At 45.9% G+C, this 57,671-nt stretch carries 36 protein-coding genes and 1 pseudogene (1 of these 37 running past the window's edge); 17 read left to right on the top strand and 20 right to left on the bottom strand.

Going from position 1 to position 57,671, the window contains the following annotated elements; genetic code table 11:
• Both ACTQ53_RS09295 and ACTQ53_RS09290 read right to left on the bottom strand, forming a co-directional pair.
• Window positions 1–663, bottom strand: the beginning of a protein-coding gene (locus ACTQ53_RS09295) for a sensor histidine kinase (protein WP_441932799.1). It extends 801 nt beyond the left edge of the window; 663 of the gene's 1,464 nt are visible here — the first part of the coding sequence; it begins with the start codon at window positions 661–663; its stop codon lies beyond the left edge, outside the window.
• A 12-nt stretch (window positions 664–675) separates the two neighbouring features.
• A complete protein-coding gene (locus ACTQ53_RS09290; protein ID WP_294968566.1) occupies window positions 676–1,371 on the bottom strand; it encodes a response regulator transcription factor in 696 nt (231 codons plus the stop codon).
• A gap of 260 nt (window positions 1,372–1,631) precedes the next feature.
• Between ACTQ53_RS09290 and ACTQ53_RS09285 the strand changes: the two genes are divergently transcribed.
• Window positions 1,632–1,868 (top strand): XRE family transcriptional regulator, encoded by a 237-nt coding sequence (locus ACTQ53_RS09285; RefSeq protein ID WP_217761325.1) that lies wholly within the window; start codon window positions 1,632–1,634, stop codon window positions 1,866–1,868.
• Window positions 1,869–1,957: 89 nt separating this feature from the next.
• Here ACTQ53_RS09285 and ACTQ53_RS09280 read toward each other — a convergent pair whose 3' ends face one another.
• Window positions 1,958–3,169 carry an NADP-dependent isocitrate dehydrogenase gene (locus ACTQ53_RS09280; RefSeq protein ID WP_217761323.1) on the bottom strand — a complete coding sequence of 404 codons (1,212 nt, stop codon included), beginning with the start codon at window positions 3,167–3,169 and terminating at the stop codon, window positions 1,958–1,960.
• Window positions 3,170–3,442: 273 nt separating this feature from the next.
• Window positions 3,443–4,297: an OmpA family protein gene (locus ACTQ53_RS09275; RefSeq protein ID WP_294700561.1), complete on the bottom strand. Its 855-nt coding sequence runs from the start codon at window positions 4,295–4,297 to the stop codon at window positions 3,443–3,445.
• A gap of 275 nt (window positions 4,298–4,572) precedes the next feature.
• Here ACTQ53_RS09275 and purL point away from each other — a divergent pair, with 275 nt between their 5' ends.
• The 5 genes from purL to ACTQ53_RS09250 all read left to right on the top strand — a co-directional run bounded on the left by purL (window position 4,573) and on the right by ACTQ53_RS09250 (window position 13,618).
• On the top strand, window positions 4,573–8,304 hold the full coding sequence (gene purL, locus ACTQ53_RS09270) for a phosphoribosylformylglycinamidine synthase (RefSeq protein WP_441932798.1): 3,732 nt from the start codon (window positions 4,573–4,575) through the stop codon (window positions 8,302–8,304).
• A 27-nt stretch (window positions 8,305–8,331) separates the two neighbouring features.
• Window positions 8,332–8,883 carry a chromate transporter gene (locus ACTQ53_RS09265; protein ID WP_441932797.1) on the top strand — a complete coding sequence of 184 codons (552 nt, stop codon included), beginning with the start codon at window positions 8,332–8,334 and terminating at the stop codon, window positions 8,881–8,883.
• Window positions 8,884–8,980: 97 nt separating this feature from the next.
• Window positions 8,981–9,553, top strand: coding sequence for a chromate transporter (locus ACTQ53_RS09260; protein WP_295347051.1), 573 nt, complete (start codon window positions 8,981–8,983; stop codon window positions 9,551–9,553).
• Between the two features lie 213 nt (window positions 9,554–9,766).
• Complete coding sequence (locus ACTQ53_RS09255; protein WP_441932796.1) at window positions 9,767–12,208, top strand: alpha-L-arabinofuranosidase C-terminal domain-containing protein; 2,442 nt, start codon at window positions 9,767–9,769, stop codon at window positions 12,206–12,208.
• Window positions 12,209–12,709: 501 nt separating this feature from the next.
• Window positions 12,710–13,618, top strand: coding sequence for an IS4 family transposase (locus ACTQ53_RS09250; protein ID WP_441932795.1), 909 nt, complete (start codon window positions 12,710–12,712; stop codon window positions 13,616–13,618).
• 373 nt (window positions 13,619–13,991) lie between these two features.
• On the opposite strand, the gene ACTQ53_RS09245 is transcribed toward ACTQ53_RS09250, so the two are convergent.
• The 14 genes and pseudogenes from ACTQ53_RS09245 to ACTQ53_RS09180 form a co-directional block, all read right to left on the bottom strand.
• Window positions 13,992–15,431: an AAA family ATPase gene (locus ACTQ53_RS09245; protein WP_441932794.1), complete on the bottom strand. Its 1,440-nt coding sequence runs from the start codon at window positions 15,429–15,431 to the stop codon at window positions 13,992–13,994.
• Window positions 15,432–15,581: 150 nt separating this feature from the next.
• The gene (locus ACTQ53_RS09240) at window positions 15,582–16,562 is read right to left on the bottom strand and encodes a family 43 glycosylhydrolase (RefSeq protein ID WP_294968572.1); all 981 of its coding nucleotides are present in this window, start codon (window positions 16,560–16,562) and stop codon (window positions 15,582–15,584) included.
• A 110-nt stretch (window positions 16,563–16,672) separates the two neighbouring features.
• Window positions 16,673–19,324, bottom strand: a complete 2,652-nt coding sequence (locus ACTQ53_RS09235) for a lipocalin-like domain-containing protein (protein ID WP_441932793.1) — start codon at window positions 19,322–19,324, stop codon at window positions 16,673–16,675.
• Between the two features lie 667 nt (window positions 19,325–19,991).
• A pseudogene (locus ACTQ53_RS09230) lies at window positions 19,992–21,434 on the bottom strand (hypothetical protein); the annotation flags it as partial.
• An 85-nt stretch (window positions 21,435–21,519) separates the two neighbouring features.
• Window positions 21,520–23,277 (bottom strand): RagB/SusD family nutrient uptake outer membrane protein, encoded by a 1,758-nt coding sequence (locus ACTQ53_RS09225; protein ID WP_235304503.1) that lies wholly within the window; start codon window positions 23,275–23,277, stop codon window positions 21,520–21,522.
• Between the two features lie 49 nt (window positions 23,278–23,326).
• A complete protein-coding gene (locus tag ACTQ53_RS09220) occupies window positions 23,327–26,533 on the bottom strand; it encodes a SusC/RagA family TonB-linked outer membrane protein (RefSeq protein WP_441932792.1) in 3,207 nt (1,068 codons plus the stop codon).
• A gap of 332 nt (window positions 26,534–26,865) precedes the next feature.
• Entirely contained in the window at window positions 26,866–29,793 is a 2,928-nt protein-coding gene (locus ACTQ53_RS09215) for a ligand-binding sensor domain-containing protein (protein WP_441932791.1), read from the bottom strand.
• 315 nt (window positions 29,794–30,108) lie between these two features.
• Complete coding sequence (locus tag ACTQ53_RS09210; protein WP_118066256.1) at window positions 30,109–30,306, bottom strand: DUF6722 family protein; 198 nt, start codon at window positions 30,304–30,306, stop codon at window positions 30,109–30,111.
• Window positions 30,307–30,430: 124 nt separating this feature from the next.
• Complete coding sequence (locus tag ACTQ53_RS09205) at window positions 30,431–32,356, bottom strand: glycoside hydrolase family 13 protein (protein WP_294968529.1); 1,926 nt, start codon at window positions 32,354–32,356, stop codon at window positions 30,431–30,433.
• Between the two features lie 26 nt (window positions 32,357–32,382).
• Window positions 32,383–34,353 carry a type I pullulanase gene (pulA, locus tag ACTQ53_RS09200; protein ID WP_441932790.1) on the bottom strand — a complete coding sequence of 657 codons (1,971 nt, stop codon included), beginning with the start codon at window positions 34,351–34,353 and terminating at the stop codon, window positions 32,383–32,385.
• 132 nt (window positions 34,354–34,485) lie between these two features.
• On the bottom strand, window positions 34,486–36,621 hold the full coding sequence (locus tag ACTQ53_RS09195) for a glycoside hydrolase family 97 protein (protein WP_217761968.1): 2,136 nt from the start codon (window positions 36,619–36,621) through the stop codon (window positions 34,486–34,488).
• Window positions 36,622–36,837: 216 nt separating this feature from the next.
• Window positions 36,838–39,513 (bottom strand): 4-alpha-glucanotransferase, encoded by a 2,676-nt coding sequence (locus tag ACTQ53_RS09190; RefSeq protein ID WP_441932789.1) that lies wholly within the window; start codon window positions 39,511–39,513, stop codon window positions 36,838–36,840.
• A 131-nt stretch (window positions 39,514–39,644) separates the two neighbouring features.
• Window positions 39,645–40,985 (bottom strand): MFS transporter, encoded by a 1,341-nt coding sequence (locus tag ACTQ53_RS09185; protein ID WP_294968517.1) that lies wholly within the window; start codon window positions 40,983–40,985, stop codon window positions 39,645–39,647.
• 135 nt (window positions 40,986–41,120) lie between these two features.
• Window positions 41,121–42,146 (bottom strand): LacI family DNA-binding transcriptional regulator, encoded by a 1,026-nt coding sequence (locus ACTQ53_RS09180; protein WP_264951261.1) that lies wholly within the window; start codon window positions 42,144–42,146, stop codon window positions 41,121–41,123.
• A gap of 311 nt (window positions 42,147–42,457) precedes the next feature.
• On the opposite strand from ACTQ53_RS09180, the gene ACTQ53_RS09175 reads away from it, so the two are divergent.
• The 8 genes from ACTQ53_RS09175 to ACTQ53_RS09140 all read left to right on the top strand — a co-directional run bounded on the left by ACTQ53_RS09175 (window position 42,458) and on the right by ACTQ53_RS09140 (window position 51,036).
• A complete protein-coding gene (locus tag ACTQ53_RS09175) occupies window positions 42,458–45,502 on the top strand; it encodes a SusC/RagA family TonB-linked outer membrane protein (protein ID WP_441932813.1) in 3,045 nt (1,014 codons plus the stop codon).
• Window positions 45,503–45,521: 19 nt separating this feature from the next.
• Window positions 45,522–47,189, top strand: a complete 1,668-nt coding sequence (gene susD / locus ACTQ53_RS09170) for a starch-binding outer membrane lipoprotein SusD (RefSeq protein ID WP_441218587.1) — start codon at window positions 45,522–45,524, stop codon at window positions 47,187–47,189.
• A 59-nt stretch (window positions 47,190–47,248) separates the two neighbouring features.
• The gene (locus ACTQ53_RS09165; RefSeq protein ID WP_441932788.1) at window positions 47,249–48,439 is read left to right on the top strand and encodes a SusF/SusE family outer membrane protein; all 1,191 of its coding nucleotides are present in this window, start codon (window positions 47,249–47,251) and stop codon (window positions 48,437–48,439) included.
• Between the two features lie 8 nt (window positions 48,440–48,447).
• Complete coding sequence (locus tag ACTQ53_RS09160; protein ID WP_441932787.1) at window positions 48,448–49,848, top strand: Outer membrane protein SusF domain-containing protein; 1,401 nt, start codon at window positions 48,448–48,450, stop codon at window positions 49,846–49,848.
• A gap of 176 nt (window positions 49,849–50,024) precedes the next feature.
• Window positions 50,025–50,219 carry a transcriptional regulator gene (locus ACTQ53_RS09155; protein WP_117662311.1) on the top strand — a complete coding sequence of 65 codons (195 nt, stop codon included), beginning with the start codon at window positions 50,025–50,027 and terminating at the stop codon, window positions 50,217–50,219.
• Entirely contained in the window at window positions 50,207–50,488 is a 282-nt protein-coding gene (locus tag ACTQ53_RS09150) for a virulence associated protein D (protein WP_022120086.1), read from the top strand. The genes ACTQ53_RS09155 and ACTQ53_RS09150 overlap by 13 nt, the downstream gene beginning before the upstream one ends.
• 144 nt (window positions 50,489–50,632) lie before the next feature.
• Window positions 50,633–50,839 (top strand): hypothetical protein, encoded by a 207-nt coding sequence (locus ACTQ53_RS09145; protein ID WP_153123669.1) that lies wholly within the window; start codon window positions 50,633–50,635, stop codon window positions 50,837–50,839.
• The gene (locus ACTQ53_RS09140) at window positions 50,836–51,036 is read left to right on the top strand and encodes a type II toxin-antitoxin system RelE/ParE family toxin (RefSeq protein ID WP_441932786.1); all 201 of its coding nucleotides are present in this window, start codon (window positions 50,836–50,838) and stop codon (window positions 51,034–51,036) included. The genes ACTQ53_RS09145 and ACTQ53_RS09140 overlap by 4 nt, the downstream gene beginning before the upstream one ends.
• 274 nt (window positions 51,037–51,310) lie before the next feature.
• On the opposite strand, the gene ACTQ53_RS09135 is transcribed toward ACTQ53_RS09140, so the two are convergent.
• Complete coding sequence (locus ACTQ53_RS09135; RefSeq protein ID WP_294968498.1) at window positions 51,311–51,568, bottom strand: hypothetical protein; 258 nt, start codon at window positions 51,566–51,568, stop codon at window positions 51,311–51,313.
• A 994-nt stretch (window positions 51,569–52,562) separates the two neighbouring features.
• On the opposite strand from ACTQ53_RS09135, the gene ACTQ53_RS09130 reads away from it, so the two are divergent.
• Window positions 52,563–54,590, top strand: coding sequence for an alpha-amylase family glycosyl hydrolase (locus ACTQ53_RS09130; RefSeq protein ID WP_441932785.1), 2,028 nt, complete (start codon window positions 52,563–52,565; stop codon window positions 54,588–54,590).
• Between the two features lie 77 nt (window positions 54,591–54,667).
• Here the strand turns inward: ACTQ53_RS09130 and ACTQ53_RS09125 are convergent, their stop codons facing one another.
• Entirely contained in the window at window positions 54,668–55,558 is an 891-nt protein-coding gene (locus ACTQ53_RS09125; RefSeq protein WP_294972474.1) for an NAD kinase, read from the bottom strand.
• An 83-nt stretch (window positions 55,559–55,641) separates the two neighbouring features.
• Here ACTQ53_RS09125 and ACTQ53_RS09120 point away from each other — a divergent pair, with 83 nt between their 5' ends.
• Window positions 55,642–56,214: a DJ-1 family glyoxalase III gene (locus tag ACTQ53_RS09120; RefSeq protein WP_441932784.1), complete on the top strand. Its 573-nt coding sequence runs from the start codon at window positions 55,642–55,644 to the stop codon at window positions 56,212–56,214.
• A 31-nt stretch (window positions 56,215–56,245) separates the two neighbouring features.
• Complete coding sequence (locus ACTQ53_RS09115; RefSeq protein WP_294972468.1) at window positions 56,246–56,914, top strand: 2-C-methyl-D-erythritol 4-phosphate cytidylyltransferase; 669 nt, start codon at window positions 56,246–56,248, stop codon at window positions 56,912–56,914.
• The last annotated feature ends 757 nt before the right edge of the window (window positions 56,915–57,671 follow it).

Genomic DNA, 57,671 nt, shown 5'->3' with positions numbered 1-57,671 from the left:
CGCCTTATAAGCAAAGATACGGAGTTTGGATACATTCTTCGCCAATCTGTTTGTAAAACGGTATAGCACCAGGGTAAGTAGGATGATGGCTGCCAAGGCAAACCAGATATAATGCAGATCAGCCTGAAGCGACTTGGTCAAATCATCATTATATGGCAATGCTGTACGAACGATAAGATGACTCTTCGGGAAATAGGACGCTACATAGAAATAATCCTGCTTCAGCGTTTTCGACTGTCGCTCTACGCTCGTACCCATTCCCTCTTTCAATGCCTGTACTATCTCCGCACGCTGGGCATGATTGGCAAAGTGGCGATAATCCTTACTCATATTGTCAAAGATTACGGTTCCATCCTTCTTGACCAAAGTTACACGAAGGTCCTTACTCTCATGCGTCTGCACAAAATCTTCCAACTTTGCCTCTGCCACACGCACGCTATCCACCACTTCCACACTGTCAGAAAGGAGAATGCCACAAGTCTTGGACAATTCCAAATCCTCTGCCAGCAGTTCATTATAGTTGGCAAGTTTCAGAGTCAACGTACTAATCTTATACTGTTTCTCGCGTGTTTGCTGAAATACAATAAAACTGACAGCGAACACAAGGAACACCGCCAGTACGCTAAAATACAACTTCTTACCTACATTATTCAGTTTAAACATGATGATATCTGTTTATGCATCAAAATAATAACCAAATCCCAAACGGGTAACAATACACTTGGAAAATTTACCAATTTTCTTTCGCATACGGGTAATATTCACATCCACAGTACGGTCGAGCACCATCACATCCTTTGGCCATACACGGTCGATGAGTTCCTGACGAGAGAACACCTTACCACGCTCTTCCAGCAGAAGGCGCAAGAGTTCAAACTCTGTCTTGGTAAATGGCACACACTCTCCATCCACAGTCACCGACTTCTTGTCCAGATTGAGCTGCAAACCCTGATAGTTAATCAGAGAAGGCTCGCTGCTGTTACCTCTCTGCTCCATTGTACGGCGCAGCACAGCACGCACTCGCACCATCACCTCCCGGATAGAGAAAGGCTTGGAGATATAATCATCTGCACCCAGATTGAATCCGGTCACAGTATCATTCTCCGTATCACGGGCTGTCAGGAAGATGATAGGCACATGAGCTGTCATCGGATTCTCCTTCAACTGTCTTGCCAGCTGAAATCCGCTCATTCCTCCCATCATCACATCAAGCAATAAAAGATCATAAGAGGCAATATCCTTCGATATAGCTTCCTCACCCGAATTGGCAGTATCTGCCTGATACCCCTCTGTCTCTAAATTGAACTTCAAGATTTCACACAAGTCCTGCTCATCATCAACAACCAGGATTTTCTTCTTATTTGCTTCCATATTCCTATCATTTAAATTCTGCCTGCAAAATTACACTTTTTCTTTTGTAATACGCATTACATTCGATTACAATTCAATTACATTCACCAAATCAGCTTAAAAAAGACTAGTTTTATTACAATTTTAAAGAATTTTATGACACACTTTAACGCAATGTAACCAAATCCGCTACAAGTTTGTTCGCTATTTTAATACTATATTGGTAATTTTGCAACCGGATTTAGACAAGAAAATATAAAATCTTTAATAAGCAAAGAATTATGAACGATAAAGTTAATACTGTGGTCATAGGCAAACTCATCAAGGAAGAACTTCAACGGCAGGGTAAAACATCTGTATGGTTGGCAAACGAGCTTGGTTGCCATCGCACCAATATATATAAGGTATACGATCGCACTACCATCGATACGGGCATGCTGTTCCACATCAGTAAAATCTTGAAAGTTGACTTTTTCAAGTACTACTCAGATGCTCTTTCTTCCAAGCGTAAGAAGTAAAAGTTTCCGATCTTTATATCAAAAAAGCCTTACCCAGTGTCATCTATTGACTCCGGTAAGGCTTTTCCTTTGTTTATCTGATTTTTGGCTTATCCCAATCTCTTCTCCAAACGCTCACGAATAGCAGCGATGAAACCTGCAGAGTTCACGGCCTTAGCCTCAACTCCCTCCATCAGGTTGACGAGGTCTTTGGTAGCGATACCGTCATTCAAGGTATCGAAGCAAGCAGCCTCCAACTGGTCGCCAAAGTCCTGCAACTCCTTGATGCCATCCAGCTCACCACGCTTTCTCAATGCACCGCTCCATGCAAAGATGGTTGCCATTGGGTTGGTAGATGTATCCTCACCTTTCAAGTAGCGATAGTAGTGACGTGTTACTGTACCATGTGCTGCCTCATATTCATATTTTCCATCAGGAGAAACCAAGACAGAAGTCATCATTGCCAGAGAACCGAATGCGGTACTGAGCATATCGCTCATCACATCACCATCATAGTTCTTGCAAGCCCAGATGAAACCACCCTTACTACGAATCACACGAGCCACGGCATCATCAATCAATGTATAGAAGTACTCGATGCCAAGCTCTGCAAACTTCTCCTTGTAGTCGCTCTCGTATACTTCCTCAAAAATCTTACGGAACTGAGCATCGTAAGTCTTGGAGATGGTATCCTTGGTAGCGAACCAGAGGTCCTGCTTGGTATCGATGGCAAACTTGAAGCAGCTGTGAGCAAAGCTGCGGATGCTCTTGTCGGTATTGTGCATACCCTGAATAACGCCAGCGCCATCGAAGTTATGGATTTCAACCTCCTGCTTCTTGCCACTCTTACCCTCGAACACGAGTTTAGCTACTCCCGGTTCATCGGCACGAATCTCCACGCTCTTGTATACATCTCCATAAGCATGACGGGCGATAGTGATAGGCTTCTCCCAGTTCTTCACACATGGGTGAATGCTAGGAATGGTAATAGGAGCACGGAACACGGTACCGTCCATGATGCTACGGATTGTTCCGTTAGGACTTTTCCACATTTTATGGAGCTTATACTCGTCCATACGCTGGGCATTAGGGGTAATGGTAGCACACTTCACGGCTACACCATATTTCTTGGCAGCCTCAGCAGAGTCAATGGTTACCTGGTCATTGGTCTGATCGCGATAAGGCAAACCCAAGTCATAATACTCAGACTTCAAGTCAACGAAAGGAAGAATCAGTTCGTCCTTGATCATCTTCCAAAGGATTCTTGTCATCTCATCACCGTCCATCTCTACCAATGGAGTCGTCATCTTAATCTTTTCCATAACACAATATAATGTATAATTAATAATTTACAATGTACAATGATCAGGGCAGCCAAGTGGCCCCTTGATATTTTGCCTGCAAAATTAATAAAAATAATTAAGAAAAGAAAGGATATTAAGAATATTTCTAGCAAAATGACAACAAAAAGCACTTTTTCACGGCTTTAAAACATAAAACCTGTATATTTATACCGAAAAAGGCATCAACAAGTCTTTAACAACTCATTGATGCCTCTATCTATTTACTTTTTTACCTTTTTACCCTTTTACCTTTTACTTCTCCTCTGGAGCCTTGTCGATCAAGTCCATGAACTGGTCGAGCTTAGGAGTGATGATAATCTGGGTACGACGGTTACGCTGCTTGCCAACCTCTGTATTGTTGGTTGTAACAGGGTTGTACTCACCACGACCACCAGCAGTCATACGCTTAGGATTAACACCGAAGTTGTCCTGGAGATATTGAACAACAGAAGCTGCACGGAGAGCAGAGAGGTCCCAGTTGTTACGGATGTTCTTCATCTTGGCACTTGTTGTGCTTACAGGCACGTTATCAGTGTTACCCTCAATGAGTACATCATAATCCTTGTAGTCCTGGATAATCTTGGCAATCTTGCTCAAAGTCTCCTTAGCACGGCTGTTCACCTCATAGCTACCGCTCTGATAGAGCATGTTGTCAGCCAAAGAGATGTAAACCACACCCTTCAATACCTGAACGTCAACTTCCTTCATCTCCTCACGGCTGAGTGAGCGGGTCAGGTTGTTGGTCAATACCATGTTCAGAGAATCGCTCTTGCTCTTCACCTCAACCAAATGACGGATGTACTGGTTGCTCTCATTGATCTGGTCAACGAGCTTCTCGATGCTAATGTTGTTCTGATTAGCATTTGTCAAACTCTTGTCAAGAGCACTCTGCAACTTAGCGTAGTCGCTCTTTGCAGTAGCAAGCTGCTGCTGAGCTGCAGCGAGACTAGCCTCTGTAGCAGCCAACTTCTCCTTTGTATCTTGGTAATTGGCAGTCAACTCTCTGTTTTCTGTCTGGCAATTCTGAAGATCCTTCTTACTAGCGCAACTTGTTGTCAACAAAGCTGCTGCCATCAAAACCATTGCAAAAATCTTAGTCTGTTTCATATTCCTTTATTTTTATTTTCAGTTATTAAAAACACATTTAAATGTTACACACGCTTTCACGGTGCAAAGTTACTTATTAGACCCGAATAACCATCATTTGTCAAAGCGTTTTAGACATTTTTAACCACAAAATCAATATTTTGTAGTTTTTTACAAGGGGAAAGCATTAACTAACTATAAAAATACGAGCAAAGGCTTTGTATTTCCAAAATTTAGCGCTATCTTTGCAACCGAAAGAAAAATAAATACATTAACATAATAAAAAGAGAAATAGTATGATTCTTTTTTTCAGAACTCCATCTAAGAGTGTGATTGCGACCGAGATTGATCACAAACCATCTCAGGACGAAATCAATGAACTTTGTTGGCTTTATGGTGACGCGACTTTAGAGGACGCCCAGCAGTTGCAGGGCTTCTATGTCGGTCCACGCCGTGAAATGATTACTCCTTGGAGTACGAATGCCGTTGAGATTACTCAGAACATGAGTCTTAACGGCATTTCGCGTATCGAGGAGTACTTCCCTGTGGATAGCGAAGACGCTGAGCACGACCCTATGCTCCAGCGTATGTACAACGGTATCGGTCAGGATGTGTTCACCGTGAACCACCAGCCAGAACCTATCAAGTACGTCGATGACCTCGAGAAGTATAACGAGGAAGAGGGTCTTGCCCTCAGCGAGGACGAAATGGCTTATCTCCACAAGCTGGAGAAAGAGAACGGACGCCCTCTCACCGACAGCGAAATCTTCGGTTTCGCACAGATCAACTCAGAGCACTGCCGCCACAAGATCTTCGGCGGCCAGTTTATCATCGACGGTAAGGAGATGGAGTCTTCTCTCTTCAGCATGATCAAGAAGACCACTCAGGAGAACCCTAACAAGATTCTCTCTGCCTATAAGGATAATGTGGCTTTCTCACAGGGGCCTGTCATCGAGCAGTTTGCGCCAGCCGATCAGACTACCAGCGATTTCTTCCAGGTGAAGGATATCGAGAGTGTTATCTCTCTGAAGGCTGAGACTCACAACTTCCCTACTACCGTAGAGCCTTTCAACGGTGCTGCTACCGGTACGGGTGGTGAAATCCGCGACCGTATGGGTGGTGGTGTAGGTTCATGGCCTATCGCAGGTACTGCCTGCTACATGACTGCTTATCCTCGCCTGAAGGATGACAACGGAAAGAGCGATGTTGAGCGCGACTGGGAAGACATCATGCCTGTTCGTAAGTGGCTCTATCAGACTCCTGAACAGATTCTGATCAAGGCCTCCAACGGTGCATCAGACTTCGGTAACAAGTTCGGTCAGCCTCTCATCACCGGTTCTGTGCTTACATTCGAGCACGAGGAGAATGGTGAGAAGTATGCATACGATAAGGTAATCATGCTTGCTGGTGGTGTAGGCTACGGCAAGAAGCGTGACTACAAGAAGGGTGAGCCACAGAAGGGCAACAAGGTTGTCGTAGTAGGTGGTGACAACTATCGCATCGGTCTTGGTGGTGGTTCTGTTTCTTCTGTAGATACAGGCCGTTACAGCAACGGTATCGAGTTGAACGCTGTTCAGCGTGCCAACCCTGAGATGCAGAAACGTGCCTACAACCTGGTTCGTGCACTCGTTGAGAACGATGAGAACCCAGTAGTCAGCATCCACGACCACGGTTCAGCCGGTCACTTGAACTGTCTCTCTGAGTTGGTAGAAGAGTGCGGTGGCGAAATCGATATGTCTAAGTTGCCTATCGGCGACAAGACTTTGAGCGCCAAGGAAATCATCGCCAACGAGAGCCAGGAGCGCATGGGCTTGCTCATCGACGAGAAATATATCAGCGAGGTTCAGAAGATTGCCGACCGTGAGCGTGCTCCAATGTACGTGGTTGGTGAGACTACAGGCGATGCTCACTTCAGCTTCAAGCAGGCTGACGGCGTGAAGCCATTCGACCTCGATGTAGCTCAGATGTTCGGTCATACTCCTAAGACTGTGATGGTGGATGAGACCGTAGAGCGTAAATATGAAGATGTAACTTATTCTGCAGATAACCTCGACGAGTACTTGAAGCGTGTTCTCCAGATGGAGGCTGTGGCTTGTAAGGACTGGTTGACCAACAAGGTTGACCGTTCTGTAACAGGTAAGATTGCCCGTCAGCAGGGTCAGGGTCAGATTCAGTTGCCACTCTCAGACTGTGGTGTCGTAGCACTCGACTACCGTGGCGAGAAGGGTATCGTAACTGCAATGGGTCATGCTCCTCAGGCTGGTCTTGCCGATCCTAAGGCAGGTTCAGTACTCTCTGTAGCAGAGTCTTTGACTAATATCGTATGGGCTCCATTGGCAGATGGCATGGACAGCATCAGCCTCTCTGCTAACTGGATGTGGCCTTGCCGTAGCCAGAAGGGTGAGGATGCCCGTCTGTACGAGGGTGTGAAGGCATTGTCAGACTTCTGCTGCGCCATCCACGTGAACGTACCAACAGGTAAGGACTCTCTCTCATTGACCCAGCAGTATCCTAACGGCGAGAAGATCATCGCTCCAGGTACCGTTATCGTAAGTGCTGGTGGTGAGGTTTCAGATGTCAAGAAGGTGGTTAGCCCAGTTCTCGTTAACGACAAGAACTCTAGCCTCTATCATATCGACTTCAGCTTCGACGAGCAGCGCCTCGGTGGTTCAGCCTTCGCACAGAGCCTGGGCAAGGTGGGCAGCGATGTTCCTACCGTCAAGAACCCAGACTACTTCGTTGACTGTTTCAATGCCGTACAGGAACTCATCAACCGTGGTTGGGTAATGGCTGGTCACGATATCAGTGCCGGTGGTTTGATTACAACTCTCCTCGAGATGACATTCGCCAACGTAGAGGGCGGTATGAAGATCAACCTCCACGACATCGCAGATGCCGACATCATCAAGACTCTCTTCGCAGAGAACCCAGGTGTTGTCATCCAGGTAAGCGATGCTCACAAGGACGAGTTGAAGGCATTCTTCGATGAGAACGGTATCGGTTATGCCAAGATTGGTTATCCTGCTCCTGAGCTCCGCAAGATCATCATCAAGAAGGAAGGCTTCGAGCACGAGTTCGATATCGATGCATTGCGTGATGACTGGTATAAGACATCTTACCTCCTCGACCGCAAGCAGAGCATGAACGGTATGGCTAAGAAGCGTTACACCAATTATAAGAAGCAGCCTATCGAGATGAACTTCGGTTATGGCTTCAAGGGAACTCTCGCTAGCTACAGCCTCGACGCTAACCGTCGCAAGCCATCAGGCATCAAGGCAGCTATCATCCGTGAGAAGGGTACCAATGGTGAGCGTGAGATGGCATACTCTATGTATCTCGCCGGCTTCGATGTAAAGGATGTGATGATGACCGACTTGATTTCTGGTCGTGAGACCTTGGAGGATGTAAACTTCATCGTATTCTGCGGTGGTTTCTCTAACTCCGACGTTCTCGGTTCTGCCAAGGGTTGGGCTGGTGCATTCCTCTACAATCCTAAGGCTAAGGAGGCACTTGATAAGTTCTATGCCCGCGAGGACACCCTTTCACTCGGTATCTGTAACGGTTGTCAGCTGATGGTTGAGTTGAACCTCATCAATCCTGAGCACAAGCATCGTTCACACCTCTGCCACAACACATCCAAGAAGTTCGAGAGTACATTCCTCGGTTTGACTATTCCTCAGAACGACAGTGTGATGTTCGGTAGCTTGAGCGGTGATAAGCTCGGTATCTGGGTAGCTCACGGCGAGGGCCGTTTCTACTTGCCTGAGCCAGAGGATCACTACAACATCATTGCGAAGTACAACTACGCTGAGTATCCAGGTAATCCTAACGGCAGTGACTACAATGTAGCTGGTATCTGCTCTGCAGATGGTCGCCACTTGGCAATGATGCCACACTTGGAGCGTGCCATCTTCCCATGGCAGAACGCCTGGTATCCAGCTGGTCGCCGCAACGACGAGGTAACTCCTTGGATTGAGGCATTTGTCAATGCACGTCAGTGGATTGAAGAAAGAGCTTTGAAAAAGTAAAAAGGTAAAAAAGTAAAAAGGTAAAAAATGAATAATAGCGTAAGTTATCTTACATTATTCAAAACATTTATGAAGATTGGCATAGTCACCTTTGGGGGTGGCTATGCCATGATTCCTATTATAGAATCCGAAGTCGTCGACAAGCATCATTGGATGACGAAGGAGGAATTTCTGGATGCCATCGCTACTACCCAGGTTTGTCCGGGGGCCTTGGCCATCAACATGAGTTCCCTGCTCGGATATAAGTTGGCAAAGACACCGGGAGCCATCGTCTGCACCCTCGGCGCTTCGTTGCCATCCTTCCTTATTATCCTGGCGATAGCCATGTTTTTCCATCAGTTTGAAGACAACAAGGTGATTGCTGCCATGTTTGCAGGCATCCGTCCTGCCGTCGTAGCATTGATAGCCGTACCTACATTCTCGCTTGCCAAGAGTGCCGGAATTTCGCTTGTCAACTGCTGGATTCCTATCCTGTCAGCCCTCCTGATATGGCTTCTGGGCGTCAACCCAATCTGGATTATTATCGCTGCTGCCGTAGGTGGATACATCTATGGACAGTTTATCCAGCCAACGGAGTAAAGTTTAATGTACAATGTATAATTAATAATGTATAGAAGCCTCCGAGGCAAAGGCGTAAGCCTCATTGTTAATTATCAATTATTAATTATTAATTGAAATGATATTTCTTCAGCTTTTCATCGTATTCCTTCAGATAGGCATCTTCGGATTCGGAGGTGGCTATTCCATGATTTCCCTAATCCAGGGACAGGTAGTTACGCAGTATCATTGGATGACGATGCAAGAGTTTACCGATGTGGTTGCCATCTCTCAGATGACACCGGGTCCTATCGGTATCAACGCCGCCACCTATTGTGGCTATACAGCAGTCCATAATGCCGGCATGAGTGGCATGATGGCTATACTCGGAAGTGCCATGGCAACCTTTGCGTTGGTTCTCCCATCCTTGGTTTTGATGATTCTTATCAGCAAGATGCTGTATAAGTATATGAACACCTCAGCCGTCCAGAGCATCTTCATCGGTCTTCGCCCAGCCATCGTCGGTCTGGTAGGAGCCGCAGCCCTGCTTCTGATGAATGGCGAGAACTTCTCTACACCAGCCAATCCCTGGCATTTCTACATCTCCATCGCCCTCTTCTTTGCCACCTTTATCGGCGTAAAAGTGATGAAGATCAATCCTATCCGCATGATACTCTACTCGGCTTTTGCCGGACTGGTATTACTATATTAAAACCGATTTTATTGACCAACAATAAACAAAAGGTGGATTTTCATCAGAAAATCCACCTTTTACACTATATTTCGCATTTTGTCCACCTGTTTCTTGTGCATTTTGTGTACTTTTGCAACTGTGTATTAATAGCGGCATGGATTCAGTCTAAGCTTGATTTCATGCCATCAACAAGAAATAAAATAAACAAACCTAAGAATAAAGAATAAACAAATGAATAAGAAAAGACAGATTTTGCTTTCGGCTGTGCTCGCCTCTGCTTTGGCAGCCAACGCACAGGTTACCATCAATGTAGATGCCTCAAACCCAGGCATCAAGGTTTCTCCTAACCTCTATGGTATCTTCTTCGAGGATATCAACCATGCTGCCGACGGCGGTCTCTATGCCGAACTCATCAGCAATCGCTCCTTCGAAGATGATGAAAAGAACATCCCTACCTGGAAAACTTCCGCACAGGAAGGTGCAAAAATCCAGACACAACTCATCAACAAGGGTCTGCTCAACAAGGCACAGGGCAAGGCTCTCCAGCTTACCATTGCTGCCAAACCTGCTGCCACAGCCTCTCTCATCAACGAAGGCTTCTGGGGCATCAATGCCGTACAGGGCAGAACCTACAAGCTCTCTTTCTGGGCAAAGGGTAGCTACAAGGGCGGATTGAAGGCTCGACTCACCAACGCAAAGGGCGACAAGGTGTATGCTGAAACATCCCTCAATGCCAAGGTAGGCAAGAAGTGGACCAAATATACAGCTGAACTTACAGCCAATGCCAACGATGCGAAAGCACAGTTTGAACTCGTAGCCGACGGAAAGGGTACCATCGTTCTGGATGTGGTAAGCCTCTTCCCTCCTACTTTCAAGAATCGCGAGAATGGCTTGCGCCCTGACCTGGCTCAGCTTCTTTATAACATCCATCCTAAGTTCGTCCGTTTCCCTGGCGGTTGCTACGTAGAGGGACAGGAGTCTCCTGAGAATGCATTCCACTGGGAGAAGACCATCGGTCCTATAGAGGAGCGTCCGGGACATAAGAACGTAAACTGGCGCTATCGCACCAGCGACGGTATGGGATTCGATGAATATCTGCAGCTTGCCGAAGATTTGAACGCCAAACCTCTCTATGTTGTGAATGTTGGTTTGTGGCACGGCGGTATGACTCCTGTGGATAGCATCCAGCCTTGGATTGACGAGTGCATGAATGCCCTGGAGTATGCCAATGGTCCTGTGACCTCTAAATATGGTGCCCTGCGTGCCAAGAACGGTCATCCGGAACCATACAACATCGAGTATCTGGAGATTGGTAATGAGAACAACCAGCCGGATCCTGCAGCTCAGAGCGACCATTACTACGAGCGCTTCAAGAAGTTCAAGGATGCCGTATTGGCGAAATATCCTAAGATGCACCTCATCGGTAACGTGGTGGCTTGGGGCGATGACAACCCTAAGTGGGAAAGCAACGAGAGCGTGGAATTACTCGATGAGCACTACTACAGAAACCCTGCCTGGTTTGCTGAGAACTTCAACAAGTATGATAACTACGACCGCAAGGGCAGCGAGATTTATGTAGGTGAATATGCCGTAACCCAGGGCTTCGGCAATATGGGTTCGCTCGATGCAGCACTCGGTGAGGCAGTCTATATGATGGGCATCGAAAACAATTCTGATATTGTGACCATGGCATCCTATGCTCCTATCTTCGCCAACCTCAACAACCGCATGTGGGCACCGGATATGATTCAGTATACATCAGATAAGGTATTCGGAACTCCATCCTACTATGTCCAGAACGTGATGGCGAACAACATCGGTACCCGTGTACTGAAGGTGAACCAGGAGAATCCATACAAGTATGAGCAGACTCAGGTGAAGCCAGCCATCTGCCGTGTAGGTATGGGAACATGGGGCACCCAGGTTTCTTTCGAGGACAAGGGCTACAGCGATGAGAACGGCAAGGCGCTGCCAATGACCTTGCAGGAGTTGCCTACCGACATCCGCGGTCAGTGGAAGACAGAAGGCAGCATCATCAAGCAGACCAGCAACGAAGAGAGCTGCATCCACTTGAACCCAGGTGAGATTACCAGCAACGGCTATATATATAAGGTACGCGCGAAGAAGGATGCCGGAAACGAAGGTTTCCTCATCATCTTCAACTACGTGGATAAGAACAACTACTGCTGGTTGAACCTTGGTGGCTGGAACAACACCCAGCACGGTGTGGAGTCTATCGTGAATGGTGCCAAGAGTCAGGTGGCTACCTGCCCAGGCAAGATTGAAACCGGCAAGTGGTACGATATCGAGCTGAAGGTAGTGGGCGACAGCATCTTCGCCAAGTTGGATGGCAAGGAGGTATTCGCTACCAAGTTGAAGGCAAACACCCTTCCTGGCATCTTCTCAACAGCAACGCTTGATGAGAAGACTGGCGAGGTAATCCTGAAGATTGCCAACACCAGTACCGAGCACACCACAGCGAAGATTAATCTTCAGGGCAAGGAAATCAAGAATGGCAAGCTCATCCGCCTTTCTGCCAAGAACGGTCTGGAGGAGAACACCATCGACAATCCTACCAACATCTATCCTGTAGAAAACTATGTAACTACCGAGAAGAACGGTGCTACGGTAGAGATTCCAGCCAGCTCGCTGAATATCATCCGTTTGAAATAAACAAAATACGTCTAGGGCATTAAGCCCTAGACAACTCCATCATATGATCCATTTTGAATAGTTGATAAGATAGTTAGTTAGAAAAGAGAAGGCGGCAACCTGCGTGATGCAGTTTGCCGCCTCGTTTTTTATGATTGTCTGATAGTATTGAATGGAAGACATCGTTATTCAAAGCTATTATAGCTGTATGTATCATTTATATCCTCAAATACTTTGAAAAAGTGTTTCTAAGGAAATAAAAACGTTCAAAATATCATAAAAGATACGGAGAATGGCTACACCCGTAGCCATTTTTTCGTACTTTTGCTAGCGTTATCGTTCTTTAGACGCCATTATGACAAATGAGCTATCGGATTATATATTAACATTACAAGACACTAGTGTCCCGTTAAAACGAGACGATTATTAAATAAGTTGCTAATACTCAAAAGTTTACGGACTTTTTATAGTGTACTCGATTTGATTTTGTATCTTTGCACGCATATTTAAAATACGTGTGCGATGAACAAAGGCAAATCTATATTTTCTCAGATTATGTCACTTATACCAGAACGTGATTTCAAAAGTTGTGTAGACCGTTATAAGGGAAACTACAGAGCAAGAAACTTCTCTTGTAAAGACCAATTTCCAGTAATGAGCTATGCTCAATTAACAGGTCGTGATAGTCTTCGAGATATAGAAAACTGCCTTACGGCACTCTCCAGCAAACTTTACCATTGTGGTATTAGTTATGCTGTACCACGTAATACTCTAGCAAAAGCTAACGAGAAGCGAGATTGGCATATCTATAAAGATTTTGCAGACGTTCTTTTGAAAAAAGTACGTCCTCTTTATGCCAAAGACAAGTTCAGATTAGACCTTGACAACATGGTATATGCTTTTGATAGCAGTACTATAAGTCTGTGTCTCAAATTATGTCCTTGGGCAAAGTTTCTCAAAAACAAAGGTGGCATCAAGATGCACACATTAGTCGATTTGCGAGGAAATCTTCCAGTCTCAGTTTATTTGACATCAGCATCGGTTAATGATGTAAAAGCTCTTGATAATCTCTACATAGAACCTTCTGCTATCTATTTGATGGACAGAGGATATGTAGATTTTAACAGACTCTTCAAGTTGATAACTAAGAAGAATGCATTCTTTGTTACTAGGGCAAAAGATAACATGCTTTTTGAAGTTGTATCAGAAGCCGAAGTTGACAAGAGCACTGGTATCATTTCTGATGAACGTATCAAATTAACAGGACTACATACTGCCAAATGGTATCCTGAAGAACTTAGAATGGTAACCTATGAGGACTATGCAACCAATAAGGTGTATAGGTTTCTCACAAACAACATGGAATATGAACCGCTTACCATATCTGAATTATATAGGGAAAGATGGAACGTGGAACTTTACTTTAAATGAATTAAGCAACACCTTCACATCAAATCTTTTTACGGAACTTCCGAGAATGCCATATATCTGCAAATCTGGATTGCCATATGCACATACTTGCTTTTAGCTTATACAAAGAAAGTGATGCACATAGATCAATCGCTACACACTATTTCAAAGAACGTGGGTCTATTCCTTACGGACAAGACTCCTTTAAATGAATTGTTTAACAAAGCTGTTCCAACAGAAGTGACGGCGGATTGGCTATATCCTAGCCTTTTCAGCCCCGACGATTTCTAAACGGGACAGCAGTGCTGTCACATAATATTTCATGAAATCAGCAATCTTTTCTTTAACGTGTTTTGAGAGTTATACAAACAAAGCTTTGTTATTGAACCTCCTATCAGCTAAACAAATCATCCAATGTAAGAGAAGAAGCAAACAAGTCGGAATACTCATTGCTAACTAAATCTGTAGCTCCAATATAAGTCAGATGGAAAGTCAATGCCGGAAACATCTTCTCCAAAGTTTGTAAACGAGTACCCAAAACTTGTGCATACGACTTCGTGATAGTAAATGGAGACTTATAGAACTTCATCTCACAAACATTCACTACATCATCAGCACGTTCTATCAAAAGATCAATTTGCATACCATCATTTTCAATATCACCCTTCAACACCAAAGAAGACTCTTGGGTAGACACAGCACCAATATGAAGAGCATATTTTATCTGCGAAATATGCTGCAAACAAACCTCCTCGAAAGCAATGCCACGCCATGAGGCAATGTCGCTCTCCTTCAAATGCTGCTGCCAGTAGTCAGTTTGCTTTACTGCCTTCTTCTCCTTAAAATGAAGCCAGAACCAGCAAAAGGAATCGATAAGCTTGTAATACTCCTCTCGCTGACTGAAACCAAATGGAGTATATTTCACCACAAAATCACTGCCGATCAAGGCTTTCAGCATCTTGGTAAAATCACCATTCGGATTCAAACCGGTATGCTCTGCTATCTCCTTACGGGTGAAACCAGCATGGCGGGTACCCAAAAAACGAACAATCTTCATACAGTCTTCAGCATTATCAAACACAGAATTGAAGAGCCTGTCAAACTCATCCCCCAGCTTCGCCTGACGGTCAAAGAACAAGGCATCTATGTTCTGAGCCAGACTATAGGTTGGATTAAAGAAATTCATATAGAAAGGAATTCCCCCCATAATCATATAAGCCTGCGTAATATTATAACGGGACATCTTGATGCCACGACTCTGATAGAATTCCTCACATTCTTTCAAAGTAAACGGTGACAGTTTGATTTCTCCTGTCAAACGACCATATAATCCACCTTTATTACTGATTAGATTATCAAGCATCCAGGAGGTGGCAGAACCACAGACTACGAGCAAAAGATTATGGCGCATATTGCCCCAACCATTCCAGAAAGCCTCTAATGCGGTAAGAAAACCGGAACGTGCCGTATCCATCCAAGGCAACTCGTCGATAAATACCACCTGTCGGGAACCATTATCGCAAGTTTCCAAAAAACGTTCCAGCAAAAAGAAAGCCTCCATCCACGACTTAGGTTGCACAATATCCTCCATGCCATGGCGAAGAAGCGAGAAATAGAAATTCTGCAACTGGTCTTTCAAAGTTATCTTACGACGACGGTCGTAAGGCGACAATCCTGTATGATGAAACACCATATCATCATGAAACACCTCATCAATCAAGAATGTTTTACCAACACGGCGACGACCATACACAGCCACAAACTCAGCCCTACCACTTTCGTAGTAACGCTTCAATTCTGCTATTTCCTTTTTTCTACCTATTATTTCACACATAATCATACTCAATTAGATGCTGCAAATATACGACAAATTTCGGAAATAGCGAAAGAAAATAGCGCTTATTTCGCTACGAAACCGATTTTTTACCGTTAGTAGCGGAATAAACGCTATTTTAACTCTATTTTAACACTAAGCTAATATATCTTATTCCAGCGTCAGCCACCCATCTTCCGTCCAGTTGATTCGCTTCTGGACCAGGATGCTGGCGCCATTCTTGGCGATACTGTAACCATGGCAGAAGAAGAAATCACCATCAGGGAAGGAGTAGGCTGAACAATGGCCCATCGCCTCATATTCCTTCTTGTCACCTTCCAGCAGCAGGGTGCCACCACCCTCTCGCATATCCTTACCCGTCTTGTCCAGATAAGGACCGGAAACCTTCTTGCTTCTGCCTACGGCAACACGATAGGTACTCTTCATCCCCTGGCAGCAGTAATCCCAACTGACGAAGAGATAGTAATAACTACCATGCTTCATGATGAATGGAGCCTCGATGGCATTGGTGCCGGCATCCTTGGAAGTAGGATTGGTAGGCACATCAATCTGATTGAGTGCATAACGGCGGGCAATGGTCTGAGGCTTGGCGCCCTTCTTCACATGCATCGTCTTCTTGTCCAGCGGAATGAGCTGGATGCCATCCCAGAAAGACCCCCAGGTAAGCCAAGGCTTGCCCTTCTCATCTATCACGAAATTAGGATCGATGGCATTCCAATTCACTTTTCCACCCTTTGAGACAATGAGACAACCCTCGTCTTTCCAACCATCGGTATCGGCTAAAGAAACATTGCTGAGCAATCCGATGGCAGAGGTGTTCTTGCCGAAGGTAGAACAGGAATAAGCCATATACCACTTGTTCTTATACTTGATGACATCAGGTGCCCAGGTATGACTCTCATAACCCGGCACACTATCATGGGTCCAGGCAGGGAAAGCACCACGCGCCTCGTCTTTCAACACACCCTGCGGATTCAAGGTCCAATGCTTGCGGTCGGTAGAAGTCATCTGCGCAATGCCATGACCCGTGCAGTAGAGATAGTACTTGCCGTTCTCATAAGCCATCACGGGGTCGTGAACCATAGGAGTGTCTACCACGACAGGCTCCAGAGGAGCATTCTGTGCCATCATCTGGCAACCGCCTTTTACAGCAGGAGCAGCAATCATCATTGCTGCTCCCAATAGTATTTTAGATAAATTCATCTTCTTTGTATTATACCTTATTATAATATATAAGAGAATTACTTGTTCACAAACTTTCTTCCATTTACAATCACTACACCCTTGTAGCTCTTGTCCACCAGCTGACCTGCAAGATTGTACCACTTGCCGTCATTCTGCTTCTTCTGGATAATGATAGGAGCGATTCCGGTATCTACGAGGCTAGAGCCATCGATATAGGAACCCTCGTTTACGAAGAACAAGGTAATCTGGCTAGGTTTGCTGGCAATGGTGGTAGAGAACGAATAGTTGTATACCTTCTTGCTGGTAGTTGTGATTGTAGCAGTCATCTTGAAGGCTCCATTAGCGGCATACTCCACGTTCATGTCAACCAAAGACCCGTTCATATCATCCTTGAAGGTTTCCCAAACGTAATTGCTTACACAGCCAGTGTTAGAAGCAGTAGTGTTGTTCCAATTATCGCAACGGATACCGAAATACTCGGCATAGCCAGTAGCACCATGTGTCACGTTGGCACCATACAAAGCCCAGTTGCACCAGTTATTAGCAGCATTACTATAGTTATAGAACTTAAACTGAGCCTTCTTACCAGCCTGCAACTTATAATCTGCCGAGAAGTTGGTCCACCAAGCAGAAGTTGTATTCTTCAGTGCAGACACTGGATAATATACCGGAGTTGTTTCCTCAGCCTCAGCATCGATATTCAGGGAATAATCCTTCACATACTCATACTCATCCTTGCTGATGGTCATGGTCATGGTTACCTTGCCCTTTCCCTTCACCTTGCCTTCATCGGTCAGGATAGAGGTATCGCTTGACTTCCATGAAATATTCGCACCCATCTTGCCCTGAACTGGCAGAGAAGGAGCCGCATTCAGAGTGGCACCGTCAGAGAATGGCAATGTCATCTTGCTGAGGGTGTACTTAATGGCTGCCTTGGCATCTGCCTTTACAGCCCAAACCTCCTGCTGATAGGTGAAGTTGTTCTGTCCCAGTGCCACGCTACCGCTTGATGAAGAGAGAGCAGAGATGGCGATGGCTGGGATATTGGTATAGTCGATGGTCTGCTTAACCAGTACGCCACGATATACGACATCATTGATAGTCAGGTGGATGTAATCAGTACCAGCCGTACGCTTCCAGGTTCCCTTCTCGGCACCAGTGATGGTTCCATCGGCATTGAGAGTAATGTTCACAGGAGTCTCGAAAGCCTTTGCCTTGGTGTTCTGACCATACTGATGACGCATGAACTGATAGTCGCCTGCAATGTCAGCATCTGCGATAGATGCCTTGGAAGCGATAGCTGCATCGGTGATGGTCTCGCCGTCAAACTCGAATGGAGCTGCCATCAACCACCCCTCGTCATTGAGGAAGAGCTGATGAACACGAACCTGATGACCCTCGCCACCATTGCTGAAACGGGTGTGGTAAACCACGAAAGAACGGTTCTGCTTGTCTACAAACGCAGAGTTGTGACCCTGTGCTATTTCAGCACCGCTCATTGCATCCCACTGGTAACCGCCAAAGAGCAATACGCCACGGTTGTCTTCTGTGGCAGAACTATAGTTCATCTTATAACTCTTGAAGAGTGCCGATGTGCCATAGCAATCCTTGTAAGGTCCATCTGGATACTCAGAACGGAAGATGCGCATCTGGTAACCGCCATCGCTGGTCAAGCCACCATAGCTCATGAAGAGGAAGTAGTACTTGCCTATCTTCTGAATATAGCTTGCCTCACCCGATACGTAATATCCACCAGCAATCTTCTTGCCGAAGTAAGGATCGCTGGTACAGTTGGCACTGGCAGCACCCGGAGTGGTGACCTTGCCATTCACCTCGTAAGGGAAGGTATAGGTATAGTCGCGGAGACCGTTGGTCTTATCCAACTTAATCATAAAGATACCACCCGACCAGGAGCCGTAGCTCATCCAGAGGTTGTCGTTATCATCATAGAAGACGCATGGGTCGATACAGTTTGGCCAATAGGTTCCCCATTTATCGCCCACCTTATAACGGGAAGGAAGAGCGGTTTCGCCTGTGGCAATGGCAAAGTCGGTATGTTTCCAGTCATCCGCAGCAGCGTATGAATTGTGAGCGTATGTGCCCTGGAAACCGGAGAAAACTACTGGTCCCTGATAAGTCCAAGATCCTTCGATATTATCTGAAACAAAGCATACGATGGAAGAGCACCAGTGGTCTCCATTCAGACTCATATACATACACCATTTCTTCATGGTCTTGTTGTATACGATGTCTGGTGCCCACTGATTGCCCTTCACATTATAGCCTTTATACTGCCAGCCGTGGGCATTGAAGTTGCCGAACTTCACCTTCTCACCCTTGCTGTTCTTCACTTCGGTGACAACATGCGACTGATAGGCAATGGAATAATTAACCAATGTGCCCTGCTTGTTGGCAAAGAGACTGTTCACATTGCCGGCAGCTTCCTCGCCCGCCTTGAACGGAGTCCATTCCTGGTAGTTGCTTGCCGCAGTGGTCTTGCCTCTACCCAGATGAGAACCATATATATAATAGGTAGGCGAGTTAGGGTTGGTGATGTCGTCCACCACGATAGACGGGTCGTGGCAAACCACACGCTTATTATATGCTCTCGACGTATAAGCATTCGTCAGGTCGTTGTCGCTGACCTGTGTCTGGGCAGTTGCACCGATGGCAGCAAGCCCCAACATAGAGAGTAATAATTTCTTCATAACTTGATTGAGTTAAATTATTGATTTGTAAAAAGAAAACCAAGACTTCTGATATCATGCAAAAAGGCAGACCTATGTGGAAATGTGTTTTCACATAGGCCATGCCTTATCATATTATTTCAAAAATCTCTTATCTGCGATGAGCACGTGTATAGTGCTTGCGGGCAGCAAATGATGAATTTGCGAAAGGAAGGTCGAATACGAGATGAGCCTTCTCTATCGTGAGCTTGAACGCCAGATCATTGGCATCGATGTTGTTGATGCCATTATAGGTCTGGGTGTAGGTTACACCATTGTTGCCTATCATGGTTGCCTTGATGTTGGCTGTACCATTACCTACATTGGTTACAGAGAGCTGAACCTTGGCACCATCCATGGCTGTAAGCCAAGCACCCCAGTCTTCCCATGAGCAGGCATGAGTACATGCATCATATCCAGTACCCCAACCGTAGTTGTCGGCACGAACTGCAGCATACTCCTTATCGTTTGCCTTGTTGACAAGAACTGCTACGAAGTTATGCCAGTTAGAACCACCAGCTGTGTAGTTGACGAACTGAGTAGAAACGGTCTTGCCTGCAGGAACATCAAACACATTGGAGAGAGCTCCGAAGAAAGCAGAAGTATTGTCCTCATTACCGATGACGGTATCAAACTCGAGGTGAGCCTTCTCAAGAGAGAGCTTGACGAAGAAGTCGTTAGGATCTACGCCAGAGATTCCAGTGTAGCCCATGTGATACTTATGTCCATTGGCTGCCAGGATATCGTACTTGATATCAACAGTGCCATCACCATTGTTGGTTGTATAGAGGGTAACCTTGGCGCCATCCATGTCAGCGAGCCATGTAGCCCAATTTTCAGGAGCACCGAATGGAGTTGCCTTGCCGTCATAAGCAGCACCCCAACCGAAGCAGTCGGCACGGGTAACACCGTATTCTGTTCCAGCACCGTTTACCATTACAACGAGGAAGTTTTCCCAGTTATTACCACCATTGGTATAGTTGGTAAACTGCATCACCTGAGTCTCATGAGGAGCTACCTTTACTGGATCTGACAGAACACCGAAGAATGGAGTTGAGTTGTCGGTAGCACCCAGGCTGTTGAACATCTTGTCAACAACGCTGAACTGAGCCTGACCTGTGATAGGAGAACTGCAGTTCTCGTTCTTGAATGTCTTGTTGTAGATAGCAACGAGTGTCTTCACACCTACCTGATCCATGTTAGGAACAGCCACAAATCCGAGTTCAGCAGCAGGAACCTCCTTGGTGATACCAGTCTCGAATGTGATGGTAGCAGAAACGTTGGCCATTGCATCCTCAAGAGATGTACCTACCATTACCTTCTTAGGAACAGAGTGCAACTCCATAGAAAGAGGCTGCTTATCCTCTGCAGAAGTGAAACCACCGATTGGCTCGAGGTTAGACTGGAGGAAGTTGATGTAAGAACCTTCCGGTACAAGGAATGCACGGATGTTGGTATCGCTTGCATCCGGATTGAGATTTGGGAGAGGGGTAGCCTGCTTGTATGTCTTGGTTACAGTTCCGTTGGTAATCTTTACGCTGAAGGCATTAGGATCAGAACGGTCTACAGTAAGAATCACAGTACCACCAAGCTTCTGTACGCCTTCATCGGTATCAGTATCAAAAGTAAGAGTACTTACTACACCACTTCTGTCGATATAATCACCCCACTCAGAGTTACCGCTTGGCTGATTATCGAAACGGATAGCTCCATACTCCTTATAGTTAGCGCCACCACGATCATCATCACTAGCAAGGATGAGGGCGAAGTTCTTGTAGGTATTAGGAGCCGATGGGTTGATGTTCAGATTGAACACAGCATTCCAGGTCTTGCCATCAGGAATGACATAGTACTTGGAGAAGGCTGTCCACCAACCTGTAGAATAGTCAGTAGCACCGACTGTATAAACATCCTCTTCACCTTCTGGCAATGCATTGTCATTGCCCTTAGCGGCATTGATGGAGTCTATCTTTTCTGAAATCCAATCAGGAGAGTTAACACTGAACATGTCACTTCCCTCGCATCCAGTCATCGCTGTCAATGCCATTGCAGCTACGCAGAAGACAGATGCTAATTTATTTAGGTGTTTCATATTGTATTCTATATTATAAATATGTGAATTATTTAGTTTTATCTCATGAGGCAGGTAATCCTGCCCCTTGAGATAATGAATATTGTTACTTGCTCAAGTCTACTACAGGATGAACTGTCCAACCTCTGCCGAAGAAATCAGATGAGTTATCCGTATTCGTATTAGCTGAGTTACCTGTCAGGTTAGGGTTATCATTCAACAAGCCCTGATAGATAGGCAGGAACTCATGACCTGGTACGTATGTATCGTAAGAGCTCTTCACCTCTGAATCAACACCTACCAAAGAGTAGCTTACCGGCTCCTTTGCCTTGTATGGAGAACGGCGGAAGGTTCCGTGCTCCTTCAACTGAGCCAAACGACCCTGATCATAGAAGAATCCCCAACGGATCAGGTCGTAACCACGACCGTACTCGCAACCGAACTCCTTAGGACGCTCTACATTGGCAATCTGCTCGAAGAGCTTATCCTTGCTATTGAAGTCTGAAAGCTTCAAGTCCTTCAGGTTGGCACGCTCACGAACCTGGTTAATCCAGTCGATTGCCTGCTGTGTAGGACCGTTCACCTCGTTCTCGCACTCTGCTGCACGGAGCAAAACGTCTGAGTAACGCATCATACGGAGGTTGATACCGCAATGAAGACCGGTTGTCACCTTATCATAAAGGTTGGTACGGAAATTGGTCCACTTAGCGATAGGAAGACCACCATAGTTGTTGTTGGTTATGATGGTATCAGAAGCTGTCATCTCGGTCTTGTAAGCTACGTTACCATTCTCAAAACCAACCCAGTCTGTCTCGTATGTACCGATGGTCCAGTAAAGACGTGGATCCAACTTACCTTCCTTGGTACGCTCCTGCTTGAAGAGGTTGTACAACCATGGAGAAGCTGAGAGGTCAGCCCATCCACCGAATCTACCTGGAGCGAAGTTAGACTCAATGGCATGTCCCTGTGTAGCGTTAGGGCTTGTATTGACTGGAGTCCACTCATCATCCACACCCTGTGAACCGTAGTCGAGATACTGAATCTCGAAGAGGCTCTCATCATTGTTCTCATAAGCAGAACCCTCACGGAAGTTGTCGCCATAGTTAGCCACCAGCTTGTAAGAACCATACTTCTTGTTCATGATGTCCTTGAGTACGGCAAGAGCTTCGCTGTACTTATGACGCTGCATCAGAGTGCGGGCATAGTAACCGGCAGCAGCACCGCAGGTTGCACGACCCTTAGCCCACTGACCACCTGCATCGCGAGATGGGAGGAGAGTCATAGCCTCAGCAAAATCCTGCTCTACCTGATCGAGTACCTCGTCGTAGGTACTGTTCTTGCCATAGAGACCATCCAGAGAAGAATAGTTGGCGTAATCAGTAATCAAAGTAGGATTCTGATAGTATCCTGCCAATGTATAGTAAGAATAACCACGAAGGAAGAGAGCCTGTCCCTTGATCTTCTTCATGGTCTCTGAGAGCGAAGCATCATCGCCTGTGGTACGTGAGAGGATGAAGTTACATACATTAATAGTATAGTAAGCCTCACGCCAAGGCCAGAATGAGATTTCGTCTGTTACTGGGTCGTTCATGTCGTCGAATGGCATATACCATACCTGTGATGAGTTCCAAACCTCATCGCCACGTGTTACATCAAGGGTATAGCCTACACGAGCAGAAGAACCTTCCATACGGATATGGTTGTATGCTGCGATAACGCACTCCTCCAAATCATCTGCATTGAAACCGAAGGTTCCGGTGGTCTGCTGGTTTGGATTTGTTACCTCCAACTTGTCCTCACATGATGTAGTTGCCATTGCACCGAGGCCAAGGAAGAGAGCTAATGATAATTTATATAGTTTCATATCAAATGTTCTTTTAAATAATGATTCTTATACTTGTCTATTCTCATTATTAGAATGTGAAGTGGAGACCACACATGAATGTTCTTGCACTTGGGAAAGAGCAGAAGTTGTAACCTGGGGTAAAGGTACCGCCAGCATAGTCTACATTATATCCATGATAGCCTGTGAAGGTGTAGAGGTTCTGTGCTGATACATAGAGACGTACACCATTTACATATCCACCAAACCACTTGTCTGGGAAGTTGTAGCCCAACTCTACGTTGGCTATCTTCCAGTAAGCAGCATTCTGAATCTTGCGAGAGCTGAAGAGGTCGTTCCATGCCAAGGTAGCGTTGTTGGCTGCATAGGTGCGTGGAACACTAGAGAGGTAGGTAGAACCATCCTCTGACCAGCGGTTGGCATCCAGCATGCCTACTTCCTTGTTGCCATAACCGTAGCAAGAGTTCAAACTGTTATAGATATCATCTGATACGTGATAATTCAATACTCCGTATGTAGAGATGTTGAGGTCGAAACCCTTATACTCCAAGTGAGTGCTCAAACCGAAGTTTACCTTTGGAAGACCACTGCCCAATACGGTCTGGTCGTAAGCATCGATTACGCCATCAGGACTTCCGTCAGGACCTGAGATATCCTCATAGAGGCAGTCACCGACATTGGCACCCTGCTGAACAGCATTGTTGTCCAAGTCTTCCTGGGTACGGGCGATTCCCTTGTAAACCCAACCATAGAACTTACCAATCTCCTGACCTACGTAAGTAGCGTATGCACCCGCAATGTATGAATCCTTACCGATACCCAGAGAGGTTACCTTGTTCTTCAGGGTACTTACGTTGGCGCTGATATCATACTTGAGGGCATGATCGCGGTTGCGGTAGGTAGCGCTGAACTCGAAGCCACTGTTCTCCATAGAGGCAGCGTTCATGGTTACAGAGGTGTTGGATACACCGGTCTGTGCTGGCACAGGAACTGAGTAAAGCAGGTCTTCTGACTTGTTCTTATACCACTCGGCAGTGAACTCCAAACGGTTGTTGAACATTGCCAGGTCGATACCCACGTTGGTGGTCTTCTTCTTCTCCCAGGCGATATCGTTGTTCACGAAGGTAGAAACGGCAGAACCGGTTACAGGACTGTTGCCAAAGCTGTAAGTCATGTTGTTACGGTTCATGGTAGCCATATACTGGTACTCACCGATGTTCTCGTTACCTAGCTCACCATAGCTGGCACGAATCTTGAACATGTTAACGATGTCGCGGCTGATAGGGAAGAACTTCTCCTTATCGAAACGCCAACCCAAAGATACAGATGGGAAGGTTGCCCAACGGATGTTCTTGCTCAAGCGAGAGCTACCATCACGACGTACTACTGCAGAAAGCAGGTACTTCTCATCATAGTTGTAGTTCAAACGACCTACGTATGATGCCAGGCTATGCTTGAACTCGTATGACTCTGAGTAAGTGTTCTTGGCGTTCTGGAGCTGGAGGAAGTATGGCTCTGTGAAGTTGATACCCCAACCAGTAAGGAGGTTGGTATTTTCCTCCTCGTATGTCATACCGGCGAGCAGGTTGATGTTGTGCTTGCCGATTGTTCCATTGTAGGTAATGGTATTCTCAACCAAAGCATCGCTGTAGTTGCGTGAACCCTTGGTGAGGCGCTCATTCTCCTTGGCGAGATATACACGGTTGCTCTGAATCCAGGAAGGAATCCAGGTCTTATCCTTAGCCTCTGTCTTGCTGTAAGAGAGGTTTACATTATAGTGAAGACCATGATTCTTGCTCTTGATGCCTACCATACCCAACAGGTCAACATCAGCAGAAGCTGTACCTACGAAGCGGTCAACCAATGTATTGCGCTGCAACATATTGTTAACCAACAACGGGTTAGAAGCAGAGATATCACCATGTACGCCATCATAGTAAACACCATAACCGTAAGCATCGTAGCGATAACCGTTGGCTGCACCCACCTTGTCATCGAGAACCCATGTAGAGTTATCGTAAGCCTTGATGGTAGGCTGCATCAGAAGTGTACCACGGAGCACGTTGGTTACATCACCGTAAAGACCCTGGACATACTCTGAGGCATTGGAAAGACCCATGTTGTCCTGGTTAGAGTGAGAGTAAACCATGCTGGTACGGAACTTCACGAACTTGGTGTCCATAGTGTTGTTGACACGGGCAGTATAACGCTCGTAGTTAGGGCCTGCACCTTCCAAGGTACCCTTCTGGTTATAGTAGTCGAGAGATACATTATAAGTACTGTGAGAGCTACCACCGCTGAGGGCTACGTTGTGGTTCTGGCGGATACCGGTCTTGAATACCTCGTCAAACCAATCTGTGTTGGTTTCGTCCTGGAAATGATACATTCCATCCTCGCCCATCTTGTAACCGCCAGGCAGAGGAGTGTTGGAATTCTTGCAAGCCTGACCCAGGTAGTTGCTATACTGGTCAGCGTTCATTACATCATATACATCGCCAGGAATCTGGTCAACACCAAAATAACCAGAGTAGTTCACCTTCAGAGGCTGGTCTTTCTTACCATTCTTGGTAGTGATGATAACGACACCATTGGCAGCACGAGAACCGTAGATGGCACCCGCAGAAGCATCCTTCAGAATCTGGATGGTCTCGATATCATTAGGAGAGAAGTCACGGATAGTGGTACCCATTGGCACACCGTCGATGACATAAAGAGGAGCTGTGCTACCGAAAGAACCGATACCACGAATTCTCACACTAGGATCTGCACCAGGCTGACCGTCTGATGTAATCTGTACACCGGCAACCTTACCCTCAAGCATGGTAGAGATGTTGGAATTAGATACCTTCTTCATCTCCTCAGCATTGACGATAGATACGGAACCGGTAAGGTCTGCCTTCTTCTGGGTACCATAACCTACGACAACAACCTGGTCGAGTACATGGTCATCAGAAGAGAGCTGGATAGCATCAATAATGGCACGACCGCGTACTGCAATCTCACGCTCCTTGTAGCCAAGATAGCTTACAAAAAGAGTGGCGTTCGCCTTCACACGGATTTCAAAATTACCATCCAAGTCGGTAACTGCACCAGTCTTGGCATCCTTAGTCTTGACTGTTGCACCAATCAGAGGTTCACCCTGATCATCTACAACTTGTCCCTTGACTGTAATCACCTGGTCCTGTGCAACAGCAGCCATTGAGGGCATTGGGGCAACAAAAGAAGCGCCACCAACAGCACCAAGGCATAGCATCATAGAGAATAATTGTTTCCTCATTGCTTATCAATTTTTAGGTTTGTATTTTTGTTTATTCTAATTTTCTATAGTTTGTAGTTGCTTTCGTCCGTTTACTCTTTTTATGGGTTGCGGATGGAAGTTAGTAGTGCAGGGCAAAGCCATACACATCACAAATTTTCGGTGGCAAAAGTACAATTAATCAGTATATATAGGGTGGACAAATGAAAATTATAGGTGGACAAAACGCATAAACGGCTTGTTTTTAGTAGTTTTACGTAGTTATCCACCCTCTGTGTACCCACACATACAAAAATAGGAATCACTTGACCTATATCAAGCGATTCCTATTTTCTGTGGTTCTATTCTCAAATTTACTGATTTGATTTTTGCTCTCTATCCGGTTTCTCGTCTGCCATCTTCTCCACTTTTTCATCTTCCCGGGCGTCCCTGAAAGATGTAGGTGAAACTCCATACTGCTTGGTAAAACAGCGGGTGAAATACTTCGGATCATTGAAACCTACCCTATAGGCTATCTCGGTAATGTTGCGATTGGCACCATTATCAACTATCATCCTCTTGGCAATATCCAGACGATAGTTACGAATGAACTGAGCCGTTGGCAAGCCCGTTTCTGCAGTCAACTTCTTGCTCAGTACGCTTCGGTTCAAGCCCATAGCATCAGAAAGTTCCTGAACTCCAAACTCGGAATTATCATAATTCTTCTCCATCACCTCCATGACACTTTCCATGAACGGATGCGTATTCTCTACGACCTGCTTCTTATCAGCTTCGATACTCTTCTTCTGACTTTCCTGATAACGCTGCTGATTTCGCAGAATCATCTGGATGCGACTCTGGAGCTTCTCCGGTTCATCACTGTCCTTGAGCGCAGCTTCGATAGGACGATACAGCGCCTCTACCTCCCGTTCACGCATCACATTAAGTCGACGTATATAGATATACTGTACCAAAGCGATGATGCCTATTACTAGAATGGTAATAAACCACCAGCTCTTCCAGAAATAAGGAGTAATCTGAACTTCTACAGAGATCACCTGCTCCTTGTCGGAATTGATAGATGGGGTATATTTCACCTCAAACTTATAGTCTCCAGCTGGCAGAGTGGAATAACGCACACTATGCTGACCAGCCTTGAGTTGAACCCACTCATTCTCGTATCCCTTCATGCGATAAAGGTACACGCCCTGTGTCTCGCAGCCATAATTGAGTGCTGAGAAAAAGAGGGTGAACGACTTATCACTCTCATGGATACGCAACTTTCTGGCAATAGAAATGTCTTCTTTCAGATAATCGCTGCCGGCAAAGACAGGCTGGTTATCTACCAGAAGTTCGGTAAAGCACAACTTACCCGTCTGATGCACAGAACGGTTTATGCCCTTTACAGCCATCATACCCGCATCGGTGCCCAGGAATATTTCGCCCTTGGCATTGCGGATGGCACCATTGAAATAGAACTGCGAACTGATCAGACCATCTTCACGGGAGAAACTGCAGAATGCCTCGGTCTTCGGATTGAAGATAGAGAGTCCGTTATCGGTAGCTATCCACAACATACCCTGATTATCCTCTACAATACCCTTCACGATATTGTTGGCAAGTCCGTTATTGGTGGTATACGACTTCACTTGAGTCTTTCCGTTTTTATCGCTGGTATAGCAATACAGACCGTAGCCGTTACTGCCCATCCATATCTTTCCATCCTTAGCCTGGCAGAAAGACAATATCTTATCGAAGACTCCACTCTTCGGATTGTCGAGTTTATACTGATGATACGTCACAGCGAAATCGCCCTTGCCATGAGGACGCGACTTGAGGTCGACCTCTACCATTCCCCGCACACAACCCATCAGGAGTTTGCCCTTTCGGGTTATCAGAGAACCAATGCAGCCGCGCACATTCTGGCATCCCCTGAAAGGTTCGATGAGTTGGCGGCGCTTCATATCATAGAAGAAGAGACCATCATTGGTTCCGAGCCACATACCATCATTGATAGGATCGTAAGCCAAGGAACCGGCAAAGTTAAGTAAATGCTGATGCTTAGCATCTATCACCAGAGGAATAATCTTGCCCGGCTGACTGAGATTCATCACAGCAAAGCCCCTTCCCCAGGTACCAATCCAGAGCTGATTGCGGTTATCGGCTGCAAGAACCGAGACGGTATTATGCGGCAAACCGGAATTTGCCACCGTATAATGAACAAAGTTCATGCTGCCTGGAGTCAAGGCATTGAGACCTCCCTCTACAGTTCCTACCCACAGGGTTCCGTCGGCTGCCGCATACATGGCATTGACTGCGTTGGGAGAGATGCTGCCTGGGTTGGCGGGGTCGTGACGGTAGAATTCCAAATTCAGCTGACGTGGAGCCAGCTTGATAACACCACCTGTCTCGGAACCTACCCATATCTGTCCGTTCTTAGAGAAAAGACTGTTGATAAAGTTGCTGCTCAGCGGATTCACAGCCGTAGCAGTGTTCCAATGTTCTATCTCTCCGGTATTATCATTGAAGATATCTACGCCACAGAGCGTTCCTACCAGAAGTTTGTCATCTGGAGAAACGGCAAGGCTCGTCACTACTTCGTGCTGGAGCGAATGGTCGGTAGCAGAGCAATGGAATTCCTGCTTTGCACTATTAAACAATCCGCGATTCGTACCCATCCATATCTTGCCATGATATGAGATGATGGCACAGGCATACCAGCCTTCGAGCGGAGGAAACAGGGATGAGATATTCTTTGTTACGAGCTGATTGTTCTTCACAGAAAACTCGCTCACCACTCCTTTGTTGCATAATACAACCGTTCCTCTGCGATAGACATCACAGATTCCGAGGTCGGGAGCATTATAAGGATAGGATGTAGACAAGACGCTGTTCACCTCGCCCTTTTCGTTAAAGCCGAAACGGGTAAGCTGGTTGAAAGAAAGCATCCATATATTGCCCTTTGCATCACAATATGTTCGGGTGCAAAAGTTCTTGAATACTTTGTTGAGTTGTGCCTCGACCAGGCTGTTCTCACAAGGTGGAACAACAGGCTGCATCGTTTTGAGGTCGAGCACCTGCGGACCTTCCTCGAAAGCTATCCAAAGGCGCTTGAAATGATCTTCATAGACATTGCGGCAGCTATTGCTTCGCAGACTGATACCGGATGAGCCCAGATTGAAGTTCATATAATTGAATCCGTCATAACGTACCAGTCCACCACCATGTGTACTGATCCAGACGAAGCCGTATGAATCCTGGAAAATATCATCCGCAAAATTATTAGGCATTCCTGCCGCCATATTGAGGTAGCTTACATTAAAGCGACTAGGAAGGCTGCCTTGCGCAAAACTGCTCAAGGTTATGAAAAAAATGCCTATTATGGAAAGAATGTATCTAATCACCATTTATTGCTCTTGTTGCTGATGCTTATCCTCCCATTTTGAATAGATTAAAGAACCAACAATAATTAAAGCCAGGAATATATACATTCCCAATAATCCGTAATCCATACTTATTTCTCCTGTCTTTTTCTATCAGACATATTAGAATAAATAACTAATCCTGTTGCGAACACAGCAAGGAAAATATACATTGCCAATAATCCATTACTCATTTTACTTCCCTTTCTTATTTTTATCTTTTCCTTTTTTAATTAAATAATATCCCAATGCAAACAATAGAACAGCCAATAAGACAGCACCAATAAATGACCACCAGGAATCATTATCTTTACCAAACATTTGCGATAAGATATAAGCAGTAATTATATACTTGGATATATCTAATAGCCATTTGCCTATTTCTTCATCCATTTTATTAAGTTTTTAACTCTCTGCTTGCAAAAGTACAAAGAATTATCGAAACAAAAGAATAAATACAAGAAAAAAGTGCCTATCAGTGTAAAATCACACCGTTAGGCACTTTCTTGAGTTTTTTCTAGAATTCAAGTATCATACTCTGGCGAGGACGGAGCTTCACGTTCTTGTTGATGAGAACGGTGCGACCATTCGTTACATCCGTAGCCTTCTCAGCATTGCCGATAATCTCTGCATAGCGGGAAACATTCAGTTCGTTGGCTTCCTTCTTGCCATTGATGATGGTCATCACGCTCTTTCCGTTGTACTGGCGGGCGATGACATACACACCCTTCTGAGGACAGAACTGGGTCTGCTTGCCCTTGGTAATGACCTCATTTCCCTGACGCCAATGCAACAGATTGCTGAGCCAGTTGAACATCTGGTTCTCTGCCTGTGTTCTTCCTTCGGCAGTAAAGGCATTGTGCTTGTCACCAGCCCAACCGCCAGGGAAGTCCTTGCGGACATTGCCATCGGTTACGCTCTTGGTACCATTCATCAACACCTCAGTTCCGTAATAGAGCTGCGGGGTGCGGTTTACGGTCAAGAGAAGTGCCAAGGCCTGCTTCAATGCCAGGGTATCCTTGCCTTCACCCAGGAAGCGGTCGGTATCGTGGTTCTCGACGAATGCCATCACGCTCTTTGGATTAGGATAGAGATAGTCGTAGCAGAACACATTGTAGATACGGTTCATACCGTTCCACCAGTCATCGGTCTCCTCGTTCTTCGCACTGTTGATACGGTCGAAGAAGGCGAAATCCATAACGGTTGGCAGATAGCTGTTCTTCTCTGACAACTTGCTGTCTTTCTGCCAAGCAGCGGTATAGGCTGGTTCGGTTACCCAGGTCTCACCCACGGTATTGAAGTGAGGATACTCTTCGCCAAGCACCTTCATCCAGTGTGCCATCGCATCACGGTCGGCGTATGGATAGGTATCCATGCGGATACCGTCGATACCTACAGTCTCTATCCACCACTCGCTGTTCTGAATGAGATATTTGATGACGTGCGGATTGCGCTGGTTCAAATCCGGCATAGATGGAACAAACCATCCATCCACGGTTTCTGTGAGATCAACCTTGCTGGCGTATGGGTCGAGTACAGGAGTCAGCTTATAATTGGTCTGGAGATACTTGTCATTTACCTTGGCAGCACCATCCATGGTTCCGATATTCTTCTGATGCTCTGGAGTCTGGTTTTCAGGAGCAAGCCACTCCGGAGTATTGAACCAATCCTTTGTTGGCATATCGGCTACCCAAGGATGATCGAAACCGCAGTGGTTGAAAATCATATCCATCACAATCTTCAGACCCTTCTTGTGAGCCTCATCAATGAGTTGCTTATACTCTGCATTGGTTCCGAAGCGTGGATCCACACGATAGTAGTTGGTGGTGGCATAACCATGATAGGTACTGTTCTTGCCATCATTAGGACTGTCGTTCTCCAAAACCGGAGTAAACCACAGGGCAGTTACGCCCAACTGGCTGAAATAATCCAGGTGCTGGCGGATTCCCTCCAGGTCGCCACCATGACGAAGACTAGGTGCCGTGCGGTCGCAGGTCTTGTCACGCATGTTCTTGAATGCATCGTTCTTCAGATTTCCATTGGCAAAACGGTCAGGCATCAGCATGTAGAGCACATCCTCGTTAGAGAAGCCGATGCGCTTGTCTCCCGCCATCTCACGGTTCTTCAACACATACTTCACCTTCTTCGACTGCTTGCCCTGCTTGAAGTTGAGCGTCATCTCTCCTGCCTTGGCACCATCGAGATTGAGATACACCAGCAGGTAGTTAGGAGAATCGAGGCGGGCGATGCTATCCACCTTCACACCCGGATAATCCACCGTAACATCGGCATTCTTGATATCCTTTCCATACACCATCAGCTGGAGCGAGGCATCCTTCATGCCCACATACCAGTCGGTTGGTTCAATGCGGCTTACGTTGACCGCTGCGTTCATACTTATTGCGCTACCCATAAGCAATAATGAAGCTATTATCTTTTTCATAATTTACACCTTATTATATATATAGACTATTTCTGATAAAGAATCAAGGCAGACTGAGGGGCGACCTCTACTTCCTTGCCGGAGATAAAGCCCAGGCCTTCCTCGTTGATGACTCCGTTGCAGCAAGCCACGGTATAGTTGCCTTCAGGAATCTGCATCTTCTTAGTCTGCTTGTTGAAATTATAGATGACTACGATATGCTTCCAGGAATCAATACCTTCCAGGTTCTTGAGCTGGAAACCTACGAGACAGCTCTGTTCCTTGCCGTTGGCATCCTGATTAGACAAAAACTCCAGATGCTCACGTACCTTATCGCCTGTAGAAAGACGGAAGGCTGGATGGTTCTTGCGGAGCTGAATCAGATTCTTATAGAAGGTGAATGCCTGTGGATACTTCTGCAGATTGGTCCAGGTAAACTGGTTGATGCTGTCTGGTGAATTGAAACTGTTGTGCACACCCTTCTTGCCGCGAAGCATCTCCTCGCCGGCAAGGATAAAAGGTACACCCTGGGAAGTGAAGACGCAGGTCTGTGCAAGCTGGTCGATGCGAAGCAACTCGGCAATACGCATCTCCTCCGGGATATTCTTATCTGTCAGGGATGGGATACTTGCCTTCAATCTATCTACCAGACACATATCGTCGTGGCAGCTTACATAACTGATCTGCTCGGTTGGGTTGTTGGTCCAAGGCTTCTTGTCATAGTTCACCTTGTTCATATCCACCTGCGGATGAGCGATGCCACCCACGATACCGAACTTCAGACTCTCCTCCTGTCCAGGAAGACCAGCCAGGAGCGCACCCTTATGGTCATCAGAGAAAGGACCACGAAGGGCATCACGCATATCATCGCTGAAGGCACCGATACCGTTGAGCTGGTGGGTATTCGCCTTCATGGCAAGTTTCTCCGTAGGATAAGCACAGCTGCCTGCGCTCCATCCCTCACCATAGATATAGATGCTAGGATCAATACGGTTCACCATCTCACGGATAGCCTGCATGGTCTCGATATCATGCACACCCATCAGGTCAAAACGGAAACCGTCGATATGATATTCATCTATCCAATACTTCACGCTCTCCAGCATAAACTGGCGCATCAAAGCCTTTTCTGAAGCAGTCTCGTTTCCACAGCCGGAACCGTCAGAGTACTTGCCATCCTTGGTCTTGCGATAATAATAATCAGGATAAGTACGCTGGAAGTTGCTGCCGTTGATATCGAAAGTATGGTTGTATACGGCATCAAAAATCACTCGGATGCCTGCCTTGTGAAGCGCCATCACCATCTCCTTGAACTCCTTGATGCGGGTTCCCGGAGAATATGGGTCGGTACTGTAACTGCCTTCCGGCACATTATAATTCTTTGGATCATAACCCCAGTTGAACTGTGGCTTATTGAGCTGGGTCTCATCTACTGATGCGTAATCAAATACCGGCTGGAAATGGATGGCATTGATGCCGAGGTTCTTGAGATATTCGATGGCACCAGGCTCTGTGAGGGCAAGATACTTGCCCTTATACTTCAAATCAGATGTAGGAGAAATGGAGAAATCACGTACGTGGAGCTCGTAAATGACGAGATCGGCTGGTGATTTCAAGGCAGGACGCACATCCTTATCCCATCCAGACGGATCGGTATCGTACAAATCAACGATGGCGCCACGATTTCCGTTCACGCCTACTGCTTTGGCAAATGTACCCGGAGTTTCCCCCTTACCGATATCAAAGGTATAGAACTTTCCCTTGAGGTCGCCCTTCACGGTAGCCTCCCATCGCTCATCACCCATCTTCTTCATTTTCAACGTCTTATAAGCCTTCCCCTTTTGTCCGTCCTTATAAAGACGGATGGTAACAGAAGACTTTCCGGCTGTAGGGGCATTGAGTACAAACATGGTTTTCTCCTTGGAATACATCATCTCATTAAATGTCTGCTGGGCATTCAATGAAGTTGGTAATATCGATGCTGTCAGTGCTGCAATTATTAGTTTTTGGACTTTCATATTGTTAAGTTGCTATTATACAGGACATTAAAGTGAATAAAACTAGAATAAGTGTCCCAGATTATCTACACTCATTTTTAGCGTATTTCCGTCCAACCCGACAAGTTGGACGGAAATACGGAAATTATAGACTTATTTAGCGAGCAATGAGATGGCGAAACCACCACCACGTGCTTCTTTAATCTTCAAGACATCACCCTTCTTCACAGTCTTGTGAATGATCTGGTAAGATTTAGGATTCTTCTCGTAATCGGCATTCTTGCCGTCCTGATAGATAGCGCAAGCATACTTCTTGCCCTTATCCAGGAAGTCGAGCTTTACTACGGCTGTGCGGGCTGCATCAGTCTTACCACCGACAAACCAGTTGTCGGTTCCCTTTGCCTTGCGGGCTACGGTGATATACTTAGCAGGCTCAGCCTCCAGGTACTTGGAGTCATCCCAGTCGCAAGCTACATCACGGATGAACTGGAAAGCATCATCATACTTCTCATAATGCTCTGGAAGATCGGCTGCCATCTGCAACGGACTGTACATCACGAGATAGAGAGAAAGCTGACCACAGAGAGTGGTATGAACATAACTCTTATTGTTGCTCCACTCAGAAAGCTTGGTCTCGAAGATACCAGGAGTGTAATCCATCGGACCACCCTGCAGACGGGTGAATGGCAACATCACGGTATGATAAGATACAGAACCGCCAAATGCTTCGTACTCTGTACCACGTGCACTCTCGTTACCAACCAGGTTAGGCCAGGTGCGGCAGATACCAGTAGGACGGGTTGCCTCATGAGCATTCACCATGATATGATGCTTGGCTGCAGTCTCGATGACACGCTGGTAGTGATTGTTCATCAACTGGCTGTAGTGATACTCACCTCTTGGGATGATATCGCCGACATAACCGGTCTTCACGGCATCATAACCATATTTGTTCATCAGGTTGAAGGCATCCTCCAGATGGCGCTCATAATTGAGTGCAGAAGAAGATGTCTCGTGGTGCATCATCAGCTTCACGCCCTTAGAATGAGCGTATTCATTGAGCATCTTGATATCGAAATCAGGATATGGAGTCACGAAATCGAAGACATCGAGTTTCTGATGACCGAACCAGTCTTCCCAACCTTCGTTCCAGCCTTCTACCAGAACCTCCTGCAAACCGTTCTTGGCTGCAAAGTCGATATAGCGCTTTACTTCCTCGTTGGTTGCACCATGAGTACCGTTAGGCTTGCACTTGCTGTAATCGGTTACACCGAGACGAACAGATGGCAGGTCGTTGGTATAGCTCCAGGTCTTGGTGCCTACAATCATGTTCCACCATACACCGCAGTACTTGGTTGGATGAATCCATGAAGTATCCTCAATCTTGCAAGGCTCGTTGAGGTTCAATGTCAACTTGCATGAAAGCATATCACGGGCATCATCACTAACAAGGACGGTACGCCAAGGTGTATTGAACGGAGTCTGGATGAATCCCTTTCTGCCTACGGCATCAGGAGTCAGCCAAGACTCAAAGGTCAATGTCTTTTCATCCAGGTTGAGGTGCATGGTTGGATAATCCAGGCAGGCAGCCTCGTGGATATTGATATAGAGACCATCCTTGGTCTTCATCTGGAGAGAGGTCTGAACACCGGTATCCGAGAAGACGGTGGTAGAAGAATTGCTCTTGTAAGCTTCGCGGTTCTTCGCAATAATTGGACGAATACCGGTCAATGGAGTAATCTGATATTCATACTCCTGAGTATCGTAATCGCCAGGAATCCAGTAAGCGGTATGATCGCCTGCCATGGCAAACTGGGTATGCTCCTCCTGAATGACGAAATAGTTCAGGCTTTCCTGCTGAGGGAACTCATAGCGCAAACCCATACCATAATCATATACACGGAAGCGGATGGTGATGTTGCGCTTGGATGAAGCCTGGTTCAGGTTTACCTCCATCTCGTTGTAGTTATTACGGATGGTAGCGGTCTCACCCCATACAGGCTTCCAGGTTTCATCGAAGGTCGATGTCTTGCTGCCTGTTTCTGTAAAACCATCCATCAGGCTGGTTTCCTCCATACCCTTAGAGGCATGCTTATCCTTCGCCAACTCCAATCCGAGATGGGATGGCTTACATACAGTCTTTCCCTTATAGCTCATCTCATAGGTAGGCTGTCCCTTTTCTGTCAAAGAGAAAGTTACTGAGACGTTGCCGTTAGGCGACTTAACGGTCTGGGCTGCTGCCAACATCGGGAGCAAGAGACCCATCACTAATAAATTCAGTTTCTTCATATTGTTCAGTTATTGCTTATTCTTGTTTTTTGTTTCCTTGCTAGTTCATCTTAATTATATTCAGTTTATTCTTAAGACAGTGCAAAGATACAAAAAACAAAAATACCCTCCGCAAACTGGGAGGGTATTTTTCTGTATATCAGGGTGCAAACGTTTGCACGCACATGCATTCTCTGTTGCTTTTGCACTCACTTTTGCTATTACTTTCGCAAAACCTTAGATTCTTCCACCTTGAGCTATCAGCTCGGTGATGTTCTCCATAAACTCCTTGCTGGCAGCCAATTCCTCCAGACTGAGGTGCATGCGATAGCGCCAGTAGTGCTTTGGATTGGCAGGGATGTTGATGCGCTCGGCATCGGCAGACGGCAGACGGAGTCTCTCATCGATGGCAAGCCAGTCCTGGACACTCAATATGCAGAGCATGGATGGAGAGGCCAGGTGACGGGCGATGATATCTCTTGCCAACCAACCTGGGAGCGGATGAGGAGCTGGTCCCTCACGATAGAGCATCGTGTTGTAATACTCCTGAGTACGGGAGATGTTCTCGTCCCACCACATACGCAAGGTTGGCATATCATGGCTGGTGATGGTGCAGACAGAGCGGTATGGGTTGCGGCTCAGATGACCGAACTTAACCGTAGGATCCTTTGGCATGCTCTGGAGCTCCAGGCTCAATATCTTCAACTCGTCCATCACCCATGGCACGCAATCAGGTACCATACCGAGGTCTTCGGCACAAACCAGCATACGGGTAGCCTGAACCAGCTTAGGAAGTTTCTTCATAGCCTCGCCATACCAGAACTGGTTGTGGCGGCGGTAGAAGTAGTCATTGTAAAGGCGGTTGAACACAACCTTATCACTATCATAGAGCGACTCGTAGATGAAATCGAGCTGCGCAGAGATACGTGGATGGAAGAGTTCCGGATTCTTGCGGTCACGAACGAAGAGAACATCACTTATCAAGGCATACAAGCCGTCACGCAACCAGATTTCCTTCTCATCTGTTACATCAGCGAAGAGAGCTTCTACCTTGCGCTGGGTATCTACCTCTGGCTTCATCTGATAACGCTCATCGTCGAGACGGTCGAGATATTTCTCCTTCACCTCGTCAGCACGCTCATGGAACATGCGGTCCAAGACCCAGTCGGTGATGAACGGACGGGTAAAGCGATCCTCCTGGAAGTTCAAGCCGTAGCCCTGAATCTCCTCACGGGTCATGCCGAGGGATGGAGCAAACTGTCCGAGCAAACCATGTACGCTATCTACCGGAATTTCCCAGATACGGAAGAAGCCGAGCACGTGGTCGATGCGATAAGCATCAAAGTACTTAGACATATTCAGGAATCTGCGGGTCCACCACTGGCAACCGTCCTTCAACATCTCATCCCAGTTATAAGTAGGGAATCCCCAGTTCTGACCGTTCACAGAGAAGTCATCCGGTGGAGCACCTGCCTGACCGTTCATGTTGAAGTACTTAGGCTCCATCCAGACATCACAACTGTGACGATGCACACCGATAGGAATATCACCCTTCAGGATGACCCCCTTAGCCTTGGCATGCTCGTGTGCCTCCTGCATCTGCTTGTTCAGAATGAACTGCACGAAGTAGAAGAACTCAACGTTCTTGTACGCCTCGGTTTCAGGGTTGGTCAAATCCTTGCGCTCAGCCTCATCCCAGACATTATGGTCTGTCCACTGAGTGAAGTCGGCAGTACCATTCTTGTCGCGCAGGTAAGAATACTGTGCGTAAGGCACGAGCCACTGTTGTGTTTCCAGAATGAAAGCCTTGAAATCGGCTCCCGACATTATCTTTTTGCCTTCCTGTTCGAATATCTGGTGCAAGTAATTGATCTTGAAATCATTTACCTGTTCATAATCTATCTGGGACAAACTGTTCAGCTGTTCACGTTTCTTCTCTGCCGCAGCACGAGCCTTGGCATCCTTCAACTCTGGAAGTGCATGAAGATCGGCATACATAGGATGGATGGCGAAGACGCTGATGCAGCTATATGGATAACTGTCCGTCCAGGTATGGGTGATGGTGGTATCATTGATTGGCAGAAGTTGAAGAACTTTCTGACCGGTAGATGCCACGAGATCAATCATAGTCTTGAGATCACCGAAATCGCCCACTCCGGCACTCTTCTTGCTGCGCAAGGAGAATACCGGCACCTGCGTTCCGGCAAGCTTGCGGTTGTAAAGGGCGAAGAATGCCTGGTCTAAATCATAGACTACGACTTCTCCTGCCTCCATCTCCGGCAAGTCAATGGTACGGTTCATTCCTGTCTCCCAAAGAACCTGTGACTTCTTCTTATCAACAGCCACAAACTTCAGTTCCAAATGAGAACTCTGCAACTGGGTAGCATCCAAATCTACTGCCCATTCATTATAGATATGCTGAGTCATTGGTACCACGTTCTGAAGATTCCAGTTACCCAATACCTGACCAGCGCCCAACAATCCGAGTCTCTCACCATCACGCAACTGAGGAGCACGAACAATAATACGGACTGTCTTAGCATAGTTACATGGCTTCATCTCCTGAGGAGCCTGGTGGTTGATGCAGTCAGTAAAGGCACTACTATACAAGTAGGAATCCTGAGGTATCACCTTCCAGTGATCGTAGAGCGTATATTCCGCAGCCTTCTTCGCTGTCATATCCAGGCGATGCTTCACCAGAAGCCATTCTGTCTTCAGAACAACGCCCTCACGTACTACGCTATAAAAATAGGTGTAAGCCTGCTGAGTAGGTTCTACACACCAATCATACGACCAGCGCTCACCATCGAGCGTGGTCAAAGGAAACTTCACTTCCTCATTATCTTTCTGAATGTTGACGACAATCTGCTCGCCGAACATTGTCTTATACGAAATATGAAAATGTATAATCATAAGACTCAAAAAGGTTATTTTGTTATTATTTACGGTGCGAAATTAAGAAAAATATCCGTTATATTCAACTTTCATTTGCACAAAAGAACAAAAAAACGATGCAAACGTTTGCATTAGTTTCGGTTTCACACCTATTTCTTTAACTCTTTTGCATTCTTTTTCTGATGGTCCTTGATGATACTAACCGATAAAGCTCCACAGATAAGCAAAATACCAGCCACAATCATCATATCGCTCTGATGAGAACCTACCAGACTCAAGACGCCACCACCACAGATGGCTGCTACAATCTGAGGAATACAGATGGTTCCATTGAACAAGCCCAGATAAGCACCCATGTGACCATAGCCCTGCAAGGCATTGGTAACGAAGGTGAAAGGCATTGCCAACATGGCTGCCCAACCGGCACCAATCATCAGGAATGGGATAAACTGCAAGTACTGGTCGTGAAGGAATGGAATGAGAGCAAAGCCCACACCACCGATAATCAAGCTGACTGCGTATGCCATCTTGGTATTCTTGAACTGAGGAAGAACCACAGCCCAAAGCACACTACCTACTGCCTGAACAGCGAAGAGAATACCTACCCAGTTACCTGCCTCCTGGAACTCTGCCGATTTTGGATCGGTAGTATTCCAAACTGTCTCGGCGATGGCACCGGTAGAATAGTTCCAGAGATATAGGAAACCAGCCCAGCAGAAGAACTGAACCAGTCCCACCTTCCAGAAAGTAGAAGGTGCGTTTTTCAAGAGGGTAATCCAGTCTGCCTTGCCCTCTTCTTCCTTTTCTACCTCGCCAGCTACACCATTATAGGCAGCATACTGCTTAGGATTCCACTCTTTCACCTTCATCGTTGTATAGATGACGCAGAGAATGAGGATGGCAGCGCCCACATAGAACGACCAGATAACAGAATCCGGCACTACGCCCTGTTCAGCTACATTCTTGATTCCCAGGAAGGTAAAGAGGAATGGGAAGATATATCCAGCCACAGAGCCGGCATTGCAGAGGAAACTCTGGATAGAGTAAGCCTTTGCCTTCTGCTTCTCGTTCACCATGTCGCCCACCAGCATCTTGAATGGCTGCATTGCCATATTGATGCTCGTATCCAGGAACATCAGGGCAATCAGTCCGAAGAGCATCGCTCCACTCACGGTCAAGCCCAGCGAACCGGCATTCGGCAGCAGGCACATCACGAGGACGGCAATCGTGGCTCCCACGAAGAGATAAGGGATGCGGCGACCGAATCGGCACCAGGTCTTATCGCTCAGTGTTCCTACTATAGGCTGTACCAGGATTCCCATCAATGGAGGGAGAATCCAGAAATAACTCAAGTTGTGTGGGTCAGCACCCAACGTTGCAAAGATTCGGGAGATATTGGCGCTCTGAAGGGCGTAGGCAATCTGTACCCCGAAGAATCCGAAGCTCAAATTCCAGAGCTTCCAGAAACTTAAATCAGGTTTTTGTGTCATATTGTTATACTTTGAATTTTGAACATTGAATTTTGAACTTTATGATTACTCTTACTTTGATTTTGAACATTGAAATTCACAAAGGACATTAGGTTATTAGAGCTATTTATAAAGTTCAATGTTCAAAGTTCAAAGTTATCTGGTAGTTCCTCTTACCACGAGTCGGGTTCTCACTACTCTTTTCTCTACATCATCTTTCGGGATGGAGCCTTCCACCTGACCGATAAGGATATTTGCCGCTTCCTCTCCTACAGCCACACCTCTCTGTTCCACAGTGGTAAGCATAGGATCGCTAGCCTTGGCACGGTCACCATTGGTAAAGCCACAGATGCTGATATCATCCGGCACACAGAATCCCATACGCTTAGCGGTATAGAGGATGCCGATTGCCGTATCATCGTTGATGGCAAAGAAAGCATCAGGAACATCATCCTGCTCCAGGATTTCAGGTGTGATAGCCTCAGCCTGCGCACGGTTGTCGCAAACCTTCACCCAACTTGGATTTTCCGTCAATCCATGCTTCACGAGGGCATCATGATAACCATTATACCGGTTCTTGGAAATCTCCATATTCATCGGCGAACCATAGAAGGCAATCTTCTTACAGCCCGTATCAATGAGATGAGTCACGGCGGTGAAGGCGCCCATGTAGTCATCCACCACCACTCTGGAGCAGTTGACGCCCGTACATATTCTATCATAGAAGACCAGCGGCACGCCATTGTTCATCAACTTCTCGAAGTGAGCATACTGCTTGGTGTCCTTTGCCTGCGAAACGATGATGCCGCACACCTTATTCTTATAGAAATCATCGCAGATGGCAACCTCTCGGTCATATCTTTCCCTGCTCTGTGCCACCATCACACGATAGCCTCTGGCTCTCGCTTCCTCCTCAATACCCGAAAGAACGGACATAAAATAATAATGTACCAACTCCGGAATGATAACTCCTATCACCTTCATCGGCTGCACCTTGCTATGTCGCAAAGCCTCTCCGATGACGTTGGGATAGAAATTATGTTCCCGCGCATACGCCTGTATACGCTCCTTCTGGGCAGCACTGATTCTAGGGCTGTCCTTCAAAGCTCTGCTCACCGTGGCGATACTTACCCCCAGGTCGCGAGCTATATCTTTCATTGTTATAATATTATTTTCGTTCATGATATCTTTCCTCACGCTGCAAAATTAGACAAATATCCGTTAAGTTACATCATTTCCATTGATTTAAATCAAGCAAAAGGTATGCAAACGATTGCGCATAAGAAATAACGGAATTAACTAAAAAATAGTACATCGTATTGAAAAAGACCTTAATTTTGCACCCAGAAAGAATAAACAGCGCAACTCTTCGACCTATTTTTATATAAAACGAGGCCAGAGACTAAAAACGTGATATTCATCACAAAACAAGCAGAATATTCATAAAGAATAAACAATAAATATAAACATAAACTTAAAAATCAGACAAAATGATGAAGCAGGTAAAATTTAAATTGCCTCTCAGAGCGTTGACCCTAGCAAGTGGTCTGCTTCTGACAGCAAGTTCCTTTGCGCAGACTAATGCGATTAAGGGACACGTGAAGGATGCTTCCGGTGAGCCAGTCATGGGTGCTACCATTACAGTGAACGGTAAGGCAGTAGGTATTACCGACATGGATGGTAACTTCTCTGTTGACGCAGCTCCAGGTACCGATCTTACATTCACCTATCTGGGATTGACTCCACAGACTATCAAAGCCACATCTAACATGATGATTACCTTGGCAGATGACTCTAAGGCTTTGAACGAAGTCGTTGTCATCGGTTATGGTCGTGCTAAGAAGAACGACTTGACTGGTTCTGTTACAGCTATCAAGCCAGATGAGATGTCAAAGGGTATCACCAACAACGCATCAGATATGTTGGTAGGTAAGATTGCAGGTGTAGATGTACAGACTGCTGGTGGTACTCCTGGTGCAGGTGCTCAGATTCGTATCCGTGGTGGTGCTTCTCTCAGTGCATCCAACGACCCACTCTATGTAGTAGATGGTTTGGTTATCGATAATCAGACAGCTACCGGTATGAGTAATATCCTTGCGATGATTAATCCTACTGATATTGAGACTTTCACCGTATTGAAGGATGCTTCTGCCACCGCTATTTATGGTAGCCGTGCTTCTAATGGTGTCATCATCATCACCACCAAGAAAGGCCGCAATGGTCAGAAGCCTTCTATTTCATACACAGGCGATGTAACTATTTCTACTATCCAAAAGAAATATGATGTACTGAACGCTGCTCAGTACAAGGAACTTGTCAGCTCAGTTAATGGTCTTGATGCATCAAAATTAGGTAATGCAGATACCAACTGGCAGGACGAGATTTTCCGCACAGCAGTTTCTACCAACCATAACGTAAGTGTACAGGGTGGCTTGAAGAACATGCCATATCGTGCCAGTGTTGGTTTCAACAACTCAAACGGTATCGTGAAGACCAGTTGGATGAATCGTGTCAACGCTTCTCTCAACTTGGCTCCATCATTGCTCGACAAGCACTTGAACTTCAACCTCACAGGTAAGTTCATGTATGAGAAGGATCGCTATGCAGATGCAGGCGGTGCTATCGGTGCAGCTTTGTCAATGAATCCAACACAGCCTGTTTTTGGGGAAGGTGACCAGTATGCAGTTACAGGCGGTTACTATCAGAACCTGATTAACAAGGCAAATGATATGACAGACCCTAACTGGAAGAATACGACCAACTCTAATGCAGCCCAGAACCCAGTGGCTCTTCTCAACCAGAAAGAGATTATGGCTCACGCCCGTGACTACAGTGGCAACTTCGAGGTAGATTACAAGATTCATGGTTTCGAGGATTTGCATCTGCATGCAAGTTTGGGTGCTCAGTACACCTCTACACAGCAAAGCGATGAGATTTCCAAGTACTCATACTCTAACAACTATTTCGGTTGGGCTGGCATGACCCACTATTGGAAATACAATATGATTGGTAATGCCTATGCACAGTATGCTCATAAATTTGGTGTTCACGACATCGACGTGATGGCAGGTGCCGAGCAGAGCCACTATCACAGACATGGCTACAACCAGGGCTTTGGTACAGATGAATACCTGAAGGAAAACAACCCAGTCCTCAACGAGGAGACAGGTTACTATAACTGGCAGCACAACCCTTCTAAGCGCAGCGAGCAGGAGTGGGCTAATCACAACTCTCTGGTTTCATACTTCGGCCGTTTGAACTATAATCTTCTCGACCGCTACCTGATTACCGCTACATTCCGTGCCGATGGTTCTTCTCGTTTCAAAAAGGGACATAAGTGGGGCTACTTCCCATCAGCAGCCTTTGCATGGAAGATAAACCACGAGAGTTTCTTGAAAGACGTAAAGTGGCTCGATGACTTAAAACTTCGCTTAGGTTGGGGTAAGACTGGTCAGCAGAATGGTATTGACGACTTCTACTATACACCTCTCTATGTAGTAAGTAACTCTTATGCTCAGTATCCATTCGGTAACGACTATCACCAGACTGTACGTCCTAGCAAGTATAACGACAAGTTGACTTGGGAAAAGACTACTACTTGGAATGCAGGTATCGACTTCGCTGCTCTCAACAACCGTTTCTCTTTCAACATTGATGGTTACTATCGCAAGACAACCGATTTGTTATCAACCGTTGACGTACCTGCAGGTACAACTTTCGGTGATAACCTGTTGAAGAACGTAGGTTCCCTCAAGAACTATGGTGTTGAGTTGGCTTTCGACGTAAAGCCTATCGTAACCAAGGACTTTACATGGGATATTACCTATAATGTAGGCTGGAACCACAACGAGATTACTTCTCTTGATGCCGGTGCTCAGGACTGGGTATGGACAGGTGACAAGATTTCTCGCGGTAACAACACCAAGATTTTGAAGAACAAGGTGGGTGAAGCAGTCAACTCATTCTTCGTTTACCAGCAGGTATATGATGAGAATGGCAAACCTATCGAAGGTCTGTACGTAGATCGCAATGCCGATGGTCAGATTAACGACGCTGACCGTTACTATTACAAGAACCCAGCTGCAGATGTAATCATGGGTCTCACCACTAAGTTCCTCTATAAGAATTGGGACTTCAGTATGGCATTCCGTGCATCTTTGGGCAACTACGTATATTATGACTTCCTGGCAAACAGAGCATCCATCTCTCCATCAGGTCTTTACTCTAACAGTTCATTCAGCAACACCACTCCAGAGGCCGTTAAGCTCGGTTTCACAGGTTTGACAGTTGCCCAGAACTACTTGAGTGATTACTTTGTACGTAATGCTTCTTACTTGAAGTGTACCAATATTACATTGGGTTACAGCTTCCCTGCATTGATCAAGAATTCTTGCAGCGGACGTATCTACTTCACAGCACAGAACCCATTCATCATTACAAAATATAAGGGTATCGACCCAGAGGTAACCAGTGGTATCGACAGCAATCCATATCCACGTCCAATGAGTTTCCAGATTGGTTTGAACCTCAACTTCTAATATATAAAGGATTATAATTATGAGAAATATATTAATAAAGACTGCAGTTGCCGGTTTCCTCTGCTTGGGATTGGCTTCTTGCGCAGACGATTTGAATATCAGCTCAATTGATCCTCAGTCATCACCTAGTTATGATGCCGACGGTCTTTTGGCTAAACAATATGCCACACTTGGCTTGACCGGTCAGGCTGGTCCTGCCGGAAAAGGTGATATGAGCCAGGATGAGGGTGAAAGCGGTTTCTATCGTGTCATCTTCAATCTTCAGGAGCTTTGCACCGATGAGGTTATCTGGGCTTGGCAGACTGATACAGATATCCCTTCCCTCACCAATATTGCATGGAACTCAAGTTCTGTACGTGCCAACTGGGCATACCAGCGCCTGGCATACAACATCACCCTTCACAACCAGTTCATCAGTGAACAGACAGGTAAGATGAGCGATGACGTCATTGCAGAGGTTCGTTTCCTCCGCTGCTTGAACTACTATTATTTCCTTGATCTCTTCCACAAGGCACCTTTCAAGGATACATTTGATAGCGAACTGCCTGTTGAGAAAACCGGTAAGGATCTCTACGACTGGATTGACAAGGAATTGACCGAGATTGAGCCACAACTGAAGGAAGTTGGTGCTTACAATGACGACAAGGGATTTGGTCGTGCCGATTGTGGTGTAGCTTACGCCCTCCATGCTCGTCTGGCTCTGAACTCTGCAGTTTACACAGATGGCCAGGTAAAGGATTTCGCCAAGGCAAAGGACTACTGTGACAAGATTCTCAATAGTGGAGCTTACGCATTGTCAACCGAGACAAAGAATGGATTCTCAGGCTATGAGCAGGTATTCATGGGCGACAACGACCAGAACACCCAGGCTATGAAGGAGATTATCTTCCCTATCCGCCAGGATGGCAAGAAGACTCAGGAATACTCAGGTTCTACATACCTCGTAGCATCTATGCGAACTTCAGGAATGCCAAATTCATTCACCAGCAACTATTGGAGCTGCAACTTCGCCCGCAAGGACTTGGTTGAGAAATTCTTCCCTAATGACAATATCCCTATGGCAGGTGAAAGCGATGCGCTGAAGGATGCCACCGAGGAGCAGGTTATCGCAAAGGATGAAGAATTGCACGTAACCACAAAGGATGTCATCAACAAAGCTGGTGATGACCGTGCCATGTTCTACATGGGTGTAGGTGGCGGCATCCGCACACTCAGCCCTGGCAAGCAGATTACAGGTTTCACAAATGGTGCTTCTATCGTAAAATGGCAGAATCGCCATGCAGACGGTTCCGACATCCACGATGGTACATTCATGGATACAGATATCCCATTGTTCCGCCTGGCAGAGATTTACCTGACACGTGCTGAGGCCAACTATCGTTTGGGAAATACCACTGATGCTCTCGCAGACATCCAGACTATTCAGAAGCGTGCTCATCGCAAGGAGATCTCTGGAGCTGTCGATGAACAGACTTTGATTGATGAGTGGTGCCGTGAGTTCTATGTAGAAGGCCGTCGTCGTTCTGATTTGATCCGCTTTGGTCTCTTCTCTGGTTCCAAGTATCTTTGGGACTTCAAGGGAGGTGTAGCAGGAGGTATCGGTATCGAGTCTAAGTTCAACGTATATCCTATCCCTGTTACCGACATTGCAGGTAATCCTAACATGACTCAGAACCCTAATTACTAATCTTAGTAAATCGGGGATTCTTCGGAATAAAGAACTATAATTGATTAAAGAATACAATTATGAAAAAGATATTTTTAAAATTGATGCTGTTGCCTGCAATGGTTTTGCCTTTGCTCTTCACTTCATGCTCTGACGACAATGACAGCAATCCTAGATTGGATTTAAATCATGCTGCAGACGGATTTGTATTGAATACACCAGCATACGCAGAAAACAATACATACGACTTGGCAAGTGCCAACAACTTGACCTTGTCTTGTTCACAGCCAAACTATGGAGGTATTCCATACGTGGTTCGCTACTATGTGCAGGTTGCACTCGATCAGAAGTTCCTGACAGATACAACAGCTACACATAAAGAATTGTCAACCTCTTACACCACAGCCAAGATGGCTGTGGATGCAGCAGAGTTGAACTCTATACTCGTTGATATGTTCCAGGCAGCCAACCCAGACACAAGCGTGCCAGAAACAATGCCTGTATATGTAAGATTGCGTGCTGTCATAGATGGCACAGCCGACCCTTATCTTGGTCAGAGTTATTCCAACATCATAACCCTGCCTTCAGTGAAGGCTACTTACAAGGCTCCAGATGCTAAGTATCCAGAGAACCTGTTCGTAGTTGGTTCTTCTATCCAAGAGGCTTGGAGCAGCTGGAAGCCAGTGGCTCCTGTATATGGTATGGCAGGCAACTATTATACCATGGTTTATGTTCCTGATGGCGGTTCATTCAAGTGGGGTACATACGAGAATGACTGGCGTGGCTTTAGCCGTCTGGCTGCTGTCAACGATAATGCTGGTGCTGAATTCTCAGAGGATGGCGACGGAAACCTGAAGGTTGCTCATGGCGGCTGGTTCGTTCTCCACTTCGTTGGTGAAATGTCAGCAGACAAGAAGAACATCAACTACTCACTGAATGTTTATCCTGGTGCTGCTTACATCATCGGTGCTGCTGCTGGTGGCAATTGGGACGACGCTTCTGCCGCTTGGGCTATGACAGCTCCTGCAGACCAGACTGGCGAATGGGTATCTCCAGCCTTCGGTGGTGATGGCGAGCTCCGCACATATATCAAGATTCCAGGAATCGACTGGTGGCGTACAGAGTACACTATCTTCAAGGGCAACTGCTTCTGGAGAAACATGAACATTGTTAATTCTTGGTCTGAGGCTGGTGAAGGTTACTCTGTAACTTGCACAGCAGGACAGAAGCTCTATGTCAACTTCGACAAGAACACAGCAGAAGTTAAATAATTAAAAACATGAACACAATGAAAAAGACATTATTATATAGCTTAGCAACAATGGCAAGTCTCGCACTTGCCAGCTGCGCTGGCGACTACGACGACTGGGCTAACCCACAGGCCAACGAGCAGGAAGCATCTGCTGCCAAGTATGGGGTAACCTTTGCCAATGGTTCTGAGGCAGAAGGCAGCATGGCTGATGAAGATGGTATCATCAATCTCGTAACAGTCAATTCTACAGATGCCAATGTCTCTGGTTTCACCCTCCAAGATTTCAAGGTGAACGGAGTAGCTGTCAATGGAACAATGGTTGGCAACAGCGTTCAAGTAAGTGCTTCTGAATTGGAGAAACTCGTTTGCGAGCAGAATAAGTCTCGTGCTTCTGTTGCTCGCGACCTGAAAGTGGAGACACAAGTTTCTATCAATCTCGCTTCTGGTGATGCGGTAAGCATTACTACCAAGGGCGAGACTACAGGTAAGTTTACTCCAACAGCAACACCTCAACTCGATGAGAAGGGCTACTACATGCTCGGTCAGGTAAACGGAAATGAGTGGGATGCAAAATCTCCTGTCTGGATGAACAAGATTAGCGATGGAGTTTATCAGTTGAAGGTTACAACTACTGCAGACAAAAACTGGTTTAAGTTCTATGCTGGAAGCAACTTCGTAAGTGAAGACTGGGATTCCATCAACAAGGGAGCCTTGGGCTGCAAGGAGAACGGTTCAGAAGACACATTCGGATACATTCTCTATGATGGCGATTCATGGGGTGAACTTCAGACTCCAGTAATCCCAGGCGCAGGTACATGGATTGTTACTCTTGATATGAACAACCTTACTTACACTGTAGGCAAGCCAGTACTCTATATGGCAGGTGATGCTAATGGATGGGCAACAAATGACTACCTCGCAGGTGAGGATGGTGTACACTTTACTGGTTTCATGTACTTGAACCAGAATGGTTTCAAGTTCTGTACTCAGCCAGAGTGGAAGGGCACCAACTATGGCGCAGACTTCAATACTGCTGCTGATGCAGCCAACATCACCATGACAGAAGAAGCCGGTTACTACAAAGTAGATGTTGATTTGGAAAGCAAGAGCTATGTTCTGACTCCTATCACAACTATTGGTATCATTGGTAGCGCATCCCCTAATGGTTGGGATTCAGACGTAGATATGACATACGTTCCTTACAATGCAGAAACAAAAGCACTTGGCTACTGGGAGGCAAAGGACATCACATTGGCTTCTGGTGAAATCAAGTTCCGTGCCAACGACGACTGGGCTATCAACTGGGGTGGCGATGTAAATGCTCTTACCCAAGGCGGTGGCAACATCTCTGTAGATGCTGGTACTTACGACATCAAGCTCTATGCATGGGCTAATGGCTATGCAAAGTGTGTAATGACAAAGAAGTAAGCATTTGCTTCATCAAATAAACTAAATATCAATAGGCGGCTCTCAATTCCGGGAGCCGCCTATTTTTTTTCTTTCTCCTCATCCTTTTCAAGTATTTTTTCCCTAAAACCTTGGAAGTTACGAGGAAAAGTCGTATCTTTGCACCGAATAAGTACAACATTTATATTTTTATGATTATGAGAACAGGCGACAAAGTATTAATATCTCCAGACTTGACACATGCCAAAGACTGGACACAGGGCGAAGTGATTGAAGTTGAGAACAATCCTTTCGTAGGAATTGTCATCTCCGCAAAAACCGCAGATGGGAACATATTCTTTGGATATAAGGACTTATTTGAACCAGCAAAGGAGGCAGTATGTACGCACTAGCATTTGATATGGTTATTTCCGATTTACAAAAATACTATGGCGAACCTTACAACAAGGCTTACTACGAAATAAAAGAGCTTCTAAAGAAGAATGGTTTCGAGTGGGTGCAAGGCAGTACATACATGACGATGAATGATGATTTGACTGCACTTGTAAAAACTGTTATGGAGCTTTCTAAAATAGAGTGGTTTAAGAAATCCGTCAGAGATCTAAGAGGATTCAAAGTTGAAAGTTGGTCGAACTTTACTGATTTAGTTAAAAATTCATAGAATAGGCGACTCTCCTCCAATCCGGGAGCCGCCTATTTTCTTTTTTGCGCTAACCCACAACATTTCCCCATAAACATTTGGTGGTTACGAGGAAAAGTCGTATCTTTGCGGCAGCATTAAAAATAACATTAAAAGTAAAGCAATATGGATGTAGCTATAAATAATATAACAACAACAATAACTGTTCCGCAAGTTGACTTCAACTTATTAAAGGAACTGGCAAAGAAGTTTGGCTGGGTTATTCAAACCGAAAAGAAAAGTGGCATTGAAGAAGCCCTAGAAGATGTTAAAGCTGGAAGAGTATATCATGCAAAAGATGCTCACGACTTAATCAAACAGTGCTTAGAATGAAATACTCTATTGACTTTACAAACAAATTTAAAAAGTCTCTGCGAAAAGGAGTGAAACGTGGTCTAGATCCAACCCTCATTGAAAAAGCCGTAGAGAAACTAGCCAAAGAGGGGAAACTGCCACCATCATATAAATCGCATAAACTTCATGGAAACCTAGAAGGTATTTGGGAGTGTCACATAACCCAGATTGGTTGATGCTGTGGGAACAAAACGATGAAAAACTAACCTTGCTGTTTCTCAACAATGGAACCCATAGCGATTTGTTTTAATAAAATAGCCTTACAAGTTAAATGTGATGAAAATATCTCTTAAGGGAAGAATTTATTTCCCTTAAGGAAAAAATAAATATCCTTAAGGGAAAATTTTCAATCTCTTCTTTCCCCATTTTCCGGAAGTTTCTCCTTGACTGTCTCTTTCTGGAATATTATTTACATACCGTAATCTATATGCCAGCAGAATTATGACTGGACTATAATGTGATTCCCCCTCTCACCAGCCATTTCGCAAAGAAGCGGTCGCTTACTAAATAGCCGTTTGGGGTCTTGCTTACCAGCAGCTTATCCACCAATGCCTTTAATGCCGTCTTCACGCTGCTCGTGGCAGGAAGATGGTGGGTGCTGATAAACTGCTGGCTCAATGGCGAAGATACCAGGCTCTCACTAGCTATAGCCAGCAACAGCTTCTGCTGGTTCTCCGTAAGCCAGGCACAATAATTCTGATAAACCATCGTTCAATGTTGCCATATTATTGCTTTAATCTTATTGTTTTCGTTACACTTGCAACCATTGCGCTTTTTACGCAACGCAAATTACGCAATAAAAAACGAGATAGCCAAATGTTTTCTAGTTTTTTAATAATAATTATCTCCTAAAGCCGTATCTGATGCGCAGACAACGGAATAAGCAAAAGTACTTCACACTACACTACAGCGGAAAGGTTAAGGCAGAAGCTGCTAACCCTGGGCATAAAAAATCTGTGTAAATCTGTGAAATCCGTGGGACATAAAAAAACTCCCACAGATTCACACAGATTCATTATCTTTAACCCAAGTTTTACATAGCCAAAAAAATATTTTTTTCATCAAATTATTGCCACATCTATCACTCTCACACTTAACTCATTGATTATAAGCAAATAACGCGTGGCAATAAGGGGATATTTTATTGCCACCTTATTGCCACGCATTACCACGCTTACGCCCTGAACCAGATACGAAAATTCAGATAAGATACTTTTTTCGAATGAGGCTTACTTAAGGTTGAAGTAAGGCTTACGTAATGTTGGAGTAAGGCTTACGTAACATTTAACTAAGCCTCATTCGAACTTCAAATAAGGCTCACTTAAAAGGCAAATAAGGCTCATTTGAACTTCAAATAAGGCTTACTTGAACTTCAACTGAGGCTTACTAGATGGGAATCAGGATGCTTCTGAAATTACGTCCCGACGTATCTTGTACTACGTCGGGATGCATCTTTTACTACATCGGGACGTATCCGATGCTACGTCGGGACGCATCTTTTACTGCGTCGGGACATATCTGAAGCTACGTCGGGACGCAATTTCTACTGCATCGGGTGAGATTTTACGGAAAAAGAAATGAAATCGATAAATATGCAAACGTTTGCACAGATCTTTTGCTTGATTTACATCATATTTGCGCATACATATCAGAATTAGTCGTAACTTTGCAACAAATAAACAAAACATCTTAATCCTTGAATATGAAGAAGATATACTCTACACTCGTTGCCCTACTGGCAACCGCAAATATGTTTGCCCAGGGTTGGCCAGCCAACCATAGCGGCGTGATGCTGCAGGGATTCTACTGGGATTCCTTCAGCGATTCCAAGTGGCCCCATCTCGAAGCACAGGCTCCTGAGCTGGGACAGTACTTCAATCTCGTATGGATTCCACAGAGTGCCAACTGTGGCGGCAAGTCAATGGGTTACGATGACCTCTACTGGTTTTCCAACTACGAAAGTTCTTTCGGAAGTGAAAGCGAACTCCGCTCTCTCATCAAAACCTTTAAGAATAACGGCATCGGAACCATCGCCGACGTGGTAATCAACCACCGTAAGAACGTATCAACCTGGTTTGACTTCCCGGTAGAAACCTACAAGGGAGTGACTTACGAGATGAAATCAACCGATATCTGTGCCAACGATGATGGCGGCAAGACCAAGAAAGAGGCAGATAAGCAGGGCGTAAAGCTCAGCAGCAACAATGATACCGGTGAAGACTGGGGCGGCATGCGCGACCTGGACCACAACAGCCAGAACGTGCAGACCATCGTGAAGGCTTATCTCGACATGCTCCTCAACGACTTCGGCTATGCCGGATTCCGCTATGATATGGTAAAGGGATACAGCGGCAAGTTTACAGGCATCTACAACGATGCAGCCAAGCCAACTTATTCCGTAGGAGAATACTGGAATGGAAATGTATCCGTAGTCAAGAACTGGCTTGAAGCTACTAAGGTTAATGATAAAATCACAAGCGCAGCCTTCGACTTCCCTATCCGTTATGTGGTGCGAGATGCCATCAAATCCAACTGGTCGACCGTAAAGACAGATGGTCTGGCTAACGACCCGGCTTACAAGCAGTATGCCATCACCTTCGTAGAGAATCACGATACAGAATACCGCTCAGCCGGCAAACAGCAGGACCCTATCCGCAAGGATACCCTGGCAGCCAATGCCTACATTCTGGCATCCTGCGGAACTCCATGCGTATTCTACAAGCACTGGATTGACTGCAAGCAGGATATCAAGGCGATGATCAATGCCCGCCAGCTGGCAGGTATCACCAATACCAGCAATACCACCTTCAATGCCTTCAGGGGAGAAGGATATAACGGCATCAGGACCGTAGGCGACAAGGCAACATTGATTGCCATCGTAGGTCCTAACGCCAAGAAGTATGCAGCACCAAACACATACGCCGAACTGCTGAACGGCTACCACTACCGCTATTTCATGCCTAAGAAGGCAAACGTGGCTTGGGTGGATTTGGCTTCCGGTGATTACGAAGGCACGATGAAAGCAAAGCTCGTGGCTGTAAGCAACGCAGACGATGCACAGTTGGTTTATACAACCGATGGCACAGAGCCAACAGCCAGCAGCAAGAAGGCTAAGAGCGGTGAGGAGCTGGAGATTCCTTTCGGCGAGACAACCCTGAAGGTGGGCTTGCTGATGAATGGTGCTGTCAGCGGTATTCTTACCCGTAACTATAAGGTAGAAAAGCCTACTGCTTTCGACCCATACGATATCACCGTATATGCCAACGCAGACCAGGTAGGATGGAAAGATGGCTTCAACTTCTGGGCATGGTGCGATTCTCCAAAGGAAAACCTGACCGTGAAGGGTGTTTGGCCTGGCGACAAGATGACCCAAAGCAAAGTGATTGAAGGCAAGAAATGGTATTATCAAACTTACAAGATCAAGAGCAAGAACTACATGGTTTCCTTCGTATTCAGCACCGGTACCGGTTCGCCACAGACCGTTGATTTCACGAATATCAACAAGGATACCTATCTGGAGGTTCTGAATGAGAAGAACAATGACGGTCTCTATAAGATCAAGGATGTTACGGCTGATATGCCAACTACAGGCATCACCGCAGCTCCTACCATTGACAATACGGCAAGTAAAGACAACGCATGGTATACCCTGAGCGGCATGAAGATGATGCAGAAGCCTAACCAGCCAGGCATCTATACCCACCAGGGCAAGAAACAGATTATTAAATAAAAGTATCAATCATACGATAAGTAATCAATCGAAAAAAGAGGACCTTAAGAGTCCTCTTTTTTTATTTTGTGATTACTTTATCTTTGTCTCTGGTCAGCACCCCACATCAGCTTCTCTCTCAATGTAGAGAAATATCTCTGGTTCCGCTGCTTTACTATTTTAATGGCATGTGGTGCCTTACGGATAATCAGGCGGGTCTGCTCGGTCATGCGTTCGCTTCGTCCGTCAATAGCCACGAGATAATTATGGCTGCGGCTCTCCACATCCAGCACGATCTCCGCCGTATCATTGATGACAATAGGACGGATATTCAGACTGTGAGGAGCAACGGGAGTCAGACAGAGACTACCACTCTGCGGAATGATGATAGGTCCGCCATTAGAGAGATTATATGCAGTAGAGCCCGTAGGAGTAGTCACGATAAGACCATCCGCCTGATAAGTGACCAGGAACTCCCCATCCACCTGGGTACGGATAGAAATCATCGAAGCATCATCCCTTTTCAATACCGCAATATCGTTCAAGGCGAAAGGATTTCCCGCCAAGACGCCGCCTTCAGCCTCTACCTGAATCACCGCATGGTCCTCTATCAGGCAATCACCAGCATACAGACTGTCCAGCGCCGTTTCTATCTCACTAGGCAACACATCGGCAAGGAAACCCAGACGGCCCATATTCACACCAAGAATAGGAGTTTCCTTTGCTCCCACCCTGCTCGCCGCCTTCAGGAAGGTACCATCACCGCCCATAGAGATGACATAGTCTACATCAAAGTTGTAGTCCTCGAATACGCCGGAAGCCTTTACCTCAAGATGCTCCATCTTGGTAAGAAAATCGTAGAAGAGGCTTTCAAAATAAACTTCAGCTTCCTTCTTTTCCAGATAAGAAAGGATTTTCTCTATCGAAGCACTCTTCTTGGCTTGATATTCATTGCCAAAAATTGCGAATTTCAAATGTTGTTGTCCCATTTATTTTGTTATTTCAATTATTATTCTTACTTTTGCAAAGGTAATAATATAATTCGAATAACAAAACAAAAAACGAATAAATTATGGCAAAGGTATATGAATTTCTTGCCAATGGCTTCGAGGAAATCGAAGGTTTGGCTCCAGTAGACATCCTCCGCAGAGGGGGTGTAGACATCAAGACCGTCAGTATTACAGGTAGTGAATGGGTAGAGACTTCTCATGGAGTCACCATCAAGGCTGACCTGAAGTTCGATGATATCCAGAGCTTTGAGGATGCCGATATGTTGCTCCTTCCTGGTGGAATGCCGGGCAGCAGCCACCTCAATGAGCATGAAGGCGTTCGCCAGGCGCTCATCGCACAGCAGAAGGCTGGCAAACGGATCGGTGCCATCTGCGCAGCCCCTATGGTTCTGGCAAGCACTGGCATTCTCGAAGGCAAGAAGGCAACCTGCTATCCTGGCTTCGAGCAGTATTTCAGCGAGAATACAGAATATACAGCTACCCTCTTCCAGGAGGATGGCAACGTGATTACGGGCGAAGGTCCTGCCGCCACCCTTCCATACGCCTATAAGATATTGAGCTACTTCGCAGGCAAGGAAACCGTGGCAGCCCTGCAGGATGGCATGATGTACACCCACCTGATGGAGAGCAAATAATAATTATTAATTATCAATTATAAATTCCATCATGGATTACGTAATCATAGTAGCCGGAGGCAAGGGCCTCCGCATGGGAAGTGAGATTCCGAAGCAGTTCTTGCCTGTAGCCGGCAAGCCTATCCTGATGAGAACCATTGAGCGTTTTCATGAATACAACCCTGAGCTGAGCATCATCCTGGTTCTCCCGGAGAGCCAGCAGGAATACTGGCATCAGCTCTGCGAAGAATATCATTTCGACATCAAGCACCAGATAGCCAACGGTGGCGACACCCGATTCCAGTCTTCCAAGAATGGACTTTCGCTCATTCCTGACAATGAGGATGGCGTAGTGGGTATTCACGATGGCGTCCGACCATTCGTTTCTACGGATGTGATTGAGGAATGTTTCGAGACGGCTCGCGAGGAATATGCAGCCATCCCGGTATATGCTGTAACCGATACCTTGCGCTACATCGACCAGCACGGCGGTGGCAAGAACGTGCTTCGCAGCGACTACCGTGTGGTGCAGACTCCTCAGACCTTCGATATCGGTCTGGCGAAACAGGCATTCAACCAGGAATACAAGGAGCAGTTTACTGACGATGCATCGGTCATAGAAAGTCTCGGTTGCCAGGTAGCAATGGTAGAAGGTAATCGCGAAAACATCAAGATTACCACCCCGTTTGACATCAAGATAGCAGAAGCTCTCCTGAAATAGATACCAATACTGCCGTTATCACAAGTGAGGTCCCACACGCCCCAGAAAGTAAGGCCCCACACGCCCTGTTTTAGGGCAAAAGCTTTATTAATCATCTGGTTTGAAGGCTTTTGTCCTTACAGGGCGCAAAGGTGCATTCCGTTAATACTGCCCCTTCCCCTCGCAAACGCCATAGCAGTTTTTGGCAGGTCTAGCAACACTGCGTTTTACGGTGTCGCTAGACTTAATATGCAGTCTCACAGCGTTATCCGCTCTTTTATATCCCAGCACATCACACTTGACAGGGCGAGCAGCCTTGCTGCCCCCTTCACTTCGACCAGTGACCGTTGGTTCTGGGCGAAGATGGTTACAGTGGTTACGGTTACAGAAGTTACAGTTTTCAGCGGAGGGGGTATAAGGGATTTCGAGAACTTTCAGATTGTAAGTAATAATAATAGATAATAATATATATATTTATATATATTATTATCTCCTTCTAAAGAAGGGAGAGGGAATTGGCTTAAGAAAAACTGTAACTTCTGTAACCGTAACCACTTTTGGGGGAAAAGCGGGGTAGATAGCGCAAAAGACTAACGTAGAGTTGGGATGCACAAAACATAGAGAAACCATTTACAAAATATAGTTTTCTCATCACAAAAACTATGACTGAGCCCACTTTAAAAAGGGGCATATTTTGAATCCAGCATGACCAGTGTGGTCATTCTGAGTGAAACATAGCAATTGGCTCCGCTGGTGAATATCTGTCGAGAAATCGCTT

Source organism: Prevotella sp. Sow4_E9_plate (genome assembly GCF_052116205.1).
Lineage (GTDB): Bacteria > Bacteroidota > Bacteroidia > Bacteroidales > Bacteroidaceae > Prevotella.
This window is presented reverse-complemented; position numbering and strand designations above follow the sequence as displayed.

Excerpts from the sequence above, each read along its gene's own strand:
- ACTQ53_RS09210 (WP_118066256.1), bottom strand. The coding sequence starts at position 30,306 with ATGGATGAAGAAATAGGCAAATGGCTATTAGATATATCCAAGTATATA.
- ACTQ53_RS09280 (WP_217761323.1), bottom strand. The coding sequence starts at position 3,169 with ATGGAAAAGATTAAGATGACGACTCCATTGGTAGAGATGGACGGTGAT.
- ACTQ53_RS09130 (WP_441932785.1), top strand. The coding sequence starts at position 52,563 with ATGAAGAAGATATACTCTACACTCGTTGCCCTACTGGCAACCGCAAAT.
- ACTQ53_RS09115 (WP_294972468.1), top strand. The coding sequence starts at position 56,246 with ATGGATTACGTAATCATAGTAGCCGGAGGCAAGGGCCTCCGCATGGGA.
- ACTQ53_RS09275 (WP_294700561.1), bottom strand. The coding sequence starts at position 4,297 with ATGAAACAGACTAAGATTTTTGCAATGGTTTTGATGGCAGCAGCTTTG.
- ACTQ53_RS09260 (WP_295347051.1), top strand. The coding sequence starts at position 8,981 with ATGATATTTCTTCAGCTTTTCATCGTATTCCTTCAGATAGGCATCTTC.
- ACTQ53_RS09155 (WP_117662311.1), top strand. The coding sequence starts at position 50,025 with ATGAGAACAGGCGACAAAGTATTAATATCTCCAGACTTGACACATGCC.
- ACTQ53_RS09175 (WP_441932813.1), top strand. The coding sequence starts at position 42,458 with ATGAAGCAGGTAAAATTTAAATTGCCTCTCAGAGCGTTGACCCTAGCA.
- ACTQ53_RS09190 (WP_441932789.1), bottom strand. The coding sequence starts at position 39,513 with ATGATTATACATTTTCATATTTCGTATAAGACAATGTTCGGCGAGCAG.
- ACTQ53_RS09265 (WP_441932797.1), top strand. The coding sequence starts at position 8,332 with ATGAATAATAGCGTAAGTTATCTTACATTATTCAAAACATTTATGAAG.
- ACTQ53_RS09145 (WP_153123669.1), top strand. The coding sequence starts at position 50,633 with ATGGATGTAGCTATAAATAATATAACAACAACAATAACTGTTCCGCAA.
- ACTQ53_RS09160 (WP_441932787.1), top strand. The coding sequence starts at position 48,448 with ATGAACACAATGAAAAAGACATTATTATATAGCTTAGCAACAATGGCA.
- ACTQ53_RS09290 (WP_294968566.1), bottom strand. The coding sequence starts at position 1,371 with ATGGAAGCAAATAAGAAGAAAATCCTGGTTGTTGATGATGAGCAGGAC.
- ACTQ53_RS09235 (WP_441932793.1), bottom strand. The coding sequence starts at position 19,324 with ATGAAGAAATTATTACTCTCTATGTTGGGGCTTGCTGCCATCGGTGCA.
- ACTQ53_RS09220 (WP_441932792.1), bottom strand. The coding sequence starts at position 26,533 with ATGAGGAAACAATTATTCTCTATGATGCTATGCCTTGGTGCTGTTGGT.
- ACTQ53_RS09250 (WP_441932795.1), top strand. The coding sequence starts at position 12,710 with ATGAACAAAGGCAAATCTATATTTTCTCAGATTATGTCACTTATACCA.
- ACTQ53_RS09205 (WP_294968529.1), bottom strand. The coding sequence starts at position 32,356 with ATGAAAAAGATAATAGCTTCATTATTGCTTATGGGTAGCGCAATAAGT.
- ACTQ53_RS09180 (WP_264951261.1), bottom strand. The coding sequence starts at position 42,146 with ATGAACGAAAATAATATTATAACAATGAAAGATATAGCTCGCGACCTG.
- ACTQ53_RS09165 (WP_441932788.1), top strand. The coding sequence starts at position 47,249 with ATGAAAAAGATATTTTTAAAATTGATGCTGTTGCCTGCAATGGTTTTG.
- ACTQ53_RS09215 (WP_441932791.1), bottom strand. The coding sequence starts at position 29,793 with ATGGCGGCAGGAATGCCTAATAATTTTGCGGATGATATTTTCCAGGAT.
- ACTQ53_RS09135 (WP_294968498.1), bottom strand. The coding sequence starts at position 51,568 with ATGGTTTATCAGAATTATTGTGCCTGGCTTACGGAGAACCAGCAGAAG.
- pulA (WP_441932790.1), bottom strand. The coding sequence starts at position 34,353 with ATGAAAGTCCAAAAACTAATAATTGCAGCACTGACAGCATCGATATTA.
- ACTQ53_RS09185 (WP_294968517.1), bottom strand. The coding sequence starts at position 40,985 with ATGACACAAAAACCTGATTTAAGTTTCTGGAAGCTCTGGAATTTGAGC.
- ACTQ53_RS09120 (WP_441932784.1), top strand. The coding sequence starts at position 55,642 with ATGGCAAAGGTATATGAATTTCTTGCCAATGGCTTCGAGGAAATCGAA.
- ACTQ53_RS09150 (WP_022120086.1), top strand. The coding sequence starts at position 50,207 with ATGTACGCACTAGCATTTGATATGGTTATTTCCGATTTACAAAAATAC.
- ACTQ53_RS09240 (WP_294968572.1), bottom strand. The coding sequence starts at position 16,562 with ATGATGGCACAGAATGCTCCTCTGGAGCCTGTCGTGGTAGACACTCCT.
- purL (WP_441932798.1), top strand. The coding sequence starts at position 4,573 with ATGATTCTTTTTTTCAGAACTCCATCTAAGAGTGTGATTGCGACCGAG.
- ACTQ53_RS09125 (WP_294972474.1), bottom strand. The coding sequence starts at position 55,558 with ATGGGACAACAACATTTGAAATTCGCAATTTTTGGCAATGAATATCAA.
- susD (WP_441218587.1), top strand. The coding sequence starts at position 45,522 with ATGAGAAATATATTAATAAAGACTGCAGTTGCCGGTTTCCTCTGCTTG.
- ACTQ53_RS09140 (WP_441932786.1), top strand. The coding sequence starts at position 50,836 with ATGAAATACTCTATTGACTTTACAAACAAATTTAAAAAGTCTCTGCGA.
- ACTQ53_RS09255 (WP_441932796.1), top strand. The coding sequence starts at position 9,767 with ATGAATAAGAAAAGACAGATTTTGCTTTCGGCTGTGCTCGCCTCTGCT.
- ACTQ53_RS09195 (WP_217761968.1), bottom strand. The coding sequence starts at position 36,621 with ATGAAGAAACTGAATTTATTAGTGATGGGTCTCTTGCTCCCGATGTTG.
- ACTQ53_RS09225 (WP_235304503.1), bottom strand. The coding sequence starts at position 23,277 with ATGAAACTATATAAATTATCATTAGCTCTCTTCCTTGGCCTCGGTGCA.
- ACTQ53_RS09285 (WP_217761325.1), top strand. The coding sequence starts at position 1,632 with ATGAACGATAAAGTTAATACTGTGGTCATAGGCAAACTCATCAAGGAA.
- ACTQ53_RS09245 (WP_441932794.1), bottom strand. The coding sequence starts at position 15,431 with ATGTGTGAAATAATAGGTAGAAAAAAGGAAATAGCAGAATTGAAGCGT.